Below are 57,671 nucleotides of genomic sequence, written 5' to 3' on the forward strand. Positions count from 1 at the left end.
AAGCTTTGAATAAAAAAGTGCCTTGCTTAGTGCTACAGCCCTTGATGGAGAATGCCATTAACCACGGTGTATTTCATGCCGATAAGGACGACGTTATGATTACCGTGACGAGTGAATTCCTTGATCAAGAGTTGAAGCTGACGATAGAGGATCAGGGCTGCGGAATGGAAAAGACGACGTTGGAAGGACTTCTAACTAGATTGCACGATAGTGAAAGCCAGCCGACTCCGGAAATGGGAGGTGTCGGATTGTTCAATACCCATAACCGCTTGCTGTACGAATTTGGAAGTCGGTACGAAATGGATGTGCACAGTGAACCGAACAAGGGCACCAGGGTCCAGATCCGGATTCGTTTCGACTGCGACTAACGATGACTACTGAGGCGGTGAGACAGCAATGTACGAGGCGTTAATAGTGGACGATGAACGAATGATTAGAGAGGACCTGAAGGATTTCGTGAATTGGCAAGACTATGGCTTTTCAAAGGTCAGACTTGCGAGGCACGGAGTAGAAGCGATGGAAATCACCGAGGGGGCGTTTCCCGATCTAATTCTGGCTGATATCAATATGCCTAAAATGAATGGGTTGGAGCTAATTCGCGGTTTGCGAGAGCAAGGATTCGAGGGACATTTCATTGTGATTACCGCTCACGGTGAATTCGAATATGCCCGGCAGGCTATTTCCTTCGGTGTTAAGGAGTATATTCTAAAGCCCATTGATTTTGCAAAATTGAATCAGATTGTCAGGCTGATATCCGAGGAATTGAAAGAAGAAAGAGGTAAAGGAAAGGATACCCAGTTTGCGCTTATATCCAAAGGCTTGATTCGTGACATTCTGCAGGCTGCGGACTCGCTACGCAGAGAAGATGCGCAGCAAGCAATCGAAACGCTGTTTGAGAAGTGTTTGACTCTGGAACAGCCGCTGGAAGCATTGGTTATATTGCTTCAAAATACAATTGTGCAGGCGGAAACGATGCTGAACGATCGCAACCCCTCGTATTACGCCTCGCAACAGTCCGTTTTCCTGGACCTCATGACCCGCTTGAAGGAATGTGGAACGTTTGCTGAAACTCGGAATCTCTTCGATCAATTGGCAGCGTATATTTCTGATTTTATAGAAACGTTGGATTCGTCGGAAGGGAAAGGCGAGTTTAGCCATTTCAAACGGCTGATCAAGGAGCATTTGTCCGAAGATATTTCTCTAGAATGGCTGTCGCAGCGCGTCCATATGAGCGCAAATTATCTCAGTGTAGCTTTCAAGAAAGAAACGGGTGAAAACTTCAACGATTATTTGACCCGTGAAAAAATGCTTTTTGCGCGATCGCTGTTGTTGCAGCGGGACAAAAAAATTAACAAGGTAGGCGCGTTGATCGGATACGCCAATTACCGCAGCTTCAGCCGGGCATTTAAAAACTATTTCGGTTGTTCGCCTAGCGATTTTCGCGACAAGTACAGCGGTCATTGAGGATAAGAATAGGCTAATTCAAGGGAACGCTGCTGCGTTCTCTTTTTTGTATCGGAACTGAGTACGAATTGTTGTGTATTCTAAAGAATTGTCAATTGAAGCCCTGTGGCGAGGATGCGATCATACGTGTATGCGCTTTCACCCATGTACGGTCTATTAAGATTCAACGGATCGATTAACGGGGTGCTGGTTCAATCATTTTCGTGCCAAGTGCACAGTGAAGGGAATGTGTTGATTATGGAAGCTAAGCAACCGAAAAAGAGAGGGGCAAGCAGCAAAAGGGTTTTGGCAGCGTTGTTGACGGCAGTAGTTATCTTCAACCTAGCCGTGTTCGCAGCGCCTCCCAGGGCTGAGGCGGCAGCTACTGCGAAAGGCGCGCCGGATGTGCGGATAACAGCAACCGCGATTACCGCCTCCTCCAGCAAAACCGGACACGAGCCGGGAATGGTGCAGGACGGCATATTCAATGACAATGCTAACAGTTGGGCGCCGGCCGCCAGACCGACGGCTGCGGCTCCGCAATGGATTATGCTCGACTTCGGGCACTCGGTACGTGTAGGCGCACTTGAAGCGTCAGTCACCTCGAGCGAGGGGCCGAAATCCTACGCGATACAAACTTCAGACGACGGTACCCATTTTAGCACTGTGGTATCGAAAAGTGTTCAGAGCAGCCGGACGTTGTTCAGCGGCTGGGATACCGTGAGCGCCAGGTATGTGCGGCTGTACATCACGGATAGCTTCGGCGATGAGAGCGCAATTAACGAGATTACCGTCTACCCGGATATTCTACCGCATCGTGTCGGCGTTCTGTCTTGCTTTCCGGATATGAAAAATTTTGGCGACAAAGGCTTTGACGCACTGCAAGAGCAATATCAGCAGCTGGATAACCTGTGCGTCAGCATTGCCGATCCGGGAAGTCCCGGCATTAATATTATGCCAGAGTTGATCGACAATACTAAATTCCCAAACGGTATATCGGGTCAGGACGCGGTTGCTTATGTAAGCGACCCCGGACACTACTCGTGGAGCTATGCGGATAACTTCTTCAATCGGTTTATTAATAAAGGTCTCGATGTTTGGATAGGGTTTCAAGGGTTTACCAAACGTGCTTTTCCTGACTTCTATTCCGATATTATCGACGAATCGGGTCGCATGATCGAGCATCGGGACTTCTTCAACGAAACGAACAACCGGACCATCATTGAAGTTGCCAAGCAGACGATGCGGCACTTCGACAGCAATCCGTATATCCGGATTTTTTCCATACTCGGACCTGGATGGTACGGCGGCATCGAATATTATTCGGGTAGCAATCCAGAGCTTCTGGCCGTATATAGCGAAAGTGCCCAGAACAATTTTAGAAGATGGCTGGAGAATAAATATACGACAATTGATAAATTGAACGTGGCATGGGGAAAGCATTACGTCGACTTCGACGAAATCCAGTCTCCTCTGCCTAATAGAACGAATGTGAATGCGGTAGACGACAGGCCAGAGTGGGCCGACCTGATGTTTTGGAAGATCGAATATATGGACAAGTATACCGACGACTATATGACCGCCATGCGCTCGGTTTCGGACAAGGTCATCACGGTTGAGGTGGACGGCGGCTATCAGAGCGCGCCGATGGAAACTGGGGAAAGCATGGGTAAGATTGCGCGGGATTTCAGCAAATACGACAATGTTATTCTGGGCAATAGCAATCTGGACGCACCATACGGCGTTGCACAGTATACGGCGACGGCGAGATTCTACCAGCTGCAGGGCTCTATGGACGATACAGGGTTCTCTTCTGAAAAAGCGCAGGCCGACAACGCCTTTAACTTCCTGAGCCGCGGTGCCGGCACGATGGCACATTTTGCGACAGGCGCGGATTACAGTGAATATAACGGCTCGTCGGGCACCTGGGATCCGAACGGCGAATATACGGGCACCGATCTGTATCGCTACATGAAAGACAACGCGAAGAAATTAAGGGAGATTAAACCGAAGCCTGTAGTATCGGACGTGCTCATTTTCAATCCGTGGTACGCCAATCTGTTCCGCAAGGGCTACGATCGCAATGATCACAATTTTATTTTCGATGCCGATCATGGTGTTTCCTGGTTCGGTTCAGCTTTCGCGAGCTGGACCCATCATCTCAGTTCGCCCGACCTGCTCGACGATTTCCCGATCGAGGATGGCGCGCTCAAAAACTATAAAGTGTTCATCAGTCCCAATATGGACGTGACGCTGACGTCCGATAAGGCAGAGGCGAAAATTAAAGATTGGGTAAACAAGGGAGGAGCATTCGTCAGCTTCGGCAAAGACAGCTTCAACTACCGTTTGGATTTGGATACGCAGCGTGTGACAGGCAGCGATGAGGTAAGCTCATGGATGATGGGCATGTCGGGCGGAGCCGAGGCGGTCGAACGGGTAGGCACGACCGTCAAGGTTTCAGCTGGAGCGCCGGCATGGCTCAAGTCGCTTTCCACAGGACAGACGGTTAACGTAAGTCTTGACGGGCCGTCGCAAGGGAAAGCATTTAAACGGTTAGTACCCGGTGCTGTTCCCGTGTTGGAGGACGAGGGCGGCAATATCATCATGTCCGAGCTCAAGGTTGGCAAGGGAAGCGTGTTATTCAGCACCCTGCCCGTTGCGAATAACGCAATGTTCAAAGATACGTTTATGAGCCGCTTGCTCTCCGATTACGCGGATTCGCGCGGTATCCAACGTACGGTCACCTTCGACCCGGACAAATTCCATGTCGTGGACGCAGGCGTTGATTCATACAGCGGCAAAAGAGTTATCGAGGTGGCAAGGAACGAGAGCACAAGCGCAAGCGATGTGTTGATCATTAAGCACACGTCGTCGCTGGACAATGTCGATGCGGTCATCGATCTCAGTTGGGAAAGAGACAGCATGATCAACTATACCTTTAAGCCGGGAAAAGCGTTTGTTTATGTTCCTAGTCCAGAGGGGGCCGTCACCGGATCCGGCATCATTGAGGAGGTCGATGGCAAACAAGTCATTACACTGGATTTGGGCAACAGCTATAACATCAAAACGATTGCGCTTGATGGGGAAAACCGGGTCGAAGGCTTAACCTTCGACAATGGAGCTTATGGAAGCGGTTGGAAAACGTTTGGTCCCGCTTTTGGAACCGTGCCTGCGCAAGCAGCAAACGGCGAATTTATGGCCAATTCATCAGCAGGTGGCACAGATGCGCTGGGCAAAATCACAAGCGGTCTGTTCACGATAACGGATGATGTACTGGCGTTTAGCTCCGCAGGCTATAAAGGCACCGTATTGGCTGGTCCGCCGCCAGCAGCACAGCCCAAGCTTATCGCAGGCTTCGAGACGGGTGACTGGAGCGAGCTCGCATCTATCGACACGAACGCGTTCGGCAGCGCTCCGGCAACCGGCGGAGCCGGATGGGTCGGTAATTGGAGCGGCCACTACGCCGCATCATCGATAGGTGGAGAGCTGAAGGGCAAGCTTCAAACCAAAAGCTTCGTTATTGATCGGCCTATGCTGACATTCAAAGGCGCGGGCTGGAATGGCACTACTTACGGGAATGGACCTTGGCCGTACCAGCTGAATAACCGGTATTATTTAAAGGATGCGTCAACCGGAGAGGTATTGATTGAGCGGGCGCCCGAGAACCGGGTGGGTGACAGTGGCAAGTTTATGGACTATGCCTGGGATGTATCGGCGTATGCTGGCCGCGAGGTCTATTTCGAGATGGTGGACGCGATAGGGGCGGACGAAGCGGCACAGTACGGCGGCGGCTTCGAATGGCTTGCAGTCGATGACATCATGCTGACAGGTGAACCGTTCGATGCTCCAGCTCAATCAACCGGATTCAACGCCTACTACTTAAAGGCGGCGGATGGGACCGTGCTGCGTACTGCTTATCCGGCGGATAACGGCGAGATCAGCAATGTGGCGTGGGACGTGTCGAATCTGAAGGGTAAATTGGTCTATTTTGAAGCGGACGACGGTAACGATAATGCAGACGATGGTTGGATGGCGTTCGGGAATTTGTTCGGGTACAACAACAAAGATCATACCGAGGATCCTTATTGGTCGTTCGAGTCCGGAACTTATGAGGACTGGGAACGTACTGGGAACGCATTCCCGTCCGAGCCGAGCTCGCTGAAGGCGGGCCGGCCGCTCGGTACGGATAACGGAAAATACTGGGCGGATTCGCTGGTAAACGGGGAGAGTGCGACTGGAACGTTAACCTCGAAGGAATTCGTGATTGAAAAACCGTTTTTGACTTTCCTTGCCGCCGGCTGGAACGGACAAAGCAATTGGAGTCCTCCTAAAAATTATTATGAATTGGTCGACCAAGACGGTCAGCGGCTTCGAATCGCCACGCCTCCCGGCATGCAGTCGCAACCGCTGAATCAATTCATCAAGCAGTTCTGGGACGTTTCGGATCTTACGGGCAAGACGGTCCGATTCCGTATGGTCGATGGGGACTCAGGCAGCGGCTACGCTTGGATGACACTCGACAGCATTGCGCAGGAGGACAACTTCAACTTCGAAAGCGGCAGCTATACGACCTGGACGTCTGTTGGGGCCTTTGGCGGAGCGCCATCGGGCGCCGTGCAGCATCCGGCTGCGACGGGGGCACGGGGTTTGAAATGGGCGGATTCCTATAACGGAGGCGCGGGATCCATCGGCACGACAACAAGCGCGCCGTTTACGCTCGGAGCGAACTTTATCCGATTCCTCGCTGCTGGATACAGCGACAATGGGAACAATTACTATCGTCTTGTGGACGAGAATGGCAGCGAAATCGGCAGGGTTGATCCTCCCAACGATACAAACTTCAAAATGCTGTCGATTGATGCGACAGGGCATGCTGGGAGCAAGGTGCATTTTGAAGCAGTGGACGGAAGCACTGACACAAGTGCAGGCTGGCTTGCTTTTGACGACCTGAACTGGCGGAAGCTGCTTCCCGAAAGCGTGGCATTGAGTGTTTCGAACGACGGTGTTGAATGGACGAAGCTTGCAGACTTGGACGGAAAAGAAGCGACTCGTCTCACTTACTCGATACCAGGAGGAGCAAACAAGCGGTATGTGCGGTTCGAATTGGCAAACGACAGGTTTGACAGCGGTATTCTGGATATGATCAAAATCGAACAGAATGTCGAAAAGATCGCATCCGGTACGCTTTCTTCTGACGGCATGCTGGACTTGGGAGCCGAAAAAAAGGTCAACGGAATTCAACTGGCATTTGACGGCAATCCGACGAATAAGAGCTTCATTATTGAAGTCTCGGCCAATGGTCACGATTGGTCGCGGGTATACAAGGCGATAGACAGCAAGCGAGGTATCATCAAAGCTATGGTTCCTACCGTCACCGCAAGGTATATTCGCGTAAACGGATTAGCGGTAGCGACTGCTACGCATGTCACGACCTATTTGGTCTCGGAGCCTGCGATATCGCCTGATTATGTAAGCGAGCCGACCGACGGAACGGGGAAAATCGACATGAGCAATCCTCCTTCGAACGGTGGCCCTACAACGATAATATCAACAATATCGCCTTCGATTTCGGTGCCGAAGCTTATTGTTACCCATAACGGAGCTGTCGCGACCGTGTCCGCCTCCGTTAAGGCAACGCTCGACCCGGCAACCGGAAAAGCTGAGGTCCACATAGAGGACCGTTTGATTACAGCTTTGATCGACAAGGTGAAGACACTCAAAGCCGAGGGGTTGAAGGTGGAAATCGAAATTAAAGTGGAGGATGCGGAACAGGCCAATGTGGTAGTTGTCGAAATCTCAGGAGATTCCTTCAAGCTGGTGGGGGATGCCATACAGGGTGCTTTAAAGGTAGATGCCGGCATCGGGAACGTTACCTTTGATTCCAAAGCAATTGCTTCTATTAACGGTGCTGGGAAAACGGGGAACATCGGCATCAGCATCTCCAAGGTGGAGAAAAGCGCATTAACCTCAGAGAATCGGACCAAGATCGGGGATCGCCCGGTTTATGAGTTTTCCGTCTCCGCAGGTAAAACGAAGCTGGCCGATTTCGGCGGAGGTAGCGCGGACGTTAGCATTCCTTATACGCGTAAGCCCGGCGAGAAGAAGAACGCCATTATTGTCTACAATATTGACGATGCTGGGAAGCTTCAAACGATTAGAGGCAGATATGACGATGTTGCAGGAGCCGTTCGTTTTAAGACCGCGTTTCTTTCGAGGTTTGCCATAGGTTACAACGAAGTATCCTTTAGGGATGTGGCTGCGAATGCCTGGTACAACGAGGCTGTAGGATTCATGTCGGCCAGAGATTTTATCAAAGGTGTAGGAAGCGAGAGATTCGCTCCCGACGTCAACGTCAGCCGCGCCGATTTCCTTGTGATGGTGATGAATGCTTACGGCATTGATGTCGATGCAACTACATCAGGCAACTTTGCGGATGCAGGAAGCAAGTACTATACCCCATATCTGGGAACAGCTAAACGCCTTGGCCTTATTTCCGGAACAGGAGATAACCACTTCGCGCCCGAGGCCTCCATTAGCCGGCAGGACATGATGGTCGTTCTGTATCGGGCATTGGACAAATTAGGAGAGCTGCCGACAGGTAAAAGCGGGACTGCGTTTGACAGCTTCAAGGATGCAGGTGCTGTTGCGGATTATGCCAGAGCTGCTGTTAAGCTGTTTGTGGAAACCGGAATTGTTCGGGGCAATGGGACGACTCTCGATATGAAGAGTGTTTCCACGAGAGCGCAGGCTGCTCAAGTGCTGTACGGCCTGATGTCCAGATAGTAAAATTTAGAATGAAATAGGACCTGCCCGACTTATCTGAAGTCGGGCAGGTCCTATATATTTATGGCTTATTTCGCTAGCTCTCCGAAGCGGGAGAAGACAGCGAGTGCCGGGTCTATCGGAACTTCGGCCCGAACGATGTCGGCCGGAATCATGATGTCTGGCGTCGGACGTGGGCTTCGGTTGGCGAATAGCGGTAGCCATTCGCGCTGCGCGTCCAGCATCTCCGTAACCATATCGCGGATCTCCTTCAAGGTGAGCACAGACGAAGTCAGTGGGTCGAGAGCGATCGCCTGTACGACCGTCTCTGGGTCGCCGGACTTGGCAGCTAGCACGGCTAGTCGCTGCACATTGATGTTAGTCATGTTTAGTGCTGCGCACTGTGGAGGGATTTCGCCGATGATTGTCCGATGGAGACCCGTACGATCAGCGAACACCGCACCCTCTGCGCAGCACTCGTCTGGCAGGTTCGAGATCATGCCATTATTACGCAAATTCCCACTGAACTTGAACGTTTTTCCGGTTTCCAATGCTTCGATAATATATGCACAATACTCGACACTGCGCGTAGGCAGATCGTATGATTCGTCCTTCAGGATATCCTGATCCTTGTATTTGTCTGCGACATACATGCACCATGCATAATACGCGCCGGACTCTCCGCCGAAGGAGGGCTCGTCGCAATACAAGTCGAGTGCCTTGCGATTTTTGCGGAACCAAGGAACATATTCCGAAAGATGCCCGGTGGACTCGGTCATGAAGTAGCCGAAGTGGCGGAACACTTCTCCACGTACCTTCTCGTTTACATAAAATTCCGGTTGTTCGAACTTCTCGCGAAGAATCGGATACAGATCACGACCTTGGTGGGACAGCTCCGTAAACCAACCCATATGATTGATGCCCGCAGAGACATAGTCGATCTCTTGCTTGGGAACAGCTACGTATCCTGCAATCAGATCCAGCGTCGTCTGCACGCCATGACACAAGCCGACATATTGAATATTCGTCTCACCAAGCGCCCAGCAGATCATGGCCATCGGATTGACATAGTTGAGCAGCGTTGCCTTCGGGCACAGTTCCTCCATGTCGCGCGCAACATCCAAGATAACTGGAATGCTGCGCAGCGCACGGAATACGCCGCCTGGCCCAAGTGTATCACCAATACATTGATCGATACCATATTTCAATGGGATCTTGTAGTCCAGCTCGAAGGCGGAAACGCCGCCCACTTGGAATGACGTGATGACGTAATTCGCCCCGGCCAGCGCCTCTCTGCGATCAGTCGTAACCGTTACCTTCGATTTGAGTCCATTTTGCTCAATGACCTTATCAGCAAACGCTTTAACTTGGGATGTTTTCCCTGTCGAGGGAGCCATTAGAACGAATTCGGTGTCTTCAAGCTCCGGAGTGGCCATAATGTCGAGCATTAGCGTTTTACAGAACACGATGCTTCCAGCGCCAATAATCGCGATTCTCTTCATACTTGAATCCCATCCTTTTCATTCATTTATTGGTACTGCTGCATCAAGCGAATATAATCTCTAGCTACCTTTAGATCCTCAAGAGCTTCCTTAGATTCGCAAGGTGCCGGGCGCTCGCCCCGCACAGCTGCAATGAAGTTCATTGCTTGCTGACGCATGGCGGAACGGTTCGGCATAACGGGCAGCTCGTAAGAGGGTGAATCTGTGCCATTGTCCTTCATGATTGTGACTTTCCCGGCTTGCTGACGAGCGAGCGGAGGGGGAAGATCTACACGGACGAAGCCCTTCTCGAAACAGACGAGCATACTTTCATGCCATTCGATGCTAGTCTGGTAAGGTGCCATCTCAAGCGCCACGGTGACGCCGCTGTCGCTCTCACCTGTTAGTAGAATGCCTCTACGGTCAGCATATGTGATTTTATATGACTCTTTCAGAAGATACCGAATAGCATTGACCTGATGAATGTAATAATTGACAAAGGTGTCTAGCTGGCGGTTCTGTTCATCGGTAAATTCCGCTGAGCCCGGCTCGATAGGGATGAACGGGTATGGCTCGTTCGAGCTGAGCGGAGCGTCTGCCCCGCCGATCCAGTCACCGGGTGGCATCGTGACGCGAATATATTGCAGTCGGCCATATTCACCGCTCGTCTTCCACTGCTCAATCCGTTCGCTTGCATACTCCATCGCAGGGTCGGAACGTTTGTGGTAACCGACCATATGCAGTGTTTGATGCTCCTCTGCAAGCCGAACCAATTGCTCACCAGCTTCAACAGTAAGTGTTAGCGGCTTCTCGGTGAAAACGGGAATACCCGCTTTTAGAATGTCAGGGATGATGGCGAGATGGGATCGGTAGAGCTGGGGAGCGACGATTGCATCTACCTTCGCATGATTAATCAGCTCCATGTGATGATCATAAATCTTCGATATACCGTAACGATCCGCAACAGATCTGGCAAGCTGCGGGCGTACTTCCGCCAGTGCGACAACCTCGCATAGCTCGTGCAATTGTGTGTAATTGGACAGGTGTGCCATCTGCCCCATGCCGCCAGTGCCAACAAACCCGATTTTTAATCTGCTCAAGTTCTTCACTCCTGCTTTCCTAAATTTTCGAATAAATACAAACCGTCCGTTCCTGGAGCAACGATGTCCGGGTAACCATTGCCCGTTACATCCTGAATCCACATGAAGATGCCATTTCCAGAGCCTTCACCTGCAGGACCAAAGTCGATGACATGCTTCTCGAATGCGCCACCATTGATCTTGAAGTAATACACACCAAGCGGGTCATCAAAGCCGGGATCGTTGTCATGCGCCAAGTATCTTTTGCCCGTGACGAGCTCTAGTTCCCCATCGAGGTCGAGATCGACAAGCATAAGATCGTGATACTGAGATGCCGTCATATCGATCTCATGCCGAATCCAGCTTCGCGAGCCATCTTCTTCTCGTGTCTGTTCAAGCCAATGCAGGCCGTAGTCATGCGCCTGACCGACAATCAGATCGCATAGCCCATCTCCATTGACGTCGTATCCGATAATCGGGACACTAGCCGAACCGAGAGCGAACTCTGGGTGAAAAGTCCATAACCCGGAGTAAGGTTCCTCGGGTTGTTCCAGCCAGCCGTTCGACAGAACGATATCCATCCTGCCGTTTCCGGTAATATCTGCGAAACCTAGGCCATGTCCACTGGGACCTTCGGAGATGACCATTTTGCGGAATTGTCCTGTTCCCTTACCATTTTCATCTGTAATCAGCTTGTAGAATGTCTGGGGCGCCATTGGTGTATTTGGGAAAATCTCGGGCACACCGCAGCCGTCAATATCATAGTAGCGAATGGTCTCGATGTTGGAGGTGTGATCGATTCGAAATGTTTCCCACAGCGAATCTGAATGTCCTGGATTTCTGCGCCAATGTATTCCTTCACTCCACCACGAGCCGGTGATGATGTCCATTCGACCGTTGCCGTCTACATCCATAGGAAAGTCGGAGAAGTCATCACGATAATGCGCATAGGAAGCTAACTCACAAATTTTGTGCCGGCGCACGAAGTCGGGGCCTTCGTACCAGTACGCGCCGCTAACAATGTCCAGCGTACCATCGTTGTTGACATCGAATACCGAGCAAGCCTCATAGGGCTCATCGCTAATCTTCCTTTTCTTGAAGGAAATCGTCATTTCAGAGTGCTCCTTTTCATGTGATTTATATTCATTATTTAGGTAAGCGCTTTTAGCTTACCTCTTGAACTAAATCTACATGATTTGTAAAATAAAGTTCAATGAGCATAGTTGTGATTTTTACTATTGAAAGTTGCGTATTTGGGGGTTAAGGAATGCAGGGGTCGATATTGATTCGAATGCCCGAGATGTTAAGTGGCGCATTTATGAAGGATCAGCCTGATGAGCCATTTTATTTTCCAATGCATCAGCATGAAAGCAACGCAGAGCTGCTGCTCATTCTGGAGGGTGAAGGCGAGTTTCGAGTGGATGGCAAGCTGTATCGGGCGAAGACGGGCAACATGCTAGTTTATAATCGGGGCGTCTGGCATGAGGAGAGGTCGACAGGCGACAAGTTTATGGCGATCTATGTCGGGTACACGGGTTTGCAGTTAAAAGGGCTGCCTTTCGACTTTTTGTGCGGAACCGAACAACCGGCCATGCTTGAGCTTAACGAGCATTTCTTGCCGATTAAGCAGCTATTTTTAGAGATGATATCGGAATGGGAAAGTTTTAAGCCGGAGTCTGCCGTTATTGCGAATGCGCTGCTAGGCGTCATGGTCGGGCGGCTAGTGCGGCTGGTGCATTATTCGAAGGAAGATGAGTTCAGAAGGAGACCGGTCAAGGAAGCGATTCACTTGGCCAAGCGTTTCATGGAAGAAAACTACTTGGCGGATGTTAATTTATCGGTCCTATCACGTCTGACGCATATGAATGCCTATCATTTTATTCACGTGTTCAAGAAAGAGACGGGAGTTAGTCCGATCCAATATTTAATCCGCTATCGTATGGAGGTAGCGAAGCAATATTTAGAGACTACAAGCCTTCCCATGGTAGAAATAGCGGAGAAAATAGGGTATAAGAGCGAAACATATTTTCAAAACTTGTTCAAAAAGACGACAGGGGTATCACCTGGCAAATATCGTGCGGCTTTCTACCAGTAATGACCGGTTTTGACCATTTGCTACTACGAAGAATTGTGGTTTGTGCAGTCACGGTTCGCCTCCACCCCAAAAACCAGCATTATGCGGCCGCATGAGGCTGGTTTTTTGGTGCGACGGGAAGTAGCTATTTTAGCGAGTGAATCTTGGTTTTCAAAATCATTCGTAGTGTTTGAGAGAATCTTGAGAGACCGCTGTTATAGAATGTGCTGTGATGGAAGGGGGAGAGTTAATAAGGCGAGTCAACCAAGCTGAATGCAGCGTTCGGCGCCTGTTCGCAGAACGTACGAAGCGCGATGTCTCATCAGCGACATGTAACCCGAGCCTTGCCATAAGGATAGACCAGACTATTAATCCGCTAACGATAATTAAGGAACGTCATTTGCCAACAACGATACGAGGGAGGAACAAGGAATGGGAAAGAAGCTAAAACAACTTACTTCTGGTATGCTGGCTTTTTTGTTAATAGTGTCAATGCTGCCTGAACTGTCTGGGGGGAAAACCTATGCTGCAGCAAGCGATATCATCAGTACGGTGGCGGGCAGTGGCGAATATTTGGGAGATGGAGGAGATGCAACCTCGGCCAAATTAAACTTGCCGACAGGTGTGACCATGGACAGCAATGGCAATCTGTATATTGCGGATTATAGTAACAACCGAATTCGGAAAGTGAATACATTAGGGAAGATCAGTACTGTAGCGGGCACGGGGACTGCCGGCTTTTCGGGAGATTCAGGAAAAGCAAATCTTGCCAAACTGCAAGACCCGCAGGGAGTAGCTGTGGACAGCGCAGGTAATATATACATAGCGGATTCTTTTAATAACCGAATTCGGAAAGTAGATACATCAGGGGAAATCAGTACTGTGGCGGGTATTTTCAATAGCGGCTATTGGGGAGACGATGTAGCGGCCACCTCTACACCATTGAACAGGCCGACTGGAGTAGCCGTGGACAGTCAAGGTAATCTTTATATAGCGGATAGTTATAATAATCGAATTCGGAAAGTAGATACAATTGGGATCATCAGTACGGTGGCGGGTAGTAGCAATGTCGGGGGCTATACGGGAGACGGAGCAGTGGCGACTTCCGCCAAATTGAACTTGCCGACTGGAGTGTTCGTGGATAGTATCGGTAATCTATATATAGCGGATTCTGAAAACCATGCAATTCGGAAAGTAGATAAACAATCAGGGAAAATCAGTACGGTGGCGGGCACAGGCAGTGCCGGCTTTTCAGGAGATGGTGAATCGGCTACCTCGGCCCAATTGAATTCTCCTACAGGAGTAACCGTGGATAGCAGTGGCAATCTGTATATAGCGGATTTCATTAACCACCGAATTCGAAAAGTAGATGCATCAGGGAAAATCAGTACGGTGGCGGGGAGTAGCAAAGGCTTTTTTGGTGGCTTTTCGGGAGATGGCGGAGCGGCGACCTCTGCCGAATTGAACAATCCGAAAGGAGTAGCTGTTGACAGCAGCGGAATGCTTTATATTGCAGATTCTAATAACAATCGGATACGGAAGGTGGGGCCCCCACCTGGACCGACCTCTTATAATATTACGTATAATCTTGACGGTGGAACGGCAACGAACCCAGCAACCTATACCGCTGTGGATGAAAACTTCATTTTAACTAATCCCACAAAATTAGGGTATACCTTTGCGGGGTGGACAGGAACGGGTCTGGGAGCTGCAACTCAAACTGTAACGATAGCCAAAGGTTCCACAGGCGATCGTACTTACACGGCAACATGGACTGTAGCCGCGAATGTGACAATCAATTATGCTGCTAATAATACTGCCTATGGTTCAGTCAGCCGGTCCAGTGAAGCATTGAACCCTGAAATCGGCACTGCATCTGGTTCAGTAGCAACTGCAAAACCAGGCTACTACTTTGTGAAATGGCAGGACGCAAACAGTTCTCAAGTTAGCACGAGTGCGACATGGGTACCGCAAAAGGTTTCCGGAAGCTATGTAGCAGGTAGCTATACTGCTGTATTTGCACCGAACTCTTACAATATTACGTATAATCTTGACGGCGGAACGGCAACGAACCCAGCAACCAATACCGCTGAGGATGATAGCTTTACCTTAACTAATCCCACAAAACCAGGGTATGAGTTTGCCGGATGGACAGGAACGGGTCTGGGAGCTGCAACTCAAACTGTAACGATAGCAAAAGGTTCCACAGGCCCTCGTACTTACACGGCTACATGGACAGCCAAAACCTATACTGTCATATTGAATGACAACGGCGGAAGCGACGGCAGCGGCAGTGTGAATGCAACTTATGATCAGCCAATGCCGACTGTTCAAAAGCCTTCTAAAGCTGGACATGCTTTTGTCGGTTATTTTGACCAATTGACCGGTGGAACGAAGTATTATAATTCGGATATGAGCAGTGCGAGAAATTGGGATAAAACAGCTTCTAATGTGACCCTATTTGCCAGCTGGTCAGAACATGATGTAATAGGGACGATAGTTGACGATGGAGCTCCTGCTCAAAAGATTAAAGGAGCAACAGTCAAGATTATCAAAGGCAATGCCCAATACGGAGAAGCAACTACCGACGAAGATGGCAAGTTTACAATTAATAATGTATCTCCAGGCACTTATAACTTAATTATGACTATTGGGGATAAGACAGAGATTATCGCGATTACCGTTGAGAAAAATAAACCGATAACTGATTTAGGAGTTATTATTTTCCCCTTAGGAAATGCAAGCAGCGCGCTTAAATTTCAAGGCAACGGCACGCCAGCAGTTATTATCGGCAACCTGCATCCTGAGGCCGAGGAATACTACAATGAGGGTGGATCAAATTTCGTCAAGGTTGAAATGACAGTAGCCAAGACCGACGAAGAAACGGCCGCAGGAGATAACTTAACAGCAATCAATGGAATCAAAACTCAGGCACAGAGCAAAAATATGAGAATCGGGCTCTACCTTGATATGACAATTGAAAAATTTAATCGCAATTCAGAATTAGATAGTTGGAGCTATGATGGACTAATCGGACAAACCAAAGGGCTGATTAAAGTTATTATCCCTATTCCTGCAGACTTACAAGGAAAGTCCAATTATTCGGTTTATCGCTATCACGGAAACGCAGTGAATATTATCAGCACGGTGCCGAATACAGATGGAGAGTATCTCATTGTTGATCCATCCGACTGGACACTTACACTTTATGTCAAGAACTTCTCTGTCTACGCCTTAGCTTATAATGACAGTCAAAGTCAACAGAATCCATCAGGTGGAGCAACCGTTTCTACCATTACTTTTAGCGGAAATGGAGGCACTCCATCATCTGTGACCCAATCTGTTACTAACGGAGGTCTGTTGTCAAAGCCTGTTGATCCCGTAAGAAAAGGTTACGTTTTTGCAGGTTGGTATAAAGCTGATGGAAGCGAGTGGAGCTTTAGCAGCGATAGGGTGAACGCTAATTTCACGTTGACAGCTAAATGGACTTTAGCAGATACGGATACGGGTATACATGAGCTTGATAAAGTAAACCATTTTGCATATATGTTGGGATATCCTGACAAAACCTTCGGTCCTGAGAAAAATATGACGAGAGCTGAAGCTACTGCAATGTTCGCACGTCTTTTGGTAAAGAAAATGGATGTTAATAAAGAATATCCAACCAGCTTCAAAGATGTGGCAGGTACGAAATGGTATGCAAATGCCATCGGGTATATGGAGCAGTATGGCATCATCAACGGGTATTTAGATGGAACCTTTAAGCCGGAAGCACCGATAACTCGAGCAGAGTTTGCATCAATTGCTTCACGTTTTGATAAGCTGATCACAGGAGAGCCCTCTACGTTCTCTGATGTTGCGGATAATTACTGGGCCAAAGACAATATTTCCTTTGCTGCTGCAAAAGGATGGGTAAAAGGATATCCGGACGGAGCTTTCAAGCCTAACAACAACATCACACGCGCAGAAGTGGTTAGTCTGGTAAACCGTATGCTTGAAAGATATAGCGACAAAGGTTATGTAGACAGCAATAAAAATGTGCTCAAACAGTACGTGGATCTAAAAAATAACTACTGGGCTTACTATGATATTATGGAAGCGTCTAATGAGCATAATTATGAAAAGAGTTTGAACAGTGAAACGTGGAGCCGGTAAAGGGATCCATTAAATAACAAAAGCCACAAATACTCAATTTAGTTGAGTATTTGTGGCTTTATATGTTTCTGGCTACGCGAGCGAGATGAGGATTTTATTTTTTACGGGAATCCTTCAGATCGATAGGGTGCGATTACACATTCTTCAATATTACCTTTTCGCGGCTAAATCTGTATGATTATTCATACACAAAGGGTCATATCAAATCTCGGTTTCTAGTAGAGTGAGGAGGCTCCAGCCTTCGTAAAGTTTGCTCGTGATTTAAATCACATACATCGGGGCTAGAGCGAACTACAATTGAAATGAGGCGGAGGAGAATTTATTACTCAGAAGTCCACGCGTGCTGACTCTGCCTAATTTATCTATATTGGAGGAATCATCAATGGTGCCGGTATTTTTGTCGAATATGCGACCGATTGGAGAAAGTGTTGCGAAGGTAGCCTCTGCAGGTGGTCAGTTAAATGCAGATTTCATGAGTGTATTTGCGTTCTTTGTCGTCATTCTCATATTCGTAGGCGTTTTTCTGATGGTCCCAGTGCACATGTACGAGAAATACTATAAACAAGTGGACGACGAGACTACGGTCCATTCTGAATGAATTTAGACAAATCTGGAGCCACTGATTCATACGCCTGGCTCGAGGTGCGTTTGTCTTCCTCATATTACACCAGAGGCTTATTAAGACCTTCAAATCTACAACCGCACAAGAGGTTGTGGATTTTTGCTTTTTAGCGCGCCGAGACAAGGCTAGGCACAACAAGCTGGTGAAAAAGGTTAGAGCCAAATCGCCTCGTAGCTGATGCGCAGTCATTAAAATCAAGATAGAGTTGTATATTTGGAACCTTTGACGAACGTAAGATTTCCGACGATCTATAAATTATAATTGTAAAAAGATGAAGCATAGGAGGGAGAAAGCATTTGAATCATCCTCAATCTATGCATAACAATCGAAGATATTGTAGAGAGTTATGCTAAAAGAACACTAGAACTAGCCGTAACCCTCCTTTAGAAATGATATAATAATGTTGAATAATAGCATAGAATGGAGCGGAAGGTGGGTAACCAGATATGGCAAAAATCTTTAAGATCACTTTGACGGATTGGAATGGAGCTGTTCGCGGAAAACCGTACCGCAAAATCGCGATTCAAGAGAACGCAAGCTTGTATGATCTGGCGGCTACTGCGTTGTCTGTGTTTGAATTTGATATAGATCATTCGTTCGGATTTTATGACAACCTGAAAAATTGGGCCCGGTCCGAGGAAGGTTACGAGCTATTTGCCGATATGGGCGAAAAGATGAAGTTTCCGGGTGTGAAGAAAGCTAAGGCTGGTAAGGTGTTCCATACACCCAAACATAAGATGCTGCTGTTATTCGACTATGGTGATGAATGGAGATTCATTGTTCAGTATCTGGAGGATGAAGATTTGAGCGGAACGAAGCTCCCTTCTCTCCTGGAATCAAAAGGAAAAGCGCCTGATCAATACGGCGATTTCTCCGATGAAGATGACGAGAGTGAGTCATAAGTGAAAGGTATCAAGCGGCGAATTGTGGCTTTGCATAGCCACGACACGCCTTCACTATCATCAAAGTCAGCCGCAAGTGACTGGCTTTTTTTCGTGGAAAAAGAGGGTAGTCGGTCCGAACTGCTGCACATCGTACAAGAGAATGGTATGGATTAACCTTGGTCTTTCCATTTGGAAGGATCAGGGGCTTTTTGTGCTGTGTTTTCCAATCTATTGAAATAATAATTAATATGGTAAAATGAACCAAACTGAGATTTATGGAGGCGAAGGTGTTTTCTCCAGGATATATTAAATTTATCTACGCGGGCAATCAGTCCGGTCAAGTATCAGGAAGCCGTATGACAACTATTATACATAGAGGGGATTCGCTAAGATGACTAAAGAATACTCTAAAGCTGGCGATCCAATATATCGGTATGAAAATAAAGAATCGGAGTGGAGACCTCCGACATATGGTGAAGAAGGCTGGATGGAGAAAATTGTGGAGCATATGGAGAAATACTATGGGACGGTGGCGACCGTTCTGCATGAAATTATTTCCGATTTAATTCACATTGATGTTCATCATATTAGACCTACAGAACGTCATCCGTATAATGTCCTGTTCACAACCGGAATGAGTTATCTTCCTATGAATACCCCTGAGGGAAGGGAAGATTATCGACATGCGGAATTAATGATTTGTTTGCCTTCTGATTGGCAGATATCAGATGATGCTTTCAAAAATCCCGATAATTATTGGCCTGTCTACTGGCTGAAAATGCTGGCAAGACTGCCTCATGAACACCATACGTGGTTGGGTGAAGGTCACACCATTCCAAACGGAGATCCGGCCGAATCTCTCTCCAATACAACAGCGATGAATGGTATTATTCTGCTTCCTCCAATTAGAGTCAGTCAGGATTTCCATACCCTGAAAATAGACGATGTACATAGTGTTCACTTTTACTGTTTAGTTCCGCTCTTCGGTGAGGAGATGAGCTTCAAGTTAAATGAAGGTGCCGATGCACTTACTAATAAATTTGATAAGTATCAAATAGACGAATTACTTGATCTACAAAGAAAGAACACATGTAAACGTTCGTTCTTCTCTAGGTGGAAAGGGTAGTGTTTGCTTGAGCTGTTCGAGGAGTCTCTAAGCTGACATCAAATCTGTGACTACACCCGTAGAAGCATATGTGGCGTTGTTTTCAGATAGAAATTCGATTCCCCGCGCCTCCACCATGAAAGCCTGACCTCAAGCGGTCGGGCTTTTATTTTGCTCGAAATTGTAATGAAGTGTTTGAACTGGAAGACGCTACAGCCGAGATGCTCTTATTTATCACTAGGCTTTGCTGCAAGCTCGGAGTTGAGCATGGCAATGGAACTAATTCGGTTGTTGTATTGTCTAATCTTAGGAGGTGAAGACGTTGGAGGAATCGTACTGGAAATATTGCGAGAGTTTGGACTCTGCAAATTTCCATCTGCTAATGACCCAATACGGTCAAGACGTATGGAATTTAGCTTTTGTATTAACCAAACGTTACGATCTGGCGGATGACGTCACCCAGGATGTCTTTTTGAATGCATACAAAGCGATTGGAACGTTTCGTGGTGCCTCCTCGGTTAAAACTTGGTTGTTGTCCATTACGCGTAATATATCAATCAATTATTTACGATCGGCATTTATGCGCAAAGTGACGCTTACAGAATGGATTACAAGCAAAGGAACAAGTCCATCTGCCTAACACAAAATGCTGGAGCAGGCGTTTTCGGAACAAATTTGGCAAGCGGTTCTCACGATGCCGCTCAAAATGAGAGAAGTGTTAATTTTACATGCCAAGTACGAGATGACAATGAAAGAAATCGCGGATTTGCTGCAAATATCGGAAGGAACGGTTAAATCCCGACTTGCGAGAGCACGACAGCAGATGAACCGATATTGGAAGGAGAGTGCAGCGTATGAATGAGCAAAAGCCGGAATGGTATGCGAAGCTGAAGGGCGATCCAATTCGGGAAAAAACGTTCACGCTGGACAAAATACATCAAATTGAGCAAAAAGCGGAGGAATATCAAATTCAAGTCCAACCACGTAAAAGAAAAGCACTCGTACCGTTGTTAATTGTGACTGCTCTTGCAGCAATGGTCTTATTCGTTGTTATTGTTAACAAAGACACTGTAGGACAATGGTTCTCGGATAATAACCAGACCGGGATTGAAACTCCCATTCCGACGAGTCCACCACCGTCAACGCCGACACCGACCGAGACAAGTAAGGACTTACGAGTAGAAATTACCGAAACGGCAGGAGTTTTGTGGCATTTGCTACCTTTTAAAACCGAGGATGTATCGAGCATGACCGTGCTTAATGAGAATACAGGAAAGGAAGTTTCTATCCCTGAAGAGCGTAATTATATCATCTTGCAAAGCCTTAATTGGATAGATTTGACGAAAGCGAAGGCAGTCAATGTTTCAGGTGAGAGCTATGAGTTATCAGCACTCCTACGGTTACATCTAAAGGATGGTACGGTATATGCGGTTCCCTATGACATAAACAATAATGTATTCGATTTGGGCGAACCAGATTCTGGAAACAGCTTCTACTACTCCGATGATCAGACGGTTTTGCTGATGCAGTCGTTATTAAATCCCGATTCCCAGCTTGCCGAGTTGGATCGAGATATGGATAAGGCTCATAATGAGGATTCATCCCGGGATGGGAAAAGGACTTACAACCTCGATCAGTTGATGGTGAACGGGAATGATTATGCTGGATGGGAGAAGGAATTGGAATCTAGCAGCTTGGATCAACCGGAAATTCGCTATTACGATTCGGGAGAGGAGAAAGTCAAAGGTTTAAACATTTACGACAAGGGCGGTATTATCGCCATTAGTAGACAATATGTGTTCACGACTAATCAATACAAGACCAGTGGCGGCGTTACCGTTGGCTCTACCCCCGATGAGGTATTGGCTAATTTAGGAGAACCAAGCAGTAAATCAGCTTCAAAGTGGAACTACAACCTTGGCGATTATCAAAGATTTTACCTTCTGTTCGAAGAGAATGTTGTAAAATATATGGTTGTCCTTATCCCGTTGTAAACCCTGTGCCACAATCCGTTTTAACCAATCTACTGCGCACGTAGCTTGACAAACCTAATTATAAAAATACTTATTTTGGTAATGGTCAAAATGTGATCGGGGTTACAGAACTTAATCATTAGAAAATGAATATTTGGTGGTATTAATCGTATTGACACCATTATCATCATTAAATGCAGGTGATGTCATTAACTAGGGTGGATACGCATGGTTTTGATTGACTGATGTTTGTGTAAATTTACTTTTGAAAAGAGGGAATGGAATGAATGTCAAAAAGTTAGTTTTATCTGGGTATTATCATAGGGGCGACCTTGTTGTATAACAATTCGGTTTTCTGCTATGAATTTGGATATACCGCATACGAAAGGGGAACTTGAGAACCTGTTATTACATATCAAGTCACAGATTGATAGTGCAAGCAATATTCAGCAAATAGACTTGCTTCGCTTGCAAAATTTGAGTAATAAACGAAATGAAGCTTTCGAGCTAATGACGAATGTCATTAAAAAAATGCAAGATTCCAGAAATAGTATTATAGGAAATATGCGGTGATGAAAGGTACGGGGTAATCAATCAGTAAAGGGGTTGAATGCAACGTCAGCCGGGCTGTCTTTAATAAACACAGTCAAAGGCTATGCAAGCGCGGGTGTTGAAATAGAATGACGGTTGTAAGTGTGAGTGAGATAGGCCTTAAATAGGTGAAATGAGTAGGTATAGGAAGCCATCTAACACTAAGGGTTAGGTGGTTTTCTTTTTTGCTACTAAAGCTTTGATAGTAATAGTGCTTTATTACAACAAGAGGTTTACAAGTGGAGGAGTTTCAATGAGTATAAACCCGAAACTTCAGATCCCTCATCAATATAACGCGTTGGTGCCCAACGGAGTGGAACGTCTTACAAAGTCGGCCGCCGTATGGTTGGAGGAGCATAGAAATGACGAAGAAGCGTTAGAGCATTATAAGAGGGGCGCCTCCGCCTAACTCTGTCCCATACCTCGCGAATACCGGAAATTAGTCGGCATCTCCGCCTAACTCTGTCCCATACCTCGCGAATACCGAGAGTTAGTCGCCATCTCCGCCTAACTTTGTCCCATACCTCGCGAAAATTGAGAATTAGTCGGCACCTCCACCTAACTCTGTCCCATACCTCGCGAATACCGAGAATTAGTCGGCACCTCCGCCTAACTCTGTCCCATACCTCGCGAAAATTGAGAATTAGTCGGCACCTCCGCCTAACTCTGTCCCATACCTCGCGAATACCGAGAATTAGTCGGCATCTCCGCCTAATTCCGTCCCAAATCGCGCCACTGAACCGGGGTCCGCTCATCCCGTAAAACCGCCAAAACGGAAGATATCGTAAGAGATTTGTAAGCATAGATTACAAGCTACAAATCAACAAAAAGTGCACCTGCTAGAATAATCACTTGGCAAGCCCAGTGGGAGTTAACCGATGAATTCTAGGGGGTACTTTCCTTCTTTTTAGCTTATTATTTTGACGAACCGTGCTAGAATGATCTAAGTACTTAATAAGTACTTAATATACGGAGACTACAACAGTGGATGGTCAGACGAAAGGACATGTTATGAAGAAAAGAATACTGGATATGCTCGTTATTATAGTGGGTTCAATGCTATTTGCCTTGGCTGTCAATCTGTTCGTTATTCCGAATGAGTTCGGCGAAGGCGGGGTAACGGGAGTAACGATTATTTTATACTATTTGTTTGAATGGTCTCCTGGACTGATAAGCTTGATTCTTAATTCCCTATTATTAATAGTAGGGTATAAATTTCTGGACAAGACCACAACGATATATACGGTTATAGCCGTATTCCTTCATTCACTCTTTCTGCATCTTACGAAGAGCTGGCATATTGAATCCGATGAACTCATTATCAATGCTATATTCGGCGGTGTTTTTGCGGGAGTGGGTATAGGTATGATTATACGTATAGGTGGAACGACGGCAGGGTCGACAATTATTGCGAGAATGCTTAATAAGTACTTAGACTGGAACGTAAGCTATGCGCTTTTGATCGTTGATTTGATTGTCGTATTTGCCTCTTATTTTATTATCGGCGCGCAAAGTGTGATGCTCACGATAGTCATGCTCTATGTAGCAACCAAGGTGATGGACTTCATTATTGAAGGTATCAATCCCAAGAAGGCGATTACGATTGTCTCTAAGGAGCAGGATAGAATAGCTGAGCAAGTTAACGTCATCATTGGCAGAGGTGTTACTGTTATCTATGGTCGGGGCTATTATACAAATTCGCCTAAGGAGCTGCTCTATATTGTTATTAGCAAACAGGAAGTGAGCATGCTCAAGAAAATTGTTAGATCGATTGATAAAGAGGCGTTCATTACTATTCATGATGTAAGAGACGTGTTCGGGGAAGGCTTCGTGGACATCTCGAAGTGAGATCTCCAAAAACTTCTGCGATACTAACCTATTGGGTTTACTTTTTGAGGTTGCTTATATAGTAGCTGCACCACTTAGGCTCAAATATTTAGTTAACTTGGCGTTTACTCCAAGGACCAACAAATGTTCTTAATCATATTAGGGATTATAGTTATCGGTGGGACGCTACTGATTTATATTGGTCCAAGGCTGCTGCAAGGCAGAGCTGAGATGGCGAATAATCATTATAAAGAAGCGCAGGAAACCTTTGCAATGCTTTACTACGATCCTTTGTTGCCGTTCTAATGCCGCACGTAGCTTGACAAACCGCCCTGGTAAAAAGATACTTATTCGGAGTGGAACCAATATGTTTTTGCCGATATGTATGGTTGGCGATGCAGCGGAATGCGAGGCTAAAGACTCTTCGCTAGAAAACATCCTCGTGGCCTACCCGCGAGGATGTTTTCTATTAACGGCACTGAGAGTTTTTCTCGAATCGAATGGGGGAAGAAAGTATGGATTGGGAAGCCCACATCGAACGGTGGAGCCGAACCGCTGTTAGATTGCTAGATATTCGACAGTATCGTGTGGAGAATGACACTGTGCCTGAGCGCTATGTGGCGCATACTAGCTTTTTCGTAGTTACTACCCATGGAGAGGCGAGAGTGAATCTTTCGGGAACGGTCTATCGAACCCGTTCACTTCACATTCTGCATGGTGGAAAGGGTGCGGAGTTAGGCTTTATGCCGCTGGGAAACGACTTTGCTTGCTATTTGATTTTGTATAAAGCCGAGTGCGCCTCGCCGGAGGAGCAGGAAAGCTTCCATATTCCGTATGAATTCACTCCTTATGCGATGCTGCCTCTGCAGGAAAAGTGTCAAGCTATGTATCGCCTGTGGCAGCAATCAACCCCAATGGACAAGCTGCAGGCGCAGTCTGCCTTTCTTCCGTTTGTGTTTGAGGTTATGCGACAAATCCGCACGTCAGCAACGGAAAACGGTAGATTAAATGTCGTAACCGAAGCGATTCACTATATTCATGAGCATTACAGGAAGGCGATTACAGCCGAGGAATTAGCCGGAATTTACAGCTGCAGCGCGAGCTACTTGTCTCGCTTGTTCAAAAGCCAGATAGGAGTAGGTCCGATTGAATACCTGATTCATGTACGTATTCATAAAGCGAAGCAGTTTCTGCTGAGATCGGAGGCTCGTGTTCAGGAAATAGCGAGCAGCGTTGGCTATGAGGATGTCTATTACTTCAGTCGCTTGTTCAAGAAGCATACCGGCTGCTCTCCGCTTCAGTTTCGCGAAGACAGTCGGCAGACTGTTCATAATAATCCATTACGCTTGTTAAAATCGTCTATTGTATCAGAAAGGCTTGCTCCCCATAATGAGAATGAGAATTATTATCATCCATTCAGAGAAGGGGACACATCCATGTTTAGATTTTCAAGACCAGCATTCGGAGCAATGATGATATTATGTACAACATTGCTTTTGAATGCATGCCAGACAGGCAGCAATTCAGGCAGTAACACAGGAACGCCGGCTTCCCAGCCTGCTTCAACAGCTACAGCTACCGCTACGGATAGCACAGCTGTTGAAATGCGTAGCTATAAGCATTTGAAAGGTGAGACAGAAATTCCTGTGAAGCCTCAGCGTGTGGTCAGCTTATTCCATTTGGGCGAGCTGATGACGCTTGGGGTGAAGCCTGTAGGTGCAACTACTTTTATTCTGAAGAATCCGCTGCTAAGCGATATTTCCGATATTGTAGATGTTGGAGTTCCTCCTAATGCGGAGAAGATTTTGTCGTTAGAGCCTGATCTGATTGTTACAACTGGACCATTTGCGGAGGCATTTGAGGGCGGGTACGAAGCGCTGAGCAAAATCGCACCAACGATTGTTGTGGAGCAGTACAACGATCCGTTCAAGGATGTTGAAATGTTTGGTGATATTCTCGGCAAGCAGGAAGAAGCGAAGCAATGGAAAGAGGCATTTACAGCAAAAATAGCTGATTATAAGAAGAAGATTAGCCCGTTCATTGGGGCTGATGAAACCTTCTCGATTTTGAATGTGCGTCCCGGTGCGATTTATATTTACGGTGATACCAATATGGGAGGCAACATTCTCTACAAGTATCTAGGTTTGAAGCCAACAGAAAAAGTTGAGACTGACGTCATTAATGGAGAAACATGGGAAATATCTGCCGAGGTAATCCCCGATTTCATAGGTGATCGTTTATTTCTGGCTGTGAATGAAGGTGCAGAGGAAGATATGAAGAAAGTGGAAAAGCTTATTAAGTCTTCGCCAGCGGGGAAAGCAGGAAAAATCTACAATATTGATTTCAATAAATTTCTTCTAAGTGATCCGATTTCTGTAGAAAAACAGATGGATATCATCATTAATTTGCTGGTTGAAGGCAACAATTAAAAGATTAATGGCACAAAGAGCTACCCTCTAGAGGTTCTTAGAACCTCTAGAGGGTAGTTTTATTTCTTTTACGGCAAGCCCATGAGTGAAACATCAGTTCCCGGTCTGTTTGCAGCGAGAGATATTTTACATCATGAAGGAAAGCTTCACTTAATCGCAGGTGCATTTCAGGACGCGGCTAATGCAGTCAACAAAGCCAAGCAATATATCGAGCCGGGTGCAGAGGAGACAGGAAGAGTTTCTTCGCATCATGAAATATTTAAAGAGAGAAATATTAAACTGGTTAAACATTTGTATGAACAGCGAACCTAGTCTATGACAATTGAACTGCCACGCCTCCACCATGTAAATCCACAACCGCACGAGGTTGTGGATTTTGCATTTACTAGATTTTTAATGATGGGAACGAATCGCGAGGCAGTGACGAAATTATTACTTGAACTATGAGGTAATTTGAGCATAATTTTTTGCAAAATGTAACCGTGGTTACAGATTAATCACCTTAAATGAATTAGAATAGTAGGAGATAACATTTCAGGATGTTATAGAGCAACGATTTGAATACAATTTATTTATACTTAGGAGGAAGTAATGTGTTTAAAAAGAAATGGCTAATTCTCGCAACAGTATTTACGCTTGTTACCACATTAATCTCAGTACCGGTAACTCAAGCGGCAGGCATTTCCCTGAATATCAATGGGAAAAACGTACAGAATGATGTTCAGCCAGCAGTCATAAAAGGAACGGTGTTTGTACCTCTAAAGCATGTCTCCGATACATTAGATATAAAGATGAAATGGGATAGTGCAGCTCAGACAGTGACCGCTGTTAAGGACGATGTTACAGTCACTATTATTGTTGGAGATTTGGTTGCAACTGTAAAAGAGGGCTCCGAAATAACGAAGGTGACGCTTGAGCAGCCTGCACAAATCATTCAAAACAGGGTTATGGTGCCTATACGTTTTCTAGCAGAACAATTCGATGCCAAGGTGAAATGGGATGATAAACTCAAGTCAGTTATCATCACGACTGGAGATAGCTCCTCGACTGGTTCAACTGGTACGAAAGGTGATAAAGGCGACAAAGGCGACAAAGGCGATAAAGGGGATAAAGGGGATAAAGGCGATAAAGGAGATACCGGACCAGCGGGCTCTTCTGGTTCTGGATCGTCAGGTCCAGCAGGTCCTGCGGGCGTAACAGGTCCAGCAGGTCCAACAGGTCCGCAAGGTACACCAGGTACACCAGGTACACCAGGCACACAAGGCATACCAGGTACACCAGGCACACAAGGCATACCAGGTACACCAGGTACACCAGGCACACAAGGCATACCAGGTACACAAGGCACACAAGGCATACCAGGTACACAAGGCACACAAGGCGCACCAGGCGCACCAGGCGATAAAGGTGATAAAGGTGATAAAGGTGATAAAGGTGATAAAGGATCCTCGACCATCATTCCGTTTGCTTCCGGCGGACCGATTACTATGACGACTATTGCCGGTGGGCTAGTTGGAACGTCCAGTGCGGTCGGTTTCGGAAGTTCCGCCACAGGCTTATCATTAATCGGTGGAACTGTAGATATCACTACTACCCCCAATTATGCCTTTTCGTTACCACGTGATGGAACATTGACGTCGATATCAGCCTTTTTCAGCACATCTACGGCGTTGATTCTAGTTGGCTCATCAGTCACCATTACTGCACAATTATATAGCTCTAATAATAATACGTTCTCACCTGTTCCGGGCGCTACAGTTACGCTTTCGCCATCAATTACAGGAGTAATAGCTATAGGGAGTACCTCCAGTGGTATTACCACTGGGTTGGCTGTTCCTTTAACAAAAGGGACGCGGTATCTACTTGTCTTCTCTTCAACGGCAGCCGGGCTGACTTTGATAAATGATGTTCAAGGATATGCCAGCGCGGGTATCGCAATAGAATAATGACAGCGACTGCGAGGAACAAATTATTAAATAGGTAAAAATGAAATAATGTAGAGGAAGCCATCTAACACTTGGGGTTAGGTGGTTTTTTCTACATATCAGCAATAGAATTTTCTATACTTTTCTGATATGTCTCCGACATAAACGTTGAACGCCGTGAAAGAAAGGCGTCAGCCGTTTATGCTTGTGCTAATTAAAGTGCTGCCATTGTTTTTTCGTGGAGATTTATATGTTCCTTGCAACAAACTGATAAGATATACTGTATATACATAAATGGGATTTATTAGATGTTGTAGATAACTATTATACATAGAGGAGATTCGCTAAGATGACTAAAGAATACTCTAAAGCAGGCGATCCAATATATCGGTATGAAAATAAAGAATCGGAGTGGAGACCTCCGACATATGGTGAAGAAGGCTGGATGGAGAAAATTGGGGAGCACATGGAGAGATACTATGGGACGGTGGAGACCGTTCTGCACGAGATTATTTCCGATTTAATTCACATTGATGTACATCATATTAAACCTACAGAACGCCATCCGTATAATGTCTTGTTCACAACGGGAATGAGTTATCTTCCTATGAATACCCCTGAGGGGAGGGAAGATTATCGATATGCGGAATTAATGATTTGTTTGCCTCCAGATTGGCAGATATCAGACAAAGCGTTCAAAAATTCCGATAATTATTGGCCTGTCTACTGGCTGAAAATGCTGGCAAGATTGCCTCATGAACATCATACGTGGCTGGGTGAAGGCCACACGATTCCAAACGGAGATCCGGCCGAATCTCTCTCCAATACAACTGCAATGAATGGTATTATTCTGCTTCCTCCAATTAGAGTGAGCCAGGATTTCCATACCTTGAAAATAGACGATGTACATAGTGTTCACTTTTACTGTCTAGTTCCGCTCTTCGGTGAGGAGATGAAATTCAAGTTAAATGAAGGTTACGATGCACTTACTGATAATTTTGATAAGTATCAAATAGACGAATTAATTGATTTAAAAAGAAAGAACACATGCAAGCGTTCGTTCTTCTCTAGGTGGAAAGGTTAGTAGCATGATTGTATTTACGCACTTCTCAACTAAGAAAGTTTGATGAGTTGACCTCCGTCAATGACCATGCAGTGTCCGGTCATATACCGCGATTCGTCGCTGGCCATGAACAAAGCGGCCGAGGCGATCTCTTCTGGCTGCCCGACGCGCTTCATCGGAATTGTTTTCAAATATTCCGCAATAGCGGGCGGATTTTCAATGAGCGGCTTCGTCAGCCTAGTCTCGATAAATCCGGGGCAAAGGGAGTTTACGCGGATGTCGTACGACGCCAATTCCACCGCCATCGACATCGCCAGCAAATTAATCCCGCCCTTGGCCGCGTTGTAATGGGCTTGATCCGCCTCGGCCGCAAGACCGTTAACACTCGACATCTGGATAATGGAGCCGCCGCTTCCGAGCTTGACCATTTCCTTGGCAACTCGTTGGGAGACTAAGAAAGTTCCCTTCAGGTTAATATCCAGATGCCAGTCCCAATCCTCCTCCGTAATTTCGAGGAAAGACGCAGTGCGGTTGACGCCCGCATTGTTCACGAGAATGTCAATTCGACCCCATTCCCGTAGAGCTTCATCGACCATACGATCCACGTCTGCTCGGTATCTGATATCCGCTTCGATCGCGATCGCTTGACCGCCTTTGTCCGTTATATAAGCTGCGGTCTCTTCGAGCGCCTCTTTATCGAGACCGGCGACGGCGACTTTCGCGCCTTCCGCGGCAAACCGGACGGCAATCGCCAGACCAATTCCTTGGGAACCGCCCGTCACGAGCGCTATTTTATCCTTTAGCCTCAACTTGCAAACCTCCCACGTCTTCCGAGATTCCGCACCAATCGATAATGATTTCGGCATACCACCGAATCAGAGCTTCATAAGAAGCGATATCGAGAAATTCGTCCGCCCCATGCGCGTTACCGCCGCTAGGACCGAGTACTAAAGCAGGCGTATCGCTGTACAAGTTAAACATAAAGCCGTCGCAGGCAAACGGCGATCCTGTCGGAGGCTCTGCAGAGCGACCGAGCACCCGTGCGCCGCAATCCGCGGTCAGCTCCATAAACCGGGCGGTGTTGTCGTCTTTCTTCATTTCACTTGCGGATAAATAGCGGATTAAGGGCCTGATCTGCGGTTTGCACTTTTGTAGCAACGGATACTTGGAAATATGCGCTTCGTAAAATGCCCATAGATCCGCGATAATGCTCTCTCCGGTCATTCCGGGATAGCCTTCGATCCAGAAATTCAATTCTCCGGTCGCGGGAAGCTTCTCTTGAAGCTCGCGAGTAACGTCTCCGGAATAAATCGTCAGAAGAGTCACTTCCGCTTTCCGACCGCTTTGCCACCAAGAAGGGACCTCAAGGGTCTCCTTTCGGTAGGTATCGTATGCTCGTAGAAAATTGGCGAAATCGATCGTCGCCTCGAGCGCACTCACCAATTCTTCGCCCGCGAAGGCGATTCCGCTTCGGCCGGTGAAGGTAGCCTTCCAGATACCACCACCAAGATGTGCCGGATAGAGCCTCATATTAGAAGGCTCCGGAATAATCGCCATGTCCGGGTTTGGACCGCGAAGCCTTCCAGCAAGAGTGCCATTGGCTCCCCCGTGCTCCTCATCCACGACGCTTTCGATGTAGACGCTTCCCGCGATCGGGATGTTAAGCTCTTGAAGACATTTGACCGCCATCATTGCGGCAGCCATTCCGCCCTTCATATCATACGAGCCCCGACCGTACAATTTGCCGGAATCGACAGTCCCGGAGAAGGGGGGGTGAGTCCATGTTTCCGTTCCTTCATAGACGGTATCGGCATGCCCGGAGAACATCAAGGAGCGCCCCGGACCGCCGCCGAAAAAAGTTCCGACGACATTCGGTCGGTTGTCATAGCGGCGAGAATCCATATAAGCTACATGTTCCCGCAATCCCGGCACCTCGGAAAGCTCGTATAGATCCACTTTGGCTTCCTGCTCGCGCATCCATTTCGCCAAGAAATGCTGATACTCCGCTTCATTGCCGGTCGGAGGATGATTGACGCTTTCGATTTGCACCAGCTTGGATGCAAATGCAATCGCTTTCAATTGATTTTCCTTCATCCACCCATTAATCGATAGGGATATTTCCTCGCGGCTCTTATGCAACGTTTATTCTCTCCCTCGTCAGCCTAGTGCTTCCCGTTTGGCGGGAGCGAATGCGATCACGTCGATTTCCACCAAATAGGCGCCCATATCAATCGGAGCGGTCGTTCTGGCCGGATAAGGGGCGTTAAACACCTCGGCGTACGTTTTATTGTAGCCTGGGAAGTCTACTGCTCGACTGACGAAAGCATTGGATTTAATAACATGATCCATCGTCAGTCCCGCCTTTTCCAGTATGATTTCTATATTGCGCAGGCACTGCCGGGTTTGCGCTTCAATCGTATCTCCTACGACTTCTCTCGTTACAGGGTCAACGCCTACTTGACCGGACACATATACAAAATCGCCTGAACGAATAGCATGAGAGAAAGGAAGCGGAAATTGTGGTGCATTTTCAACGTGAATAGCTTTTGACATGAATAATCATCCCTTCAATCTAAAATGATAGTTACCGAATTTTACCGCGCGCATCGACTTTAATCATATGATCTATCCGGTTTCCGCGAACTCCTTGTAGCTCATCGTGCAGGTTCGCCGTTGTGCAGCAATGGTTCGGCAGAAACAGTAGCTGGTCGCCAATTTCGAATTGGACGCTTTCCGGCAAATGCAATATCCCGTGTTCCTCGCTCAGCCGCTCCACATAAACGTCCGGGAAATCACGCAAAGTGCCATACCCAGGAACATGAGCACTGGCGTCGCTGCTGAATGTTTTCGAGCCGGCATCGATGATAGCGGTTCCCTTCCGCGGGGTGCTGACGACCGTGGCCAACACGTGCATGGCGCATTCTTCAGGTGTAATGACGCCAATCGCAAGCTGCGAGATGTCTCCGTATACGTAAGCTCCCGGGCGAATTTCCGTGACGCCGTCGATATCGCTGATAAACTTGGAAGTAGGGGTGGAACCGACACTGATTTCTTCGATTGGAATCCCAGACTGTTCTAGCAATTGTTTAGTGCGGACAAGGCCTTCCGCTTCCACCCGGGCTGCTTCCCGTATTTGCTCCTGCGTCTTTTTTCCATAAGCAAATCCGCCGTGCGTCATCAAACCGGTCACATGCACATAAGGGAGTTTAGCAATCTCTTGAACGAGCTGGGCCGTTTCTTCGCCCGGTTCTTTCCCGCAGCGGTTCAATCCGGTATTGACGTCGATATAGAGCTTGATGTCCTTGCCGATTGAGCGTCCTAATTGGGAGAGCCCTTGTGCTACCTGCACGTTATCGGTGCTGACGATGACGTTGGCACGCTCCATCAGCCGGGCCAATCTTCTCAGCTTCGTCTCGCCTACGATCGGAAAAGCGACAAGAAAGTCGGCTATGCCTGCATCAGCCAACACCTCTGCTTCCCCTAGCTTAGCAACAGTAATCCCGCAAGCGCCGTAACGAATTTGTTCTTTCGCGATCCAAATGCTTTTGTGCGTTTTGAAATGCGGTCGCAACTTTACGCCGGCTTGGTGCGCCAATTCCGCGGTATGCCTTAGATTTCGATCCAAAATATCTAAGTCGATAAGTACGGCGGGGGTTTCCAATTCAGCCCACGGGTGTCGATTCTGCTGCACGCTACTCGTCCTCCCTTATTCTATTTTATCTATCGAAACATATGTTTCATTAATTCGAATGGTAACTGATGATTTCGGGTTTGTAAATACAAAAGTTTGCAAATATCGTTATTCGATTAGTTATCGTTGCCCTGCGCAATCCCATGGTAATAAATCCGCAAGCTTAATTCCTTGGCGCTTTGCTTGACCCAATCTTGGGCGCGTTGCCACAGCTCATCGGTCAGCCGCGTCTCGGGGATGGAGATGCCGATCGCGGCTACCGCTTCATTATTAGAATTGCAGATGGGAGCCGCTACGCAGCGTACGCCTTGTACAGCTTCTCCATAGCTATGGAAGAGGCCATCATCGCGTGCTTCCCGAATCTGTTCGAGCAGCTGGTCCAAGTCGTTGATCGTCGACTCCGTAAGCTTGCCCAGCGATTTATCTGAATAGATGGAGGAGATTTCTTCATCGGTGTTCTTGCTTAACATTGCCTTACCCATCGCGGTGGAATGGATGGGAAGCTTCATTCCCATATGGGAGACGAACCGGACCGGATGACTGCTTTGCTTTTCGGAGACGTAGAGAATCTTATCTCGGTCCCTGATTGACAGGAACACCGCTTCGTTAATGTCGCCTACGATTTTCAATGCGATATGCTGAAACTCGGAGATCAAATCCGTGTTCTGGGTGTATTTCGTCGCGATTTCCAGCAGCTTGTGGCCTAGGCGAAACTGTTTCTCGCTATTATCACTTTCCAGATATCCCCGCTCTAACAAGTTTTGAATGATCTTATAGGTGCTGCTCGTCGGCAAATCCAGCCTTCGTGAAATTTCCACCAAGTTAAGCGAATGCTGTTGATCGGCAAGCAATTCTAATATATCCAACACGCGGTCGGCGGATTTTACAAAGGTGACTTGTTTCCCGGTATTTTCCACAAAAACATTCCTCCTGCGAAAACAAATTTCTTATTGGCAATAAGATATAGACCAATCTACAGCATTAATGAAAAATTGTCTAACGGGTTATTTCATACTGTAATCATAAGTATAATATATAAATAGAAAATTATTTTCTTGATATAAAATAATTGCTTTGTTAATATGGGAAAAAATCACTCCTTCGGAGGCACACAAATGACAGTATTCGAAACTTCAAAAACAAAGTACGCGGAATCCCGTAATTCTCTTGCTGGTGGCGTATCCAGCTCCTTGCGTGCTTCAATGAAACCAGTGCCGCTTTATGCAGCTTCGGGAAAAGGCTCGCATATCCGGGATGTCGACGGAAATGAGTATGTTGATTACATGTTGGCTTACGGTCCATTGATTCTCGGACACGCGCATGACGGCCTAACCGAGAGCATTATCGAAGCCATGCGCAAGGGATACACTTATGGCGTGCAGCATGAGGGGGAAATCGAGCTCGCGCAGCTATTATGCGAAGTGCTGCCTTGCGCGGATAAAGTGTCGCTGAGCGGTTCCGGTACGGAAGCGGTCATGCTAGCGTTAAGGCTGGCCCGCGCCCACACGGGTAGAAGCAAGGTTATTCGCTTTCACGGTCACTACCACGGATGGTCGGATGCCATCTTTACTTCTTTTCCGAGCGCGGATATGAAAGGACATGCGGTTGATAACGATTCCGCGGTTTCTCCGGGAACTAACGGACAGAGCGCGAACAGCTTGTCCGATGTCATTTTGTTGCCATGGAACGATAAAGCCGCGCTTGAGTCGACTCTCCGCACCCGGCATTTCGAGATCGCGGCCGTCATTACCGAACCCGTTATGTGCAATTCCGGCTGTATTCTTCCCGAGGAGGGGTACCTTGAATTGATCCGAGATCTTACGAAAGAGCTTGGAATCGTAATGATCATGGATGAAGTCATTACGGGATTCCGGCTTGGAATCGGCGGCGCCCAGGAGAGATTCGGCATTACGCCCGATCTCGTGACCGTAGGCAAAGCGCTCGGCGGGGGCATAGCAATCAGTGCGGTCGGCGGTAGGGAAGCCATCATGAAATTGGTGGATGACGGGGTAGTCAGCCATCTTGGAACCTTGAACGGAAACGGCGTGTCCACGGCGGCGGCGATTGCCACGATCCGCGAGCTTCGCAAAGATAAGGGGGCCGCCTTCTCCCATATGGAAGGGTTGACTGGTACATTAGTCGAAGGCTTCCGGTCATTATTTAAGCAGCACGACGTACCGGGAATTATCAATCAAATCGGTCCCGTCTTTAATGTCATGTTTACGGAAGAAACAGAGGTTCGGGGTTTCGCCGCTTACAATAGACGCGATTCGGCCAAATACGCTCGCTTCGCCGAGCTGATGCTGGATGAGGGAGTTCTCGTTCGTCCGAACGGCTTGTGGTATCTGTCGACCGCGCACAGTGAAGCGGATATTGAGAAAACACTCTCGGCGATCGGCGCTGTGCTTCCGAAGTTATAATAAAATAATTCGAATTTGGGCAGGAGAGGAGAAGGATTCGGATGAGGCTATTAGTAGCGGGCATTTTCCACGAGACGAACACTTTCGCTCCAGGGAAGACGGAAATCGAGCAGTTTCAAGGCGAGTGGGTAGAAGGTGCCGACGCCTACCTCGAGCGATATAAAGGAACCCGGACGAGCATGGGGGGAGTAATCGACGCGGCTGCCGCTGAGAATACGGAGTTGGTATGCGGAGCGTATTTGTCCGCTACACCGTCGGCTATGGTCTCGGCTTCAGCCGCTGAAGTCCTTCTAGCCAAGCTGGTTTCCACGGTTGATGCGGAAGCCGATGGCATTATCGTCATTCTGCATGGGGCAATGGTGGCAGAAGGGATCGCGGACATGGAGGCTGAAGCGCTTCGCCGCATTCGGACGAAAGTCGGACTGAAAGTGCCGATCGCGATTACGTTGGATATGCATGCGAATGTCAGCCAGGAGATGCTGGATCAAGTTCAGATCGTGACCGGCTATGACACTTACCCGCACATCGATCCTTATGAAAGAGCCGTCGAGGCGCTCGTGTTATTGGCACGTACGGTGCGGGGGGAATTGACTCCTGTCCTAGCGCTTGCTCGGCCGGGAATGCTGATCGTGCCACCGGTGATGCTGACAGATGAAGCGGGTCCGATGCGGGAATTGATGAGTAGGGCATTCGAGATGGAGCGGGAGCCGGGCGTGCTCAGCATTATGGTTGCGGGTGGTTTTCCTTACAGCGATGTGCCGGCCGCCGGTATGGCTTTCGTCGTTGCGACGGATGGAGATTCGGCGCTTGCTCACAGGCTAGCCAACGAGCTCTCGTTCATGGCTTGGGAACGCCGGGAGCGATTCGTCAGTCCGGCCTATCCACCGGCGGATGCCCTACGATTAGCCATGGAAGAGCCGAAAGGCCCGGTTGTCCTTGTCGAAGGCTCCGATAACGTAGGGGGCGGAGCTCCAGGAGATGCGACATTCCTGCTCGGACATTTGGTCGACGCCCCGGTTAAGAGCCTGATCGTGATTTGCGATCCGGAAGCGGTAAAGCTTGCCGACAGGCTTGGAGTCGGAGGAACGTTCGAGGCCGACATCGGCGGCAAAAGCGATCGGTTGCATGGCGATCCGGTTGCCGTTCGAGGGCAGATTGGGTTGCTATTCGACGGGAAGTACACCCATATCGGCTCTTATATGACGGGTCAGAGAGCGGATATGGGGCGAACCGCGGTTATTGAAGTCAATCGATTAACGATAATTATTACAGAACGACGGACGGCTCCTTGGGATCCCGGCCACGTCGTTTCGCTTGGGCTGCGCGCGCAAGACTTCCACATCATTGCGGTTAAAGCGGCAATCGCGTGGAAGACGGCATTCGGGGACATCTGCACGAGGTATATTCTCGTCGATACTCCCGGTTGCTGCGCGGTGGATGTAAACCATTTTAGCTATAAGCAAATCGTACGGCCTATCTACCCGCTTGATCGTGAATGAAAAGAAGAGGCTGCCACTGAGTTAATCAATGGACAGCCTCTTCTTTTTTATTTATCGAGTCCCCGAGGCAACGGATTTCACCTGCATCTCGAAGTTTTTAATGATTTGGAATCCGTTATAATGACTCATGATTTCATTGTAATAGACTGGCCATCGCTTTCCCGACTGATCGGAGAACAGCATTTTGACTTGCAGCTCGTTTTGCCTGGACCGGAAAGCTCCTACATCAATGCCGACGGGCGGTGCCAATGTAACTCCAAGCTTCGCTTTGACTGGAAGCTGGACCAAGAATGTTTTGATGTCTGTGTCTCTCGCTGTCGTATTGGGATCAACGATCTGCAAACCTAGCACGCTAGGGGTCTCCGGCGTGAAGAAACCCCATAATTTTAATGAGTCGACAGAATGTCTAGAATCCTCCGCCTTCTTAGGTAATAACGTGATCGTGTTACCGCGACGCGAATAGTGCTCCCCCTCTATACCGTAATGGGTGAGGAGAAACCCCTCATCACTCGATAGCCAATCTAATATTTCCACTATTTTCTTTATTCTCTCGGGATACTTGTCGGCAGTCATCTTGGCAAAAACAAAAGGATATTCAGGTGAACCCCCTGCCCTTAACGGCTGGTTACCCAGCGGGTTAAAGGGTACCCAGTTGGCTTTCGGATCAAGCTTACGACTAAGCGATTGAATACTTCCCGGATTAGCATCCAAGGCGAAATCAACGGTTTGGCCAAGGACAACACCTACTTTTCCATGTATCGCTTTGTCGATATGCTCCGTGCCGGAGTTGAAAAACCAGTCAGGATCGACCAACCCCCCATTAATGACCTTAAGAATATCGTCTACGACATGTTCGATTCTCAGATCCGATTCCATGTCGACAAGCTTATTATTATTCATATAAGCCGGATATACGAGACCGTTCTTTGCATACTCGGGCCAGTCGGTAGACAGACTCGAATTGTTGCCCGATGTCGTAAATCCATAGGTATCCTTCTTGCCGTTTCCGTCCGGATCATCGAATGTAAAGGCGCGTAATACTTGCAAATATTCGTCGTAATTATGCGGAATTTTCAATCCTAAATGCTTAAGCCAATCTTGACGGATATAGTAGCTGCGATAAGAATTCTTATCATAGGGAATCGGAGCACGATAGAAGCGATTATGAATCTGATATTGTTTCAATTCCTTCTCGGTTACCCAGTACTTGAAGTAGTTTGGCATCGAAAGCGGGGATACATAAGACGACATATCCGCGAGCACGCCATCGAGCGAAAGTTTGGAAGCTCCGTCGCTGCTTCTATCGATCCACATATCAGGAGGGTTGTTGGAGAATAGCAATGACTCGATCTTGGCGTTATACTCATTTCCAGGCACCATAGCGGTAACATGGATACGGACGTTAAACTTCTTCTCTATGATTTGGCGAATAAGATCGGTATCTCTCTCAGGCAATGCCATATCCAAGGGAGCATTGATGAACAGATTCAAAAACATAATTTGTTGATCTTCATTTGGAGGCGCAGGAAGGGGCGATTTGTTGTTTTGCGCCCAGATGCTCCAACAGAGTACGAATAATCCGATGACTAAGAAGACAATTAAAGGTAGAATAGATCGGTATCGTATCAACCATTTTCCCCTCCGGACAGCTCATTGCTGATTACTTATTTAATATGTTAAGTTATTTCCTAGAGAAAATAAATGACTTTCGAATAATAAATTTTGCTAACTATCTAGCGGAATGAGGGGAGCAATGAAGACAAACTGGTTTAACAGATTACTACTCTCCTATTTGCCAGTATTTTTTATTATCAGCTTAAGCCTCTTGCTAATGACCTTCCTGACTTTAAGCGAAATGTCCAAGAAGGCTTCCGTAAAGGCGAATAATGCTGTGTCTCACAATATTTCGAAGATGATAGACAGCAAGCTCGCGGATATAGACTCCTTATTTCTATATGAAATACAGAACAATGAGAAGATCAAACAGTTTTTCTCGGACAATCCCAAGGACAATCGCCATTATACGGATATTCAAGCTTCTTCGGCATTAAAGGAACTATTGCAGAACAATCCGACGATAGAATCCATTTATTTGTATCGTACTCCAGATCGAACAATTCTTACCCGGTCGACGTTAACCGATTTGAACGATTTCGCTGATAGTCAATTTATCGGATTATCCTTGAACAGCCGCGTTCCTTACCGCTGGACAGCCCGAACCCTAGTACCGCAAAATACCGATGGGGGTAACGCCCGAAGAGTAATCAGCTTGGCCAAAAACACGAATCTGAGCAATTTAAGCATCCTCATCGTCAATGTCCGTATCGAGTCCCTGCTTGGATGGATAACCAGCATGACCGACAACAATTCGACCTTTGTCCATCTCAGTGACGAAGAAGGAAATCTTATCGTCTCTACGGAAGCGACTGCCAATGGCAAGACATCCAACATGGGGGCTGGCACAGTCCTATCCTCATCCGTTTCGGAACAAACGGGCTGGATCATATCCAGCGGCACTCTTAATAGCGGAATTCTGGAGTTTGTGTCCTCGCTATTCTACGTATGGATGGCTATTGCAGCAGTAATCGTTATTGCAGGGTTGACCTGGATCATCTATGTGTCCAGGCGCCAATACAAGCCGGTTATGACTTTAATGAACATGATTTCAGGAGCGCGTAAGGCATCTCCTACTCAGCTGAAGACGGAAAAGGTTGATGAATTTAAATTTATTGAATCATCAATCGAAGAGCTTCTCGATGAATCCAACATGCTTCAAGAGCAGCACAAAGAATTGTCCGTATACCACAGAAGACATTTGTTTCTTAGCTTAATGGAGGGAACGAACTCCACAGCCAACTTCGGCAAATATCTCGAAGAAGAATTATCGCGGCATGGCATTCATCAACCTGTAAGCGGCTCACTTGTCGCGATTGTCGAGATCGATCATTATACGGAATTCGCGATACAATATCGAAGTGATCAGCATTTACTGAAATACATCCTAGGCGCTTCCATGAAGGAATTAGTCGAGAATAAGCCTTTCACCGTATGGACCGAATGGATTTCCAATTCCAAGATGGGAATTCTCTTTCTATTCCATCATCAGGAAAGCGAGCAAGAAGTACTGGAAAGCTGTGAGAAGTTAAGGGACTGGATAGCTCTTAATTTGGACTTTACGGTGACGATAGGGATTGGTCATCTTATTCAACAACTGGAGTTAACTGCGGAATCGTTCAGGGAAGCGGTCAGTGCTGTTGGTTACAAATCTTCATTGGGAATGAATCGGATTATTACTCCCAAACATATGGTTTCCAAACCAAAGGGTGAATTGTTTAAGCAACTGCAGGTGTTTCGAAGTATTAGTCAATCGTTTAGACTTGGAGACGAGAAATGGGAAGATTATTATGAGGAAATGTATCAGACCCTCCAAGATCAGTTGTATACCCATGATGATCTAGCGAGCCTCATGCAGGTTCTGATCGGATATTTGCAGAAGGAAATGGCTGAGCTGACCGAAGAGTTAAACAAGGTTTGGATCGAGGATGTACAGCCTTCCTTGCTGATGGCGCTTGAACAAGAAACGCAAGAAGAAGTTTATCAGGCCATACACGATATTCTGAAGGATGCCTACGATAGACTAAATAAGCTTCGTGAGAACAAATCGTCCCACCAGCTTATGCATCAAGTTAAAATGTATATCGCCGACAATTACTGCAACCCCGATCTATCGCTCACTCATCTTAGCGACGAATTCCAATTAAACGCCAAATACTTAAGCCGTCTATTTCGAGAAGCATTCGGGATGAAGTTCGTTGAATATGTATCCGAGGTGAGGATGGAGAAGTCAATTCAGATGCTGCTTGAGACGGAAGATACCATTCAAGACATCGGCCGTGCCGTTGGATATGATCAATCACTAACCTTTATTCGCGTGTTCAAGAAGCATGCTGGTGAAACCCCAGGCCAATATCGCAAGAAATATAGTTCGATTTGAAGCCCTGAAGCCCTGCACGGTGTCGCGGGCTTCTTTTTTTCACCAAATAAGTGAAGATGAGGAGAATTATCTATTGCTGACTTATCGTCTATCGCCTAAAAACAGTAATATGTTCCTTTTCATCTATCTGCAGCAAATGATCTATATACCGTGTAATACCCGGGGTGTTACTTTTATTTGCGAGGCGGCGGATGAACAATTGGCTGCTTCAGGACGGAGGGAAAAGGGCTTTACGGCTGTAGAGAAATGAGAAAGCAAAAAAAATCGGGAGGGTTCATCTATGAAAAACAAAGCTAAGGTATGGGGTTTATCGTTGATTTGTTTGCTTCTTGTATTTATGATGGCAGCTTGCAACAGTGGCAAGAACAATTCTCAAGCTTCCAATAGCCAAGAAACCGCTCCAGCTGTAGTAAGCTCCACAGCTAGTCCTGAAGCGAGTGCAACCGCCAGCGAGTCCAATGTCTATCCGGAAAATGGTCTTCCTAAAGATCAGAAAGTTACCTTGAAATTTGCATACTGGGAAAACGGCAGCGGCAGGGAATGGATTGACTACGCGATTGAAACGTTCACGAAGAAATTTCCGAATGTAAGCTTCGATACGACTTATTCTCCTAAGATTGATACGATTATCGGGACGAAAATAGCGGCTAAAAACGATGACGACATGTTCGATATTTTCTCGAACTTTCTTCCGGGAAGTGCAGGCGGCGGTTCGGCCATGGCGACAAGCCTTGTGGAAGCCGGCAAGCTGGAGCCGCAGGACGATCTTTGGGACCATAAAGCTCTCGACATTGGCGTGAAGACGTTGAAGGAGCTTCAGTCGGGTATTTATGAAGGAAGAACTCTCATCCTCGATAAAATGTATGCCATTCCTTACGGGCAGGACATAACGGGGCTCTACTACAATAAAGTTCTGTTCGAGAAACACGGGTGGAACCAAAATCCGAAAACCTGGAGCGAATTTACGACGCTTATCGATACGATCAAAGCGGCGGGAATTATTCCTGTCACATACCCTGGTAAATACCCGGGATACCTAGATTTTTCCATCGGAATACCGAAAATGTTTGAAATCGCTGAGATCAACGGTAATTTGGATAAATTCAATGATGACTATCGTAACTACAAAGCGCCATACTATGCATCAGCAGAAAGCTTGAGCGTATATAACAAGATTTACGAGCTCGGTCAGAAAAAAGCATTCCCGGATGGCGTCGCAGCATTGACCCACACACAATCGCAAATGCAGCTTCTACAAGGGCAAGCAGCATTGGCTTCGACAGGGGAATGGGTTCAGAACGAAATGAAAGATTCCATTCCTGATGGTTTTAAGTGGGGATTCATGCTGGCGCCGATGGGGGATAATCCGGACAGCACCAAATATTATCAGAGCTATGCAGGCGGAGGCCATTACATCTGGGCAGCCAAACCGGACTTAAACAAGAAGTGGGCGAAAGAGTTCTTGGTCTGGATGTGGAATCTTGATGTACAGCAGCTCTATGCGGTTAAAGCGGGAGGATTGCCGGTTCGTACCGACTATATGGATGATGCAGCTTTGGTCGATAAGCTGCAGGATGCTCCGAAAGCCGTTCTTGAATACTTGAAGAATAACCATGTCAAAGGTACTAGCGAGGCGCGTAGTGTTTCGCTGACTGATCAGAATGCAGAAAAGGCGAGAAAGCTGATGGAAGAATCAGTGAACGATATCGCTTCAGGAAAGCTAGATCCGCAGTCTAAGCTGCATGAGGCAGAGGATCTGCTCGCTAAAGCAATTGCCGCTCAGAAATAATAGACCGATTTCATTGCACTTAATAAGAAGCCATCACGGAGCGCTGAAGGAATTAGCGCTCCGTGAATAATAAAGGAGCGACATCACGATGAATGAGCTGCCTAATCCTGTCGCGCACGTAGCAGCACCCCAAAATCAGCAATGGAAGCAGAAAGCCAAATTTCAGAAGAGATTGTTTATTTTTTTGGCAACATTCCCTGCTTTTGGAGGATATATGCTGTTTACGTTGTACCCGAATTTGCTTTCTGTCTATTATTCTTTATTGGATTGGGATGGAATTAAAGAGCCTGTATTTGTTGGCCTGAACAATTTCAAAGATATGTTACAGGATGACTATGTTTGGCGGGCGTTATGGCATAACGTGCTGCTAATGGTAACCATTACACCACTAGTTGTTTTTATTTCAATTATCCTTGCGTACTTGCTGGCGAACAAAGGGTATCGATTCCATTCGGTGTTTAAGGTGCTGTTCTTTTTCCCCAATATACTCTCTTTGGTAGCCGTTTCTTTACTGTGGTCCTTCGTGTATGACGGATCCTTCGGCTTGCTGAATGCGGGGCTGCGATTGATCGGAGTGGACATAGGAAATTATTATTGGCTAGGTGAGAAGAAAGCCGCATTGTGGGCGACGATTCCCCCTTCTGTCTGGGGCGCAGTAGGGTTCTACTTCGTTATTTTCCTGAATGCGATGAGTACGATTCCAAAATCGCTCTACGAAGCGGCAATTCTAGAAGGGGCAAGTCACCGGGTTCGACTATTTAAGATTACCATTCCGCTTATGACCCCTATTATTCGCGTTGCCGTTTTATTCTTAATGTTAGGCGTATTTAAAGGGTTTGAGAACATCTTGATTTTAACGAACGGAGGGCCATCGGGCTCTACGGATGTAATTGGCTTATATATGTTCAATATTGCGTTCGGTGTGGGAATTCACAATTATGGTTACGCATCGGCTATAGGGATGATGTTATTCGTTATCCTAGTTGCGACCAAGCTTGCGATCGATAAGTTCACGACAAATCGGGATTCCGAATACTAGGGAGGGACAGCGGTGAGAGAAAGAAGAACGATAGTTGACACATGGTGGTACACCATTCTCCTGATGTGGTCGGTGACGATCCTGTTTCCTATGATCTGGGTATTCTATGAATCGCTCAAGACAAATCAGGAGTTTTTCCAAAGCGTATGGAATCTACCGGAGGTTCTGCAGTGGACGAACTATAAAGGGGCTTGGCAGAAATACGGAATTGGAAGTGCCATGGTCAATACGGTTTACTACGTTGGCGTAAGCTTGGTGATTGGAACATTCTTAACGGCCATTAACGCTTACGTGCTGACTCGACTGGAGTTTAGAGGGAGAAAGCTGATGTGGGGTATCATTATGCTGTCTCTGTTCCTTCCTGGAATCAATGCATTAATCCCGCAGTATATTTTGATGCGCGATTTGCATTTGACGAACAGTCTGACCGGAATCATTATTCTAGACAGCTTCAGCGAAAGTGCTTTTTATTTGATGATGCTGAGCGGCTTTATGCAATCTTTGCCGAAAGAGCTCGAAGAAAGCGGCGCGATCGATGGGGCATCCATTTTCCAGATTTTCTTCAAGATTATCATGCCGCTTTCAACTGCTGGGATTGTAACTGTGGCCATATTTAAATGTCTCGCCTTGTATAACAATTTCTTGGGACCGTTCATCTACTTGGGAGACCCGGGTAAGTATACGATCGGTGTCGCCATGTATCAGGCAAGTCAAATCATGCAGTACAAAGCGGACTGGGTCACCCTGTTTGCAGGCCTTATGATTACGATGATTCCACTCATCTTCATGTTTATTTTCCTGCAGCGCAGAATTATGGAAGGCGCCACTTTGGGGGCAGTGAAGGGATAAGCGAGAAGATATTCTCTAGGAGAAGGCAGGTTTCAAGCGGCTGGCCACCGCTTCCTCATGCTCCTGATCTGTGCGATACATTGTAGGTAGGCACCCCGAATAACGGAGTTTAATTTAAGGGAGTGAATTTAATGAAAAAATTATCTTCTAAAGTGCCCGCCTTATTTTTAATAGCTGTTTTGTTTTTCGTTACAACTGCTAGGACAGCCTTTGCAGAAGATTTCATGATCGGTTTTTACTATGCACCGCCATCGGGTTATACAAATGGTACGCAGTACGACTATATAAGAGATGCAAATATAAACGAAGTATTTAATGTTAACGCTTTTGATTCAACGATAGATTCCGTCGCAAAAAATATAGCAGCTATGGATTTAAGTAGTCAAAGAGGATTAAAATTTAATATATCTGATCCTAGAGTAAGGTATGTTGATAGTGCAACTAATACTGATATTGATGCTTTTGTAAACGACTACAAAAATCATAGTGCAACGAAAGGGTTTTATGTAAGAGACGAGCCTTCTTCATCAAGGTCGGAAGGTTATGCAAGGGCGTATAATAGGTATTTGTATAACAAAGCTGATAGTATACCTTACGTAAATTTACTCGGTAGCTATCATGATTCCGATTTGGAAACATTTCCAGTCGCGGAAGTAGTCCAAACCGAGGTAGGAAATGGTGCTTTTGTTCAAAGTAATCAGCCGTTGAGACAAAGTTTTATAACCTCTGCGACCTGTAACTTTATTCATTCTATTGAATTAAAAATAGATTATCATACGTGGGACCCTACAGAAAATCTTACATTAACTTTGTGGAATGCCGATAAGACGGTTTGGCTTGCTAAACGCACATTGAATGCTACTAATAATGGTTATTATCCGAGCTTTGAACTTATGGCTAATGTATCCCCAAACACGACTTATCAATGGGAACTAACCCATGATGGCGGTGGAAACAATACGGTTGGATGGATAGTTGGATCTACCTCTGATGTTTATCCGGATGGTGTTGGGTATGTCAATGGCTTAGTTCAAAACTGGGATTATTACTTTAGAATATTCTCAGGGTATACCAAAGCAAACACGACTTTAATCGAACAGAATCAAGGTCTATATTTTGCCAATACTTCTGTTACCAGCACGTGGCCCATGGGGCAGACTTTTAAGACTACTGCATTCTCTACTTATATAGATTCAATTGAGCTCCGTCTTGATAACACCTCATGGTCACCTGGCGAAGCTCTTACATTGAAATTGTGGGATTCGCCTAGTAAAACCTCTCTAATCGCTTCTAGTACGCTAAATTCAACGAACAATATCGATTATCCGAGATTTAAATTAAATGCAAATGTGTTGGCAAATACCACTTATTATTGGGAGATTACACATAATGGGGGAGGAAACAATTCGATAGGACCTATATACTATACGAATTATGATTCCTATCCGGATGGTAATCTTTATTCAGGCGGTACTTCAGCGCCTAATAGCGATTTTTATTTCAAGATATATGGTAAAGATCGTATCAAAATGCCTTTATTAGCATCTCAGACTTTGCAGGGAACAGGTTACACAGTAACAAGTACAAATAGTGTAGGACAAACTTTCAAAACACCTATAAACAGTACCTTTATTAATTTAATACAGTTAATGGTTGATTCCAGCTCATGGGGTACAGGCGAATCCCTTACGTTAAAGTTATGGAATTCACCTTCAAAAACGACTTTAATTGCATCGAGCACATTGACAGCCACCAATAATGGAGACTATCCCCAATTTCAGCTAGCTTGCAATGTATCTTCAAATACAAGTTATTATTGGGAATTAACGCATAATGGCGGGGGAGATAATTCAGTTGGTTGGGTATGGAATTCAAATACCAACAATTATGCAGATGGATCTGCTTATCAAAATGGGTTGGCATTAAATAATGATTTTGTCTTTAGGGTTTATGGAAATCCGGCAATTAAAGATCAAGTTGTTATGAACTCTACATTCGGCGATGGGGATTTTGTAAGTACCTCCAACGTAATCGGCCAAACGATTAAGACACCAGTAAACCTAGAAAGAAACTTATATGGTGTGGAAGTATACTTGGATCCAGCTACCTGGACTACAGGTGAGACGTTAACTATGACCGTTTATGATAGTGTTTTAAGAAAAGAAATTTTTGCCCAATCTTCTATTGCAGATAAATCAAACAATGGTTGGTTTCCAAGGTTTTATATGAATGGTTTTTTAAAACCCAACACTACCTATTACATTGAGTTAACACATAATGGTGGAGGGAACAATAGCATTTATGTGGTTCATTCCCCATTAGATTCTTATGTGGATGGAAGCGGGTATAGAAACGGTACTGCACAAACTTGGGACCTCTATTTCAGAAGTACATTTAGATCGGATTATCAAGATTATTTGGATGAATGGGTAGACGCGATCGGACCGACCAGTCTAAAAAATATTTCCAATGACTTTTATCCATTTTCGACAAAAGGAGTTCTAACGGATGGTTATTTCTTAAACCTTGAGTTATTAAGAGATAAGGGATTAAAGACGAACATCAGTACGCGCGGTTATTTACAATCAGTAGGTATTGATAATTATATGACCCGTCCTGTGGAAAACCAAATGAGATGGAATGTGTTTACAAGTCTTGCATACGGATTGAAAGGGTTATCTTGGTTTACATGGTGGACTCCAACCAATCTCCCGGAATTTACCGACGCTATTATAAACCGAACCGGGACTAAGACTGATTTATATACTCCCGTACAGACGCTAAATGCACAGATAAAAAATTTAGGTCCTACCTTGATGGGATTGACTTCACAAGAAATATTCCATTCGGCTAGTAGCTTGAAAACAGGAACACGCAGTGTGCCTACAGATTTTTTCTGGAAACCTAATAGCATTAGCGATGATGTTATCATCTCTTACTTTAAAGATTCAAGTAATAGGAAGTACATTATGGCAGTTAATAAATCTTATACAAATTCCAATACGTTTACTTTTATTATTAATCCCAAACCTTCAACAGTAACAGAAGTATCCAAAACAACGGGACTAGAAATAAACACCAATTATAATCTCTCAACAGGGGTAATCTCAGCTCTATTTGCACCTGGAGAAGGAAAGCTTTATGCACTTCCTAGCGGGTATTAAATATCAGGTAAGTGGACTGGTAATTGCTACGGTTGGCGGGGATTCCCAGCTGTTCCAGCGCGGGTATCGCAATAGAGTAATAATGTAGAGGAAGCCATCTAACACTTGGGGTTAGGTGGCTTTTTGTCGGATTTGTAGATGTTTTTCCGTTTTAAGTCTTATAATATAAATATTAGTGCTCTCGGAATGTGGGGAGTAATGTCTATTAATAGCGGTAGCCTTGCAAATCATAGAATCGTAGAATAGGGGAGCTGCTCCGTCATGAAAGGGCGATTGAGTTATCGTAACAAGCTCATCATTTCGTTTATGCTCGTTAGTCTGCTACCTGTGCTCATCGTGCAAATGGTATCGTATTACGTCTCTAGTGATGCGATGAAGCGAAAAATAGACGTTCTTGTGCAGGCGAATTTGACTCAAACCTCCAAAAACTTGGACACCTCGCTTCAAGCCTATGAGGATTTGTTATTTCAGATCGTGACGAACGACGATGTCATTCGACTGTTGCGTGAGATTAATAACCCTGCGGACGATGTAGAGCTTAGTAAGCGTCAATTGATTAATCAACTAGCTTCTTACTCCTATGCGAAGAACGGTATTCGCAGCGTGGCCATTTTTTCGAACAACGGAACCTTAATTAGCTATGATCAGCAGACGGGCTCACCCTACGATAACCTGTGGACCAACGTACGAGATTTAACATCAAGTCCCATCTATCAGAAGGCTGTACATAACCAAACTGGGAGTATTAAGACGATCCCAGAGAAAATGGACTCTATTAATTCTGAGGAACAATACGGCTTTCATCTCGCAAGAAAGTTAATTGATTACAATAGAATCAGTCTGGACAGTATAGGAGTCGTTGTCATCACCGTGTACGAGTCTGTGCTCGCTCGCGCAATTAACCTAGATGTGCCAGATGTGGGACAAGCACATCAAATCGATAATCGAAATTTTCTGACAGATGGTCGGGGGTTAATCATATCTGCGGCAACGAAGGACGACATCGGCAAGCATGTCGATGAGATCCAAACGGGCTCGACGATTAGCAACACTTACAGCAATCCCAATAGTGGCTGGACAATCTATAACCTGATTGATCAGAAGAAGCTATTCAGCGAAATGTATGCTATGCAGCGATTAAACCTGATTGTCGGTTTTGCTGCGCTGCTTATCGCGGCACTGTTAATTTTCTATTTTGCAGGCCGATTGTCCGGCTCGATCCGGAAGGTCGTCAAAGCGATGAGAAGCGCTAGTCAAGGTGCACTCACGGTCCATGTGGAAGAGCAATCGAAGGATGAAATATCCGCCATTGCTTTTAACTTTAACAAAATGATGAATACAATTAACGAGCTAATGGTAGAGGTTAAGGAAACAAGCGAGAAGCGGAAAGAGGCCGAAATTAGGGCGTTGGAATCGCAAATCAATCCCCATTTTCTCTATAATTCATTGGACTCGATCAATTGGCTCGCCATCGAGAAGGATGAGCATCAAATCAGCCATATGCTGAAAGGGCTCGCTCAAATCCTGAGATATAGTATTAAGGATAGCAACAAGCTCGTCACTGTAAGGGAAGAGCTTGAATGGATGGATCGGTATATTTTCCTCCAGCAATATCGGTTCCGTTCCTCCTTCTCTAGTACCGTTGAGCGTGACGAAGAAGTCATGGACTATTTGGTTCCGAAGCTGATCCTTCAGCCTTTTATTGAGAACGCTATCATTCATGGCTTCTCTGGCTTTAAGATGGGGGGAGAGCTGCGAATCGAGGTCAAATTAATCGCTGCTCATTCCATTGAATGGACGATACGAGATAACGGGGCCGGTATGGAAGCTGCCAAACTGGCCGAAGTTTTGTCCGAAAGCCCGGTTCATTCGCAAGGAATCGGTGTGCGTAATGTGATGGATCGACTGAGAATGTACTATGGGGAGCAAGCCTCCTGTGAAATTCATAGCCATATCGGGGAAGGCACGGAAGTTAGAATCACGATGCCCGCCATGCAGAGAGAGGGTAATGAGCAATGAAAATTGTAGTCATTGAAGACGAGGATAATACCCGATATGGCCTTATTAATCTAATAAAGAAGCTAGGCGAGCCCTATGAAATAGTGGGAGATGCAGATAATGGGGAGGCTGGACTGGCGCTAATTGAGCAAATGAAGCCGGACCTCGTCATCACCGATATTAGAATGCCGCAATTCAGTGGGATTGAGATGCTTGAATCTCTGAAGCGCAACGGGCACCGTCACCAGACGGTCATTCTAACCGGCTACTCACAATATGAATACGCGAAAAAAGCACTAGGATTGGGCGTTTTAGAGTTTCTTGAGAAGCCGATTACTGCTCAAGATTTGAAGGATACGTTAGTTAAAGCGCAGCAGGAGCTAATGCTCCAACAGGTTGCAGGCATTCCACGGGGACATGCAGCGGCACGATTGGAGCATTACTTGCAGCAGTCCGTCATACAGGAGCAGCTTGATCTGGCTTTGCTGGCGCCGCTTGCGGAGAAAGCTGCCTTCTTCACAACAGGTGAAGCTTATCACATGGTTTGCATCTACATAGGCCAAGCCGAGCCTGATGTTGCTGCACAAATTAAAGCCAGATTAGAGCACCAACTCCAACAGACTTGCCGCTATTCGGTATTTGTCGTTCCGCAAGAAGCTTCGCTCGTTGCGTTGCTTCAGCCGAGCATTGCGGGCATCGATCTCGATATGTTTATCCAACAGGAAATGAAGTCAACGATCCACTCTGTAGCCCCCTATGCAGGGATTAGCACGGTACCCTTCGCAGGATTGCACATGCTTAAAGAAAGGTTCAATTTATTGAACTTCACTCGAAAATGGTTCCTTACTTTGGATGAAACTCGTACGGTTATGAGAGAGTCTGACATCGGCACAATCAGCATTGAACCGTTTATTTTTCCGCATGCGCTGGAGAATAAAGTCAAGATGGCGGTAGCCGAGCAGAAATGGGAGCCACTTGAGCGCTATTTTCAAGAGTGGTTGCAATTTTGCTATGAACGACGCTATGATCCGCAGCATATCATCGATGGTTCAGTGCGGCTGGTAACTGCAGCATTGTGGAGTGTCGGCGAAACGTTCGGCGATACGTGGGCATTTCATTTTCAGAAAGCATGGCTTCAGCCTATCTTGGAATCTCACACTCGCACGGAACTGAATGCTTCAATCCAGCGGATTGTAAAAGAAATGACGGAAATCAGCCAAGCGGTTCAATCTCCGCCGTACAGCTTCATCGTGCAGAAAGCCCTTAAGCTTATCCACGAGCTCTACAAGGAAGGGATCACATTGGATGAAATTGCATCCTCCTTACAGATTACCCCGGAATATCTCAGTGCCTTGTTCACCAAAGAGGTGAAGAGTAACTTCTCCACTTATATTAAGAATGTTCGGATCAAGCATGCCAAAACCTTAATGCTGACAACCGAGCTAAAAATATTCGAAATCTCCGCAATCGTAGGGTACTCTGATTCGAAATATTTCTCGCGGGTGTTCAAGGAAGTGACCGGACTGTCGCCTGCAAGCTATCACAAAATGAATCATGAGCTTTGATAGCGCTTAATTTGTGCTTAATATCGTCCACCTTTTTTAGATAATTAGAATTATAAGAACGCTTACATTGCTTTAATCTAAAGGTGTAGACAATACGCCATTAGGGGGAGAAACATGAAAAGAGCAAGTTTATTGCTAATGTCGTTGATGCTTGTATTGACATTAGCGCTTACAGGCTGCGGTTCGAATAAAGCAGCAGAGCCAACAGAAAAGTCAAATGAAAGCGCAACCGCCCCAACTGACAGCAAGAAGAAATTGACGTTATGGTTTTATTTTGAAGGTAAATCTCAATTCGATATTATCAAGTCACTAACAGATGGCTTTACGCAGAAAAACCCGAACATCGAAATCAAGCCTGTCTACATCCCGTTCGCAGATTTCAAGAAACGTCTTTCTGTAGGTCTGGCAGCGTCCGACCTCCCAGATATCGTCATCATCGATAACCCGGATCATGCGGCGTATACGGCAATGGGATTGTTCGCCGATATTACAGACAAGCTGGCGGATTGGCCAGATAAGGACCAATACTTCGAAGGACCTTGGAAGTCGGCATCCTACGAGGGCAAGCAGTATGGTATTCCACTCGGAAGCAATAATTTAGCCCTTTACTATAACGAAAAAATGCTGGCAGATGCCAACGTTAAGCCTCCGCAAACATGGGATGAGCTACGCGTGGCAGCGAAAGCACTTACGAAAGGGAACGTGAAGGGACTCGGTATTTCCGCTCCGCAGAACGAAGAAGGAACGTTCCAATTCCTTCCTTGGTTGTTATCCACGGGCGCTACCTTTGATCATATCGTGCCTGATGGAACAAGAGCATTAGGCATGCTGTCTGACTTGATCAAAGACGGCTCCATGAGCAAAGAGGTCATTAACTGGACGCAATCTGACGTGATGAAGCAATTTGCTTCGGGCAATCTTGCAATGATGGTAAACGGACCATGGCAAATTCCGGATCTGACAAAAACAGCTCCTGATTTGAAATTCGGTATCGCTTTTGTACCAAAGGATAGCAAATTTGCTTCTGTACTAGGTGGAGAAAACTTGGGCGTAATGAATGGTGCTAACGTAGATGAAGCGGTTCAATTCATTAAATACGTTGCAACTCCTGAAGTTAGCAAAAAATTCTCGCAAGATTTCGGTTACTTCCCGGCGAGAAGAGACGTTGCAAGCGATCCGTATTGGTCACAAAATCCGCAGTTGAAGGTGTTCGCAGAAAATATGGAGAACGCTCAGCCGCGGGGCCCACATCCGCAATGGCCTACGATCTCGAACGCTATTTCCGAAGCTCTTAGCAAAGCGTTAACTCTTACGACCACACCGGAACAAGCTGCCACTGAAGCACAGGCGAAAATCGATAAAATACTAAGCAATAAGTAGAATGAGAAAAAGTGGGGTGCTCCGGAGCGATCCGGTGCTCCACTTTTTTTGAAAGGGTGCACAGCTATGACCAAAGCCAAAGGGCGCATCGCCGGTTATTTATTCGTGCTGCCGGCACTTCTCTATATGATCTTTTTTGTCGGATATCCCATTATTGATAACATCCGGCTAAGTCTTTTTGATGTCAATGTTATGAACCTCACTAAGGGGCACCAATCCTTTGTCGGACTTGATAATTACATTGAATTATTCAAAGAAGGCACGTTGCAAAAAGTGCTGATGAATACTCTTATTTTCACAATCTCATGCTTGGTTCTGCAGTTTATCATTGGACTTGCGTTCGCGATGCTCTTCAATCTTCAATTCCGATCTGCACAACGACTTCGAGGTCTTGTCATGATTAGTTGGCTATTGCCCGCCACGATAACAGCTATGATGTTCAAATTTATGTTTAGCTCGGGCGGGATTATCAACGATTTTCTCATGAAGCTTCATCTTATTAGTAGTCCAATCGATTGGCTTGTTAGCTCGGGGACAGCGATGTTTACGATCATTCTGGCGAATACTTGGATCGGCATTCCATTCAATATGATGCTACTAACAGCGGGTCTCACCACCATTCCTAAGGATATTTACGAAAGTGCGGCTATCGACGGGGCAACGGCTGTGAAACGGTTTTTCAAGATTACGCTTCCGCTGCTGAAGCCAGCTATCATGTCTCTGCTCGTGCTGGGCTTTATCTATACGTTCAAAGTATTTGATTTGGTTCTTATCATCACGAACGGCGGTCCAGTTAATGCCACACAGATGATGTCCACGTATGCGTATAAGCTTTCCTTTGACCAATTCCAATACAGCCAAGGCGCAGCCATCTCTAACGTGATGTTCGTCTTGCTGTTAATCATCGGTGTCATTTATTTGAGACTCCTTAAGAAGGAGGAACAGCTATGAGAGCGATGATTAAACAGTCTCGTTGGTTACTTCCGCTAGTTAGCATCATCATTGTCGTTATCTTTTTGTTCCCGCTATATTGGCTTGTCGTCACTTCATTCAAGACGGAGGCTGAGATTTTCCGGTCACCCCAAACCTGGTTTCCTCAGGTGTGGCAATTCAAGTCCTATACGGAGCAGCTGACGGGCTCTTCCTTCGATATTGTGAATGGTTTCCGAAACAGTCTTGCCATTGCAGTTGGAGCGTTGCTCGTATCCACGCTATTATCGATTCCTGCTGCCTATGGCGTGGCTCGCTTTCGCTTTCCTGGCAGGCATAGCTTCATCCTTATATTTCTTGTCACGCAGATGCTGCCAGCATCCTTATTGCTGACGCCTTTATTCATCTTGTTTAAGAATATTGGACTGATCGGAGCTAGCTATTGGAGTACGATACTAGCCAATGCTACAGCTGGCATCCCGTTTTCGGTCATTATTCTTAGAACGTATTTTGCAACGTTGCCGAAAGAGATGGAAGAGTCAGCTAAAATCGATGGCTGCAATACGTTCACGACATTCACGCGTATTATGCTGCCGATTGCCGTTCCTGGCGTTGTTGTTGCCATGGTTTTCTCGTTCTTGTTCGCTTGGGGCGATCTAATCTATGGCATGACCTTCATCGGGAAGGAAGAGCTACGACCAATTACTGCGGGAATATATAATTTTCTCGGCTTCCAGAGCACGTCATGGAACAACACAATGGCTTTCGGTACGGTGAGCATGCTGCCGGTTGCTTTACTATTTATATTTGTGCAGCGTTATATCGTCAGTGGTTTGACGAACGGTGCGGTGAAGGGGTAGATGACATGGAATTTAAGTCAAAAGCATTAAACCAGCCCATCGACATGAGCGCGGATTTCGAGGAGGTTGGAGACCAGTACTTCTTTCCTTCCCATGTAACGGCCTTCAATCCGGATGAAAAAACAGGAACCTTGATGTGGAAACGTCATACGCGCAAACCGCGATTATCTTTTAATCAAATGGACTATCCGTTCACGGAGACGCCTTCGTGGGAGTTCCCTGAGGAATATGAGGAATCGCCAACAAGCGAGTTTAAGCTTACCTTCTTATCAGACAGGACGATACGGTTACGAATTCAAACGCGGCCAAGAGCTGATCGGCAAGCCGCTGCGCCATCCCTCATGCTGAACGAATCGGTGGATACGTTGTCCGTACCTTGGGATTGCGTCAGCACGGATGAACAGATTGTCTATTCAAGCTCGGCAGGATCTGTCGTTATTCAACGTAACCCGTGGAAAATCATTGTTAGGGATCAAATGGGTCGTGTCTTAACGGAAACCCGCCACTTTAGCGATTGTTCATCTTTGCTGAATGCGAATGGTCTTCCTTTTTCCTTCAAAAAAAGCACGGCGGATCTAAGCAACCGAATAGCGGCAAGCTTCCTTCTGCGACCGGATGAGAAGCTCTTTGGAACTGGGGAATCGTTCACACGGCTAAACAAGCGCGGGCAGAAGCTGAATCTATTTACGACGGATGCTTTAAGCGCCCAGACGCAGAAGACATATAAACCGATTCCTTTCTTTATGAGCAGCGAAGGGTACGGAATGTTTGTCCACACCTCGACGCCGCTAACCTTTGATTTCGGCGCTACTTATGACGATACGAATACTCTCTATACAGGTGAAGAGAAGCTGGATTTATTCCTGTTCATCGGTTCTCCGAAGGAAATTCTGTCTGAGTATACGAAAGTGACCGGTCGAAGTCCGCTTCCACCTCTATGGTCGTTCGGTCTATGGATGAGTCGCATTACTTATAGCTCGGAGCATGAAGTTCGCGAGGTTGCGCAAAAATTACAGGAGCATGGTATCCCTTGTGATGTCATCCATCTGGATACGGGCTGGTTCGAGACGGATTGGCGCTGTAACTACGAGTTTTCGGGGGAACGTTTTGACGACCCTAGCTTGATGCTATCGGATTTGAAAGAGATGGGGTATCGAGTATCGCTGTGGCAGCTGCCGTATTTTACTCCAAACAACTCTTTATATGATGAAATTCTGGATAAAGGCTATGCCATACGCACAACCGACGGGAGATTGCCAACTGAGGACGCGATTGTTGATTTCAGTAATCCGGATGCTGTTGCTTGGTATCAGAAGCAATTGGCAAGTCTGCTAAACCTCGGAGTTGCAGCCATCAAGGTTGACTTTGGTGAGGCGGCTCCACTGAATGGTATGTATGCTTCGGGACAAAGCGGATTCCACGAGCACAATCTGTACCCCCTCCGTTACAATAAGGCAGCCTCTGAAATTACGAAGTCTGTCAACGATGAATCTATCATTTGGGCACGGAGTGCATGGGCTGGTAGTCAGCGCTATCCGATTCATTGGGGAGGAGACGCTGAGAATACGAATAGTGCAATGGCAGCAAGCTTACGTGCTGGATTATCGCTAGGCTTGAGCGGATTTTCGTTCTGGAGCCATGATATTGGTGGCTTCGTTAATAGCAGTCCGGAAGAGCTTTACAGCCGTTGGCTTCCGTTTGGAATGCTGACCTCACATAGCCGCTGTCATGGAGCACCGCCGACAGAGCCTTGGGCCTATGGCGAGGAATTCATGTCCTTGTTCCGCAAAAGTGCGAATTTGAAATACGCCTTAATCCCATACGTTTACACCCAAGCCAAGCTGAGTGCGGAGTCCGGTTACCCTATGCTACGCACCTTATTTTTTGAGTTTCCAGAGGATGCAGGCTCGTGGCTTGTCGAGGATCAATATATGTTTGGGTCTGATATTCTAGTGGCCCCATTTTTTGAGGCTGAACAGGAGCGTAATGTGTATTTGCCTTCCGGGGATTGGTTTGATTATCAGACCGGCCTGCATTATGAAGGAGGACGCTGGTACCGAATTGCCGCAGGTGAACTGCCGATTATTATGCTCGTTCGCTCGGGTGCAGTCATTCCTCATGCAAAGCCGGCATTGTCGACAGCTTTTCAAGATTGGGATGATCTTGATTTCGTCTTATTTGCCAGGGATAGCAGCAGTACAGATGAAGAATATACAGCTTCCATCTTTGACCCGCGCGATCAATCACTTTATGAGCTCATTGTCACCAGCAGCTCTATTCGTGAAGTTTACAAGAATAAAGCCGCCTTGGCGGTACCGCGTGTGGGGTGGAAGGTTAAAGCTCATAACTCATGAGGTAGCTAGCCTAACCCTTGGCCTCCACAATACTCCCACGCCTCACCCAAACAAAAACCCGACCTCACACGGTCGGGCTTTTAATTTGGGCGAAATTGCAGAACGTTGTGCTCCCAAGCAATATGTTTTACAAATAACCTCATCTTTTTAACATTTGAGTTTACAATTCGTCTCTATACTTAAACCGACATCAAAATGCACTCGAAGGGAATTACAACATCATGAATAGCAAACTGAAGTCTTTTATCGGTACCTCTTTCGCCTTCTTAATGCTCGCACAGAGTGCGACAACGGTGACTGCAGCAGAGAACACACCTTCCGCCAATTCACCTGGAAGATGGATGTCCGGTGAGTATCATGCACATACGATACAATCGGGTGATGCATCCGAATCTTTTATGAAATTGGAAAATGTACTTGATGCTGCGTTTCGAGAGGATCTTGACAAGAAGCCAGCAGAAACAATAACTTCACTGTCGTACGGCAATCCCTTTGATTTCATCGTACTTTCTGACCATCTGCGCGATTCGCCGCGAGACCCAGATGGCAACAATAAAGGCACTGCTCGTTGGGAAGCAATTAAAGATCAACAGGACAAGCTTGCAGCGCTCCAAGCGGCTGGGAAATATAAAGGAAAATCCATCTACTCAGGTTTTGAATGGGACATGATGGGGTTGGATCATGGTTCTGTCGGTATTATCGATTCCAAAAGTAATGAAGTACCGA

The 57,671-nt window shown here is 46.4% G+C and carries 39 protein-coding genes and 2 pseudogenes (2 of these 41 cut by a window edge); 32 read left to right on the forward strand and 9 right to left on the reverse strand.

Going from position 1 to position 57,671, the window contains the following annotated elements:
• The 3 genes from KCTCHS21_RS02940 to KCTCHS21_RS02950 all read left to right on the forward strand — a co-directional run.
• Window positions 1-368, forward strand: the end of a protein-coding gene (locus KCTCHS21_RS02940) for a sensor histidine kinase (RefSeq protein WP_130605044.1). Its footprint begins 1,423 nt before the window's first position; the window shows 368 of its 1,791 coding nt (coding positions 1,424-1,791); its start codon lies beyond the left edge, outside the window; the stop codon is at window positions 366-368.
• 28 nt (window positions 369-396) lie between these two features.
• A complete protein-coding gene (locus KCTCHS21_RS02945) occupies window positions 397-1,464 on the forward strand; it encodes a response regulator (RefSeq protein ID WP_130605045.1) in 1,068 nt (355 codons plus the stop codon).
• A gap of 144 nt (window positions 1,465-1,608) precedes the next feature.
• Entirely contained in the window at window positions 1,609-8,226 is a 6,618-nt protein-coding gene (locus KCTCHS21_RS02950) for a discoidin domain-containing protein (protein ID WP_162309255.1), read from the forward strand.
• Between the two features lie 68 nt (window positions 8,227-8,294).
• On the opposite strand, the gene melA is transcribed toward KCTCHS21_RS02950, so the two are convergent.
• From melA to KCTCHS21_RS02965, 3 genes are read right to left on the reverse strand one after another with little or no spacing between them, the layout of a single operon-like run.
• Window positions 8,295-9,707, reverse strand: coding sequence for an alpha-galactosidase (gene melA, locus KCTCHS21_RS02955; protein ID WP_130605047.1), 1,413 nt, complete (start codon window positions 9,705-9,707; stop codon window positions 8,295-8,297).
• Window positions 9,708-9,733: 26 nt separating this feature from the next.
• Entirely contained in the window at window positions 9,734-10,786 is a 1,053-nt protein-coding gene (locus KCTCHS21_RS02960; protein WP_197726499.1) for a Gfo/Idh/MocA family protein, read from the reverse strand.
• 5 nt (window positions 10,787-10,791) lie between these two features.
• Window positions 10,792-11,877 carry an FG-GAP repeat domain-containing protein gene (locus tag KCTCHS21_RS02965; RefSeq protein WP_130605048.1) on the reverse strand — a complete coding sequence of 362 codons (1,086 nt, stop codon included), beginning with the start codon at window positions 11,875-11,877 and terminating at the stop codon, window positions 10,792-10,794.
• Window positions 11,878-12,032: 155 nt separating this feature from the next.
• On the opposite strand from KCTCHS21_RS02965, the gene KCTCHS21_RS02970 reads away from it, so the two are divergent.
• The 14 genes and pseudogenes from KCTCHS21_RS02970 (at window position 12,033) to KCTCHS21_RS03030 (ending at window position 29,434) form a co-directional block, all read left to right on the forward strand.
• Window positions 12,033-12,860 carry an AraC family transcriptional regulator gene (locus KCTCHS21_RS02970; protein WP_130605049.1) on the forward strand — a complete coding sequence of 276 codons (828 nt, stop codon included), beginning with the start codon at window positions 12,033-12,035 and terminating at the stop codon, window positions 12,858-12,860.
• Window positions 12,861-13,271: 411 nt separating this feature from the next.
• Window positions 13,272-16,994 (forward strand): NHL domain-containing protein, encoded by a 3,723-nt coding sequence (locus KCTCHS21_RS02975; RefSeq protein ID WP_130605050.1) that lies wholly within the window; start codon window positions 13,272-13,274, stop codon window positions 16,992-16,994.
• Between the two features lie 382 nt (window positions 16,995-17,376).
• The gene (locus KCTCHS21_RS02980) at window positions 17,377-17,592 is read left to right on the forward strand and encodes a hypothetical protein (protein WP_130605051.1); all 216 of its coding nucleotides are present in this window, start codon (window positions 17,377-17,379) and stop codon (window positions 17,590-17,592) included.
• Between the two features lie 470 nt (window positions 17,593-18,062).
• Window positions 18,063-18,518: an IS1096 element passenger TnpR family protein gene (locus tag KCTCHS21_RS02985; RefSeq protein WP_130605052.1), complete on the forward strand. Its 456-nt coding sequence runs from the start codon at window positions 18,063-18,065 to the stop codon at window positions 18,516-18,518.
• A gap of 373 nt (window positions 18,519-18,891) precedes the next feature.
• The gene (locus KCTCHS21_RS02990; protein ID WP_130605053.1) at window positions 18,892-19,626 is read left to right on the forward strand and encodes a suppressor of fused domain protein; all 735 of its coding nucleotides are present in this window, start codon (window positions 18,892-18,894) and stop codon (window positions 19,624-19,626) included.
• A gap of 361 nt (window positions 19,627-19,987) precedes the next feature.
• Window positions 19,988-20,467 (forward strand): annotated as a pseudogene (locus KCTCHS21_RS02995) (RNA polymerase sigma factor).
• Window positions 20,460-21,599, forward strand: coding sequence for a hypothetical protein (locus KCTCHS21_RS03000; RefSeq protein ID WP_130605054.1), 1,140 nt, complete (start codon window positions 20,460-20,462; stop codon window positions 21,597-21,599). Before KCTCHS21_RS02995 ends, KCTCHS21_RS03000 begins: the two are co-directional and overlap by 8 nt.
• A gap of 823 nt (window positions 21,600-22,422) precedes the next feature.
• Window positions 22,423-22,578 carry a hypothetical protein gene (locus tag KCTCHS21_RS30775; protein WP_157993929.1) on the forward strand — a complete coding sequence of 52 codons (156 nt, stop codon included), beginning with the start codon at window positions 22,423-22,425 and terminating at the stop codon, window positions 22,576-22,578.
• A 602-nt stretch (window positions 22,579-23,180) separates the two neighbouring features.
• Window positions 23,181-24,017 (forward strand): YitT family protein, encoded by an 837-nt coding sequence (locus KCTCHS21_RS03010; RefSeq protein WP_130616320.1) that lies wholly within the window; start codon window positions 23,181-23,183, stop codon window positions 24,015-24,017.
• A gap of 123 nt (window positions 24,018-24,140) precedes the next feature.
• Window positions 24,141-24,302 (forward strand): hypothetical protein, encoded by a 162-nt coding sequence (locus tag KCTCHS21_RS30780; RefSeq protein ID WP_157993930.1) that lies wholly within the window; start codon window positions 24,141-24,143, stop codon window positions 24,300-24,302.
• Window positions 24,303-24,496: 194 nt separating this feature from the next.
• A complete protein-coding gene (locus tag KCTCHS21_RS03015) occupies window positions 24,497-26,425 on the forward strand; it encodes an AraC family transcriptional regulator (RefSeq protein WP_130605056.1) in 1,929 nt (642 codons plus the stop codon).
• A gap of 60 nt (window positions 26,426-26,485) precedes the next feature.
• Window positions 26,486-26,737: pseudogene (locus tag KCTCHS21_RS03020) on the forward strand (thioredoxin reductase); the annotation flags it as partial.
• Window positions 26,738-27,018: 281 nt separating this feature from the next.
• Complete coding sequence (locus tag KCTCHS21_RS03025; RefSeq protein ID WP_162309256.1) at window positions 27,019-28,371, forward strand: exosporium glycoprotein BclB-related protein; 1,353 nt, start codon at window positions 27,019-27,021, stop codon at window positions 28,369-28,371.
• A gap of 328 nt (window positions 28,372-28,699) precedes the next feature.
• Window positions 28,700-29,434, forward strand: a complete 735-nt coding sequence (locus tag KCTCHS21_RS03030) for a suppressor of fused domain protein (protein ID WP_130605058.1) — start codon at window positions 28,700-28,702, stop codon at window positions 29,432-29,434.
• Window positions 29,435-29,463: 29 nt separating this feature from the next.
• On the opposite strand, the gene KCTCHS21_RS03035 is transcribed toward KCTCHS21_RS03030, so the two are convergent.
• The 5 genes from KCTCHS21_RS03035 to KCTCHS21_RS03055 form a co-directional block, all read right to left on the reverse strand.
• Window positions 29,464-30,222: an SDR family NAD(P)-dependent oxidoreductase gene (locus KCTCHS21_RS03035; RefSeq protein WP_197726500.1), complete on the reverse strand. Its 759-nt coding sequence runs from the start codon at window positions 30,220-30,222 to the stop codon at window positions 29,464-29,466.
• Entirely contained in the window at window positions 30,206-31,552 is a 1,347-nt protein-coding gene (locus KCTCHS21_RS03040) for a M20 family metallopeptidase (protein ID WP_130605060.1), read from the reverse strand. The genes KCTCHS21_RS03035 and KCTCHS21_RS03040 overlap by 17 nt, the downstream gene beginning before the upstream one ends.
• 18 nt (window positions 31,553-31,570) lie before the next feature.
• The gene (locus tag KCTCHS21_RS03045) at window positions 31,571-31,966 is read right to left on the reverse strand and encodes a RidA family protein (protein WP_130605061.1); all 396 of its coding nucleotides are present in this window, start codon (window positions 31,964-31,966) and stop codon (window positions 31,571-31,573) included.
• 31 nt (window positions 31,967-31,997) lie between these two features.
• Window positions 31,998-33,104: an alanine racemase gene (locus KCTCHS21_RS03050; protein WP_130605062.1), complete on the reverse strand. Its 1,107-nt coding sequence runs from the start codon at window positions 33,102-33,104 to the stop codon at window positions 31,998-32,000.
• A 116-nt stretch (window positions 33,105-33,220) separates the two neighbouring features.
• Window positions 33,221-34,021 carry an IclR family transcriptional regulator gene (locus tag KCTCHS21_RS03055; protein ID WP_130605063.1) on the reverse strand — a complete coding sequence of 267 codons (801 nt, stop codon included), beginning with the start codon at window positions 34,019-34,021 and terminating at the stop codon, window positions 33,221-33,223.
• A 198-nt stretch (window positions 34,022-34,219) separates the two neighbouring features.
• On the opposite strand from KCTCHS21_RS03055, the gene KCTCHS21_RS03060 reads away from it, so the two are divergent.
• A complete protein-coding gene (locus tag KCTCHS21_RS03060) occupies window positions 34,220-35,524 on the forward strand; it encodes an aspartate aminotransferase family protein (RefSeq protein ID WP_130616321.1) in 1,305 nt (434 codons plus the stop codon).
• 41 nt (window positions 35,525-35,565) lie between these two features.
• Window positions 35,566-37,023: a M81 family metallopeptidase gene (locus KCTCHS21_RS03065; protein ID WP_130605064.1), complete on the forward strand. Its 1,458-nt coding sequence runs from the start codon at window positions 35,566-35,568 to the stop codon at window positions 37,021-37,023.
• A 51-nt stretch (window positions 37,024-37,074) separates the two neighbouring features.
• Here KCTCHS21_RS03065 and KCTCHS21_RS03070 read toward each other — a convergent pair whose 3' ends face one another.
• Window positions 37,075-38,652: a type 2 periplasmic-binding domain-containing protein gene (locus tag KCTCHS21_RS03070; protein WP_130605065.1), complete on the reverse strand. Its 1,578-nt coding sequence runs from the start codon at window positions 38,650-38,652 to the stop codon at window positions 37,075-37,077.
• A 124-nt stretch (window positions 38,653-38,776) separates the two neighbouring features.
• Here KCTCHS21_RS03070 and KCTCHS21_RS03075 point away from each other — a divergent pair, with 124 nt between their 5' ends.
• The 13 genes from KCTCHS21_RS03075 to KCTCHS21_RS03130 form a co-directional block, all read left to right on the forward strand.
• On the forward strand, window positions 38,777-41,017 hold the full coding sequence (locus KCTCHS21_RS03075) for a helix-turn-helix domain-containing protein (RefSeq protein WP_157993931.1): 2,241 nt from the start codon (window positions 38,777-38,779) through the stop codon (window positions 41,015-41,017).
• A gap of 73 nt (window positions 41,018-41,090) precedes the next feature.
• Window positions 41,091-41,267: a hypothetical protein gene (locus KCTCHS21_RS30785; RefSeq protein WP_157993932.1), complete on the forward strand. Its 177-nt coding sequence runs from the start codon at window positions 41,091-41,093 to the stop codon at window positions 41,265-41,267.
• 30 nt (window positions 41,268-41,297) lie between these two features.
• Entirely contained in the window at window positions 41,298-42,806 is a 1,509-nt protein-coding gene (locus tag KCTCHS21_RS03080; protein ID WP_130605067.1) for an ABC transporter substrate-binding protein, read from the forward strand.
• Window positions 42,807-42,894: 88 nt separating this feature from the next.
• The gene (locus KCTCHS21_RS03085) at window positions 42,895-43,845 is read left to right on the forward strand and encodes a carbohydrate ABC transporter permease (protein ID WP_130605068.1); all 951 of its coding nucleotides are present in this window, start codon (window positions 42,895-42,897) and stop codon (window positions 43,843-43,845) included.
• 12 nt (window positions 43,846-43,857) lie between these two features.
• A complete protein-coding gene (locus KCTCHS21_RS03090) occupies window positions 43,858-44,694 on the forward strand; it encodes a carbohydrate ABC transporter permease (RefSeq protein ID WP_130605069.1) in 837 nt (278 codons plus the stop codon).
• 131 nt (window positions 44,695-44,825) lie between these two features.
• Window positions 44,826-47,858, forward strand: coding sequence for a hypothetical protein (locus KCTCHS21_RS03095; RefSeq protein ID WP_130605070.1), 3,033 nt, complete (start codon window positions 44,826-44,828; stop codon window positions 47,856-47,858).
• Window positions 47,859-48,119: 261 nt separating this feature from the next.
• Window positions 48,120-49,877 carry a cache domain-containing sensor histidine kinase gene (locus KCTCHS21_RS03100; RefSeq protein ID WP_130605071.1) on the forward strand — a complete coding sequence of 586 codons (1,758 nt, stop codon included), beginning with the start codon at window positions 48,120-48,122 and terminating at the stop codon, window positions 49,875-49,877.
• A complete protein-coding gene (locus KCTCHS21_RS03105) occupies window positions 49,874-51,421 on the forward strand; it encodes a response regulator transcription factor (protein WP_130605072.1) in 1,548 nt (515 codons plus the stop codon). Before KCTCHS21_RS03100 ends, KCTCHS21_RS03105 begins: the two co-directional genes overlap by 4 nt.
• A gap of 114 nt (window positions 51,422-51,535) precedes the next feature.
• Complete coding sequence (locus tag KCTCHS21_RS03110; protein WP_130605073.1) at window positions 51,536-52,801, forward strand: ABC transporter substrate-binding protein; 1,266 nt, start codon at window positions 51,536-51,538, stop codon at window positions 52,799-52,801.
• A gap of 66 nt (window positions 52,802-52,867) precedes the next feature.
• Window positions 52,868-53,752 carry a carbohydrate ABC transporter permease gene (locus KCTCHS21_RS03115; protein WP_130605074.1) on the forward strand — a complete coding sequence of 295 codons (885 nt, stop codon included), beginning with the start codon at window positions 52,868-52,870 and terminating at the stop codon, window positions 53,750-53,752.
• Window positions 53,749-54,591, forward strand: coding sequence for a carbohydrate ABC transporter permease (locus KCTCHS21_RS03120; RefSeq protein WP_130605075.1), 843 nt, complete (start codon window positions 53,749-53,751; stop codon window positions 54,589-54,591). Before KCTCHS21_RS03115 ends, KCTCHS21_RS03120 begins: the two co-directional genes overlap by 4 nt.
• A gap of 5 nt (window positions 54,592-54,596) precedes the next feature.
• Complete coding sequence (locus KCTCHS21_RS03125) at window positions 54,597-56,945, forward strand: glycoside hydrolase family 31 protein (protein WP_130605076.1); 2,349 nt, start codon at window positions 54,597-54,599, stop codon at window positions 56,943-56,945.
• Window positions 56,946-57,166: 221 nt separating this feature from the next.
• Window positions 57,167-57,671, forward strand: partial view of an S-layer homology domain-containing protein gene (locus tag KCTCHS21_RS03130; RefSeq protein WP_130605077.1) — the start only. The gene runs 2,252 nt beyond the window's last position; 505 of the gene's 2,757 nt are visible here — the first part of the coding sequence; the start codon lies at window positions 57,167-57,169; the stop codon falls past the right edge of the window.

It is taken from the genome of Cohnella abietis, assembly GCF_004295585.1.
In the GTDB taxonomy this organism is placed as follows: Bacteria; Bacillota; Bacilli; order Paenibacillales; family Paenibacillaceae; genus Cohnella; species Cohnella abietis.

Excerpts from the sequence above, each read along its gene's own strand:
- KCTCHS21_RS02945 (WP_130605045.1), top strand. The coding sequence starts at position 397 with ATGTACGAGGCGTTAATAGTGGACGATGAACGAATGATTAGAGAGGAC.
- KCTCHS21_RS02950 (WP_162309255.1), top strand. The coding sequence starts at position 1,609 with ATGTACGGTCTATTAAGATTCAACGGATCGATTAACGGGGTGCTGGTT.
- melA (WP_130605047.1), bottom strand. The coding sequence starts at position 9,707 with ATGAAGAGAATCGCGATTATTGGCGCTGGAAGCATCGTGTTCTGTAAA.
- KCTCHS21_RS02965 (WP_130605048.1), bottom strand. The coding sequence starts at position 11,877 with ATGACGATTTCCTTCAAGAAAAGGAAGATTAGCGATGAGCCCTATGAG.
- KCTCHS21_RS02970 (WP_130605049.1), top strand. The coding sequence starts at position 12,033 with ATGCAGGGGTCGATATTGATTCGAATGCCCGAGATGTTAAGTGGCGCA.
- KCTCHS21_RS02975 (WP_130605050.1), top strand. The coding sequence starts at position 13,272 with ATGGGAAAGAAGCTAAAACAACTTACTTCTGGTATGCTGGCTTTTTTG.
- KCTCHS21_RS02980 (WP_130605051.1), top strand. The coding sequence starts at position 17,377 with ATGGTGCCGGTATTTTTGTCGAATATGCGACCGATTGGAGAAAGTGTT.
- KCTCHS21_RS02985 (WP_130605052.1), top strand. The coding sequence starts at position 18,063 with ATGGCAAAAATCTTTAAGATCACTTTGACGGATTGGAATGGAGCTGTT.
- KCTCHS21_RS02990 (WP_130605053.1), top strand. The coding sequence starts at position 18,892 with ATGACTAAAGAATACTCTAAAGCTGGCGATCCAATATATCGGTATGAA.
- KCTCHS21_RS03000 (WP_130605054.1), top strand. The coding sequence starts at position 20,460 with ATGAATGAGCAAAAGCCGGAATGGTATGCGAAGCTGAAGGGCGATCCA.
- KCTCHS21_RS30775 (WP_157993929.1), top strand. The coding sequence starts at position 22,423 with ATGAGTATAAACCCGAAACTTCAGATCCCTCATCAATATAACGCGTTG.
- KCTCHS21_RS03010 (WP_130616320.1), top strand. The coding sequence starts at position 23,181 with ATGAAGAAAAGAATACTGGATATGCTCGTTATTATAGTGGGTTCAATG.
- KCTCHS21_RS30780 (WP_157993930.1), top strand. The coding sequence starts at position 24,141 with ATGTTCTTAATCATATTAGGGATTATAGTTATCGGTGGGACGCTACTG.
- KCTCHS21_RS03015 (WP_130605056.1), top strand. The coding sequence starts at position 24,497 with ATGGGGGAAGAAAGTATGGATTGGGAAGCCCACATCGAACGGTGGAGC.
- KCTCHS21_RS03030 (WP_130605058.1), top strand. The coding sequence starts at position 28,700 with ATGACTAAAGAATACTCTAAAGCAGGCGATCCAATATATCGGTATGAA.
- KCTCHS21_RS03045 (WP_130605061.1), bottom strand. The coding sequence starts at position 31,966 with ATGTCAAAAGCTATTCACGTTGAAAATGCACCACAATTTCCGCTTCCT.
- KCTCHS21_RS03060 (WP_130616321.1), top strand. The coding sequence starts at position 34,220 with ATGACAGTATTCGAAACTTCAAAAACAAAGTACGCGGAATCCCGTAAT.
- KCTCHS21_RS03065 (WP_130605064.1), top strand. The coding sequence starts at position 35,566 with ATGAGGCTATTAGTAGCGGGCATTTTCCACGAGACGAACACTTTCGCT.
- KCTCHS21_RS03075 (WP_157993931.1), top strand. The coding sequence starts at position 38,777 with ATGAAGACAAACTGGTTTAACAGATTACTACTCTCCTATTTGCCAGTA.
- KCTCHS21_RS03080 (WP_130605067.1), top strand. The coding sequence starts at position 41,298 with ATGAAAAACAAAGCTAAGGTATGGGGTTTATCGTTGATTTGTTTGCTT.
- KCTCHS21_RS03085 (WP_130605068.1), top strand. The coding sequence starts at position 42,895 with ATGAATGAGCTGCCTAATCCTGTCGCGCACGTAGCAGCACCCCAAAAT.
- KCTCHS21_RS03095 (WP_130605070.1), top strand. The coding sequence starts at position 44,826 with ATGAAAAAATTATCTTCTAAAGTGCCCGCCTTATTTTTAATAGCTGTT.
- KCTCHS21_RS03100 (WP_130605071.1), top strand. The coding sequence starts at position 48,120 with ATGAAAGGGCGATTGAGTTATCGTAACAAGCTCATCATTTCGTTTATG.
- KCTCHS21_RS03105 (WP_130605072.1), top strand. The coding sequence starts at position 49,874 with ATGAAAATTGTAGTCATTGAAGACGAGGATAATACCCGATATGGCCTT.
- KCTCHS21_RS03110 (WP_130605073.1), top strand. The coding sequence starts at position 51,536 with ATGAAAAGAGCAAGTTTATTGCTAATGTCGTTGATGCTTGTATTGACA.
- KCTCHS21_RS03115 (WP_130605074.1), top strand. The coding sequence starts at position 52,868 with ATGACCAAAGCCAAAGGGCGCATCGCCGGTTATTTATTCGTGCTGCCG.
- KCTCHS21_RS03120 (WP_130605075.1), top strand. The coding sequence starts at position 53,749 with ATGAGAGCGATGATTAAACAGTCTCGTTGGTTACTTCCGCTAGTTAGC.
- KCTCHS21_RS03125 (WP_130605076.1), top strand. The coding sequence starts at position 54,597 with ATGGAATTTAAGTCAAAAGCATTAAACCAGCCCATCGACATGAGCGCG.